Origin of the sequence: Moritella sp. 24 (genome assembly GCF_018219155.1) — a bacterium.
In the GTDB taxonomy this organism is placed as follows: domain Bacteria; phylum Pseudomonadota; class Gammaproteobacteria; order Enterobacterales; family Moritellaceae; genus Moritella.
This window is the reverse complement of the sequence record NZ_CP056123.1, coordinates 4383033-4440703: the sequence shown is the minus strand read 5'-3', so window position 1 is coordinate 4440703 and position 57671 is coordinate 4383033. Positions and strand designations below refer to the sequence as shown.

55 protein-coding genes are annotated in these 57671 nt (G+C 39.7%); 41 read left to right on the top strand and 14 right to left on the bottom strand.

Features of this window, described 5'->3' with window-relative positions:
- The first annotated feature begins 510 nt into the window (after positions 1-510).
- From HWV00_RS19830 to tldD, 29 genes are all read left to right on the top strand, one after another.
- Positions 511-1884, top strand: a complete 1374-nt coding sequence (locus HWV00_RS19830; RefSeq protein ID WP_211684021.1) for an MFS transporter — start codon at positions 511-513, stop codon at positions 1882-1884.
- 1 nt (position 1885) lies between these two features.
- Complete coding sequence (gene ssb / locus HWV00_RS19825; protein WP_211684019.1) at positions 1886-2503, top strand: single-stranded DNA-binding protein; 618 nt, start codon at positions 1886-1888, stop codon at positions 2501-2503.
- A gap of 286 nt (positions 2504-2789) precedes the next feature.
- Positions 2790-4706, top strand: a complete 1917-nt coding sequence (locus HWV00_RS19820; RefSeq protein WP_211684018.1) for an EAL domain-containing protein — start codon at positions 2790-2792, stop codon at positions 4704-4706.
- Between the two features lie 149 nt (positions 4707-4855).
- A complete protein-coding gene (locus HWV00_RS19815) occupies positions 4856-5752 on the top strand; it encodes a biogenesis protein MshI (RefSeq protein WP_211684016.1) in 897 nt (298 codons plus the stop codon).
- Entirely contained in the window at positions 5749-6348 is a 600-nt protein-coding gene (locus HWV00_RS19810) for a PilN domain-containing protein (protein WP_211684014.1), read from the top strand. Before HWV00_RS19815 ends, HWV00_RS19810 begins: the two co-directional genes overlap by 4 nt.
- Complete coding sequence (locus HWV00_RS19805) at positions 6348-7166, top strand: glucose-6-phosphate isomerase (RefSeq protein WP_255554842.1); 819 nt, start codon at positions 6348-6350, stop codon at positions 7164-7166. The genes HWV00_RS19810 and HWV00_RS19805 overlap by 1 nt, the downstream gene beginning before the upstream one ends.
- Positions 7159-7503, top strand: coding sequence for an MSHA biogenesis protein MshK (locus tag HWV00_RS19800; RefSeq protein ID WP_211684012.1), 345 nt, complete (start codon positions 7159-7161; stop codon positions 7501-7503). The genes HWV00_RS19805 and HWV00_RS19800 overlap by 8 nt, the downstream gene beginning before the upstream one ends.
- Positions 7504-7518: 15 nt before the next feature.
- A complete protein-coding gene (mshL, locus tag HWV00_RS19795) occupies positions 7519-9132 on the top strand; it encodes a pilus (MSHA type) biogenesis protein MshL (protein WP_211684010.1) in 1614 nt (537 codons plus the stop codon).
- The gene (locus tag HWV00_RS19790; protein ID WP_211684008.1) at positions 9132-10028 is read left to right on the top strand and encodes an ExeA family protein; all 897 of its coding nucleotides are present in this window, start codon (positions 9132-9134) and stop codon (positions 10026-10028) included. Before mshL ends, HWV00_RS19790 begins: the two co-directional genes overlap by 1 nt.
- Positions 10025-11227 carry a lipopolysaccharide assembly protein LapB gene (locus tag HWV00_RS19785; protein ID WP_211684007.1) on the top strand — a complete coding sequence of 401 codons (1203 nt, stop codon included), beginning with the start codon at positions 10025-10027 and terminating at the stop codon, positions 11225-11227. Before HWV00_RS19790 ends, HWV00_RS19785 begins: the two co-directional genes overlap by 4 nt.
- Positions 11227-13137 carry a GspE/PulE family protein gene (locus tag HWV00_RS19780; RefSeq protein ID WP_211684005.1) on the top strand — a complete coding sequence of 637 codons (1911 nt, stop codon included), beginning with the start codon at positions 11227-11229 and terminating at the stop codon, positions 13135-13137. Before HWV00_RS19785 ends, HWV00_RS19780 begins: the two co-directional genes overlap by 1 nt.
- 22 nt (positions 13138-13159) lie before the next feature.
- Complete coding sequence (locus HWV00_RS19775; protein ID WP_211684003.1) at positions 13160-14374, top strand: type II secretion system F family protein; 1215 nt, start codon at positions 13160-13162, stop codon at positions 14372-14374.
- Positions 14375-14624: 250 nt separating this feature from the next.
- Positions 14625-15092, top strand: coding sequence for a type II secretion system protein (locus tag HWV00_RS19770; protein ID WP_211684001.1), 468 nt, complete (start codon positions 14625-14627; stop codon positions 15090-15092).
- Between the two features lie 72 nt (positions 15093-15164).
- Positions 15165-15656, top strand: coding sequence for a type II secretion system protein (locus tag HWV00_RS21615; protein ID WP_211684000.1), 492 nt, complete (start codon positions 15165-15167; stop codon positions 15654-15656).
- A 203-nt stretch (positions 15657-15859) separates the two neighbouring features.
- Positions 15860-16345 (top strand): type II secretion system protein, encoded by a 486-nt coding sequence (locus tag HWV00_RS19760; protein WP_211683998.1) that lies wholly within the window; start codon positions 15860-15862, stop codon positions 16343-16345.
- 69 nt (positions 16346-16414) lie between these two features.
- Positions 16415-16900: a type II secretion system protein gene (locus HWV00_RS21610; protein WP_211683997.1), complete on the top strand. Its 486-nt coding sequence runs from the start codon at positions 16415-16417 to the stop codon at positions 16898-16900.
- Between the two features lie 241 nt (positions 16901-17141).
- Entirely contained in the window at positions 17142-17651 is a 510-nt protein-coding gene (locus HWV00_RS19750; protein ID WP_211683995.1) for a Tfp pilus assembly protein FimT/FimU, read from the top strand.
- Positions 17641-18240: a prepilin-type N-terminal cleavage/methylation domain-containing protein gene (locus HWV00_RS19745; protein ID WP_211683994.1), complete on the top strand. Its 600-nt coding sequence runs from the start codon at positions 17641-17643 to the stop codon at positions 18238-18240. The genes HWV00_RS19750 and HWV00_RS19745 overlap by 11 nt, the downstream gene beginning before the upstream one ends.
- The gene (locus HWV00_RS19740) at positions 18240-19097 is read left to right on the top strand and encodes a prepilin-type N-terminal cleavage/methylation domain-containing protein (protein WP_211683992.1); all 858 of its coding nucleotides are present in this window, start codon (positions 18240-18242) and stop codon (positions 19095-19097) included. Before HWV00_RS19745 ends, HWV00_RS19740 begins: the two co-directional genes overlap by 1 nt.
- A 66-nt stretch (positions 19098-19163) precedes the next feature.
- Positions 19164-19559 (top strand): pilus assembly PilX N-terminal domain-containing protein, encoded by a 396-nt coding sequence (locus HWV00_RS19735; protein ID WP_211686719.1) that lies wholly within the window; start codon positions 19164-19166, stop codon positions 19557-19559.
- Positions 19556-22894, top strand: a complete 3339-nt coding sequence (locus HWV00_RS19730) for a DUF6701 domain-containing protein (RefSeq protein ID WP_211683990.1) — start codon at positions 19556-19558, stop codon at positions 22892-22894. Before HWV00_RS19735 ends, HWV00_RS19730 begins: the two co-directional genes overlap by 4 nt.
- Positions 22895-22995: 101 nt before the next feature.
- The gene (locus HWV00_RS19725) at positions 22996-24036 is read left to right on the top strand and encodes a rod shape-determining protein (RefSeq protein ID WP_211683988.1); all 1041 of its coding nucleotides are present in this window, start codon (positions 22996-22998) and stop codon (positions 24034-24036) included.
- 60 nt (positions 24037-24096) lie between these two features.
- The gene (mreC, locus tag HWV00_RS19720) at positions 24097-24960 is read left to right on the top strand and encodes a rod shape-determining protein MreC (protein ID WP_211683986.1); all 864 of its coding nucleotides are present in this window, start codon (positions 24097-24099) and stop codon (positions 24958-24960) included.
- Positions 24957-25439 carry a rod shape-determining protein MreD gene (gene mreD / locus HWV00_RS19715; RefSeq protein WP_211683985.1) on the top strand — a complete coding sequence of 161 codons (483 nt, stop codon included), beginning with the start codon at positions 24957-24959 and terminating at the stop codon, positions 25437-25439. The genes mreC and mreD overlap by 4 nt, the downstream gene beginning before the upstream one ends.
- A 38-nt stretch (positions 25440-25477) precedes the next feature.
- The gene (locus HWV00_RS19710) at positions 25478-26086 is read left to right on the top strand and encodes a nucleoside triphosphate pyrophosphatase (RefSeq protein ID WP_211683983.1); all 609 of its coding nucleotides are present in this window, start codon (positions 25478-25480) and stop codon (positions 26084-26086) included.
- 16 nt (positions 26087-26102) lie between these two features.
- Positions 26103-27578 carry a ribonuclease G gene (gene rng / locus HWV00_RS19705; protein ID WP_211683981.1) on the top strand — a complete coding sequence of 492 codons (1476 nt, stop codon included), beginning with the start codon at positions 26103-26105 and terminating at the stop codon, positions 27576-27578.
- A 1-nt stretch (position 27579) separates the two neighbouring features.
- Entirely contained in the window at positions 27580-31488 is a 3909-nt protein-coding gene (locus HWV00_RS19700) for a YhdP family protein (protein ID WP_211683979.1), read from the top strand.
- The gene (locus HWV00_RS19695; RefSeq protein ID WP_211683976.1) at positions 31488-32357 is read left to right on the top strand and encodes a carbon-nitrogen hydrolase family protein; all 870 of its coding nucleotides are present in this window, start codon (positions 31488-31490) and stop codon (positions 32355-32357) included. The genes HWV00_RS19700 and HWV00_RS19695 overlap by 1 nt, the downstream gene beginning before the upstream one ends.
- An 8-nt stretch (positions 32358-32365) precedes the next feature.
- The gene (gene tldD / locus HWV00_RS19690) at positions 32366-33814 is read left to right on the top strand and encodes a metalloprotease TldD (protein WP_211683974.1); all 1449 of its coding nucleotides are present in this window, start codon (positions 32366-32368) and stop codon (positions 33812-33814) included.
- Between the two features lie 131 nt (positions 33815-33945).
- Here the strand turns inward: tldD and yjgA are convergent, their stop codons facing one another.
- Complete coding sequence (gene yjgA, locus HWV00_RS19685; protein ID WP_211683972.1) at positions 33946-34497, bottom strand: ribosome biogenesis factor YjgA; 552 nt, start codon at positions 34495-34497, stop codon at positions 33946-33948.
- A gap of 125 nt (positions 34498-34622) precedes the next feature.
- Between yjgA and pmbA the strand changes: the two genes are divergently transcribed.
- On the top strand, positions 34623-35963 hold the full coding sequence (pmbA, locus tag HWV00_RS19680; protein ID WP_211683970.1) for a metalloprotease PmbA: 1341 nt from the start codon (positions 34623-34625) through the stop codon (positions 35961-35963).
- A gap of 157 nt (positions 35964-36120) precedes the next feature.
- Here pmbA and mgtE read toward each other — a convergent pair whose 3' ends face one another.
- The 10 genes from mgtE to HWV00_RS19630 form a co-directional block, all read right to left on the bottom strand.
- Entirely contained in the window at positions 36121-37482 is a 1362-nt protein-coding gene (gene mgtE / locus HWV00_RS19675) for a magnesium transporter (RefSeq protein ID WP_211683968.1), read from the bottom strand.
- Between the two features lie 145 nt (positions 37483-37627).
- Positions 37628-38491: an RNase adapter RapZ gene (gene rapZ / locus HWV00_RS19670; protein ID WP_211683966.1), complete on the bottom strand. Its 864-nt coding sequence runs from the start codon at positions 38489-38491 to the stop codon at positions 37628-37630.
- Between the two features lie 203 nt (positions 38492-38694).
- Positions 38695-38982 carry a ribosome hibernation promoting factor gene (gene hpf, locus HWV00_RS19665; protein ID WP_211683965.1) on the bottom strand — a complete coding sequence of 96 codons (288 nt, stop codon included), beginning with the start codon at positions 38980-38982 and terminating at the stop codon, positions 38695-38697.
- A 31-nt stretch (positions 38983-39013) separates the two neighbouring features.
- Positions 39014-40519, bottom strand: coding sequence for an RNA polymerase factor sigma-54 (locus HWV00_RS19660; protein WP_211683963.1), 1506 nt, complete (start codon positions 40517-40519; stop codon positions 39014-39016).
- A gap of 48 nt (positions 40520-40567) precedes the next feature.
- Positions 40568-41293 carry an LPS export ABC transporter ATP-binding protein gene (gene lptB, locus HWV00_RS19655; RefSeq protein WP_019440720.1) on the bottom strand — a complete coding sequence of 242 codons (726 nt, stop codon included), beginning with the start codon at positions 41291-41293 and terminating at the stop codon, positions 40568-40570.
- Between the two features lie 15 nt (positions 41294-41308).
- A complete protein-coding gene (gene lptA, locus HWV00_RS19650; protein ID WP_255554839.1) occupies positions 41309-41770 on the bottom strand; it encodes a lipopolysaccharide transport periplasmic protein LptA in 462 nt (153 codons plus the stop codon).
- Positions 41771-41792: 22 nt separating this feature from the next.
- Positions 41793-42353 carry an LPS export ABC transporter periplasmic protein LptC gene (lptC, locus tag HWV00_RS19645; protein WP_211683960.1) on the bottom strand — a complete coding sequence of 187 codons (561 nt, stop codon included), beginning with the start codon at positions 42351-42353 and terminating at the stop codon, positions 41793-41795.
- Positions 42350-42898, bottom strand: coding sequence for a 3-deoxy-manno-octulosonate-8-phosphatase KdsC (gene kdsC / locus HWV00_RS19640; protein ID WP_211683958.1), 549 nt, complete (start codon positions 42896-42898; stop codon positions 42350-42352). The genes lptC and kdsC overlap by 4 nt, the downstream gene beginning before the upstream one ends.
- 1 nt (position 42899) lies before the next feature.
- Complete coding sequence (locus HWV00_RS19635) at positions 42900-43871, bottom strand: KpsF/GutQ family sugar-phosphate isomerase (RefSeq protein WP_211683957.1); 972 nt, start codon at positions 43869-43871, stop codon at positions 42900-42902.
- 56 nt (positions 43872-43927) lie between these two features.
- The gene (locus HWV00_RS19630; RefSeq protein WP_211683955.1) at positions 43928-44896 is read right to left on the bottom strand and encodes a calcium/sodium antiporter; all 969 of its coding nucleotides are present in this window, start codon (positions 44894-44896) and stop codon (positions 43928-43930) included.
- Between the two features lie 327 nt (positions 44897-45223).
- On the opposite strand from HWV00_RS19630, the gene HWV00_RS19625 reads away from it, so the two are divergent.
- Both HWV00_RS19625 and murA read left to right on the top strand, forming a co-directional pair.
- Positions 45224-45481, top strand: coding sequence for a BolA family protein (locus tag HWV00_RS19625; protein WP_211683953.1), 258 nt, complete (start codon positions 45224-45226; stop codon positions 45479-45481).
- Positions 45482-45492: 11 nt separating this feature from the next.
- The gene (gene murA, locus HWV00_RS19620) at positions 45493-46755 is read left to right on the top strand and encodes a UDP-N-acetylglucosamine 1-carboxyvinyltransferase (protein ID WP_211683951.1); all 1263 of its coding nucleotides are present in this window, start codon (positions 45493-45495) and stop codon (positions 46753-46755) included.
- Between the two features lie 83 nt (positions 46756-46838).
- Here the strand turns inward: murA and degS are convergent, their stop codons facing one another.
- From degS to HWV00_RS19605, 3 genes are all read right to left on the bottom strand, one after another.
- Positions 46839-47933, bottom strand: coding sequence for an outer membrane-stress sensor serine endopeptidase DegS (gene degS, locus HWV00_RS19615; RefSeq protein ID WP_211683949.1), 1095 nt, complete (start codon positions 47931-47933; stop codon positions 46839-46841).
- A 96-nt stretch (positions 47934-48029) separates the two neighbouring features.
- Positions 48030-49382 (bottom strand): Do family serine endopeptidase, encoded by a 1353-nt coding sequence (locus HWV00_RS19610; protein ID WP_211683947.1) that lies wholly within the window; start codon positions 49380-49382, stop codon positions 48030-48032.
- Between the two features lie 67 nt (positions 49383-49449).
- Complete coding sequence (locus tag HWV00_RS19605; RefSeq protein ID WP_211683945.1) at positions 49450-49821, bottom strand: YhcB family protein; 372 nt, start codon at positions 49819-49821, stop codon at positions 49450-49452.
- 188 nt (positions 49822-50009) lie between these two features.
- Between HWV00_RS19605 and zapE the strand changes: the two genes are divergently transcribed.
- The 9 genes from zapE (at position 50010) to sspB (ending at position 57605) form a co-directional block, all read left to right on the top strand.
- Complete coding sequence (gene zapE / locus HWV00_RS19600; RefSeq protein WP_211686717.1) at positions 50010-51122, top strand: cell division protein ZapE; 1113 nt, start codon at positions 50010-50012, stop codon at positions 51120-51122.
- Between the two features lie 249 nt (positions 51123-51371).
- A complete protein-coding gene (gene coaA / locus HWV00_RS19595) occupies positions 51372-52304 on the top strand; it encodes a type I pantothenate kinase (protein WP_211683944.1) in 933 nt (310 codons plus the stop codon).
- A gap of 248 nt (positions 52305-52552) precedes the next feature.
- Positions 52553-52981, top strand: coding sequence for a 50S ribosomal protein L13 (rplM, locus tag HWV00_RS19590; RefSeq protein WP_211683942.1), 429 nt, complete (start codon positions 52553-52555; stop codon positions 52979-52981).
- A gap of 18 nt (positions 52982-52999) precedes the next feature.
- On the top strand, positions 53000-53392 hold the full coding sequence (gene rpsI / locus HWV00_RS19585; protein ID WP_211683940.1) for a 30S ribosomal protein S9: 393 nt from the start codon (positions 53000-53002) through the stop codon (positions 53390-53392).
- 370 nt (positions 53393-53762) lie between these two features.
- Entirely contained in the window at positions 53763-54353 is a 591-nt protein-coding gene (petA, locus tag HWV00_RS19580) for a ubiquinol-cytochrome c reductase iron-sulfur subunit (protein WP_211683939.1), read from the top strand.
- Complete coding sequence (locus HWV00_RS19575) at positions 54353-55561, top strand: cytochrome bc complex cytochrome b subunit (protein ID WP_211683937.1); 1209 nt, start codon at positions 54353-54355, stop codon at positions 55559-55561. Before petA ends, HWV00_RS19575 begins: the two co-directional genes overlap by 1 nt.
- Positions 55561-56361, top strand: a complete 801-nt coding sequence (locus HWV00_RS19570; protein ID WP_211683935.1) for a cytochrome c1 — start codon at positions 55561-55563, stop codon at positions 56359-56361. Before HWV00_RS19575 ends, HWV00_RS19570 begins: the two co-directional genes overlap by 1 nt.
- 113 nt (positions 56362-56474) lie before the next feature.
- Positions 56475-57110 carry a stringent starvation protein SspA gene (gene sspA / locus HWV00_RS19565; RefSeq protein ID WP_006032937.1) on the top strand — a complete coding sequence of 212 codons (636 nt, stop codon included), beginning with the start codon at positions 56475-56477 and terminating at the stop codon, positions 57108-57110.
- A 3-nt stretch (positions 57111-57113) separates the two neighbouring features.
- Positions 57114-57605, top strand: a complete 492-nt coding sequence (sspB, locus tag HWV00_RS19560) for a ClpXP protease specificity-enhancing factor (protein ID WP_211683934.1) — start codon at positions 57114-57116, stop codon at positions 57603-57605.
- The last annotated feature ends 66 nt before the right edge of the window (positions 57606-57671 follow it).

Here is a 57671-nt window from a genome sequence, read left to right as displayed (position 1 = left end):
GACTAAATCCTTTAGTGTGTGTGGCGATATCCATATCTATGCTGGTTAGCATTATAAAACGGTTAAACTTAGCTAATGACTTAATTAAAGTGTTAATTGTAATACCTAAGTTCGATAGATCTTGATACTAAAGTATTAACTGATAGTCAAAGTCGCGAGCTAATCTTACTGAGAATGATACATCATTAAGTCGTTAACAAGTACTTAACATATCTAGGTGCTATAAATGAGTCAAGTTCGCATTTAGTTTTATCCCAACTCATACTTTCATTCTTTAGCTATTTTTATGGTTTAATCTTGTATTTTATTTTGTTTTCATTGTATTAACGATAAATCATGGCGTTTTATTTCAGGTTATTTTGTTAGTACGGCATTTTGCGGTTATTTTTGTTTTTTGTTAATGCTAAAGCATGGCGAGCGTTATTTTGTTTCTTTTAAATAATTTTTATTGTCAGCTGAGATGACGTGTTAATATGGCGGCGTAAATAATAAGAGGTTGATGGATTAATTATGGATAATGTAGCTTTATCTAAATTAGAGCAAAAAACAGCGATGTCGCTAGCGTTAGTATTTGGTTTAAGAATGCTTGGCCTATTTATGATCATGCCAGTTTTTGCTATTTACGGACGTGATTTAATTGGTTATTCACCGCTTTGGGTCGGTATTGTTATTGGTGCTTATGGGTTAACTCAAGCGATATTGCAAATACCAATGGGACAGTTATCCGATCGAATTGGTCGTAAACCGGTAATTATTGCAGGTTTAGGTTTGTTTTGTTTAGGCAGTATTGTTGCTGGTGTTGCAGATTCTGTTTATGGCGTTGCCGTAGGGCGTGTATTACAAGGTACCGGTGCGGTAGCCAGTGCGATCCTTGCTTTAGCGGCTGATATTACACGTGAGCAACAGCGACCAAAAGTGATGGCCGTTATTGGTATGTGTATTGGACTTTCTTTCGCATTCTCATTGGTAGCTGGACCTGTATTAGCACAATGGATTGGTCTGAAAGGGATCTTCTTTGTGACAGCTGGCTTGGCGATATTAGGCATGGCGGTTGTACATTTTATTGTGCCTAATTCGACAACTAAAGCCCCCGCTGGTGATGCGAGTACAAATAAACGTAAATTAAAAGCGATGTTGCGTGACCCGCAATTATTACGCTTGGATGTGGGTATTTTTTTACTGCACTTAACATTAACAGCTGTTTTTGTATCATTGCCATTTGAACTTGAAAATGCAGGACTGGTTGGTGAGCACCACTGGTGGATATATTTCCCCGCGTTATTGTTATCGTTTGTGTTAATGGTGCCAATGCTGATTATTGCCGCTAAAAAGAAAATGAATAAACAATTTTTCTTATTTGCGATTGTATTAATGGGTATTGCACTTTGTGTGATGGGGTTTGCAAATGGCAATTTATGGTTATTTGCACTTTCTATCGTATTGTATTTTACAGCATTTAACTTTTTAGAAGCCTCTTTACCCGCTATGATCTCTATGTCTGCACCTGCTGGTGCGAAAGGGTCTGCGATGGGCATCTATTCAACATCACAATTTGCGGGTGCATTTTGTGGTGGTATCATTGCTGGTAGTTTGTATTCTCAGTTGGGCTCGCAAGGATTATTCTTTGTTATCTCAGCGGTGATGATCGTATGGTTTGTTATTTCTTTAGGCTTAGAAAATGTAGGCCAAGTTAAAGCACATACCATATCTGTGACTATTGCAAACCAAAGAGAAGCTGAATTAATCGCCGAAAAGCTAATATCAATTTCCGGTATTAATGAAGCTGTAGTAGTATTAGAAGAGCAGGTTGCTTATTTAAAAGCGACCAAAGATTTTGAAATAGACCAGGCTTTGAACCTGGTTCGTGAACAGCACAGGAGCTAGCATGGCCAGTCGTGGCGTAAATAAAGTAATTATTCTTGGTAATTTAGGTAATGATCCTGAAATCCGCTCATTTCCAAATGGTGGCGCGGTTGCCAATCTAACAATTGCGACAAGTGAGTCATGGCGTGATAAGCAAACTGGCGAACAGCGTGAGAAAACTGAATGGCACCGTGTTGCTGTATTCGGTAAACTAGCTGAAATTGCTGGTGAATACTTACGTAAAGGTTCACAGGTATATATTGAAGGCGCATTACAAACGCGTAAATGGCAAGATCAAAATGGTCAAGACCGTTTCACCACTGAAGTTGTAGTACAAGGCTTTAACGGTGTGATGCAAATGATCGGTTCTCGTCAAGGTGGTCAACAGCAGCAAGGTGGTGGTTATAACAATAATAACCAACAACAAAACCAAAATGCAGGTTGGGGTCAACCACAACAGCCAGCAGCACCACAGCAACAACAAGGTGGTTATAACCAACAACCACAGCAACAACAGGCGCCTCAGCAACAAAGTTATGCTCCACAACAGCAAACTCCTGCTCCAGCACCTCAACAACAAGCTCCGCAACAAGGTTTCAACGAACCTTCTGCAGATTTTGATGATGATATCCCGTTCTAGATCCCCTATTTTATAGAAGTGTAAGAATAAACACTTAAAATAGAATGCATAAAGCCCCGATTTTTCGGGGCTTTTTTGTATTTACTGTGGGGTAATTATCGATAATTAATTATGCCTAACGTCCGCTTTGGTGTTTTTTATTGTGTTCATACCCCATGATATTAGTTTTTTATATGTTATTGCTAACAGAATGCAGTAGAATAATTAACTATATCGACATTATTTTGTCGTTACCATAATTTGTGTTTTCATCATGAATTTCTGATATAGGGATGTATAGGAATATATGAAATTTACCAACAAACTGATTGGTTTTATTGTGTTTTGTGTGCTGTCATCAGTTGGCGTGGTATTGCTGGGAGGCGGTGTCAGCTTACGCGGTCTTGCCATTGAAACTCAAAAGCAAAATATTTCTCGATTGATTGATGTGATGGACGAACAGCTGGCGATGGAAGACAGCGAGCCTCGCTTTGCGTTTTGGTTACCAGAGCTATTACGTGCACATTCAGTATTACAACTTACTGTCGAAAAAGACGGTATTGTCAGCTATGACTTTGATGCTCGTACGCCTGATACAGACAAAGTCACCTCTTTTTTAAAAGAATATCATTTCGATTTAAAAGCAAATAGCGACTTCAAAGCGAAAGTGATTATGCTTTCTCCTTATTATGCGATGGATTACCCGCCAGAATTATTTAGTGGTGTGAGTATTGGTTTACTCATTGCCATATTCGGATTAGTTATTGCCATTCACTTTCTTAAAAAGGGGATGTATGGCGCGGAATTACTCTCTAGTCGAAGTTATCAAATACTCAATGGTGATCATATTAAAGTTGCCGTGGGTTCTGAATTTGAATGGCCTAAAGCAACAAGTCGAGCATTTGATAAGTTAATAGCCGATCTTGAAGATACAAAACAAGAACGTAGTCGTTTTGATTCTTATATGCGTACAAATGCTTTTGTTGATCCTTCGACAGGGATTGGTAATCGAGACTTCTTTTTAAATCAATTAGAAGACATGCTTTCAGATCCTGGCGTTATTGCAGGTACTGCGATCAAAATTGAGCTCTATGAATTATCTCAACTCAATTATAACCATGGTGTCGCAAGTGTTGATGAGATGGTTAAATCGGTGAGCGAACTATTAAGTAAGTTTGTTGACCGCTTTACGGGATCTGTATTAGCTCGTTATCGTGGCGATCAGTTTGTTATTTTATTACCACGTATCACAGGGCCTGAATCTGAAATTGTGATGAAGCAATTGTACAAGTTACTTACCCGTGTGAGCTTATCAACACCTGTTGATTGTGATGAATTGTTCTATACCGGTGTTGCTATTTATAACTATGGTGAATCAGCAGAAGAGGTGTTAGAAAGTGTCGATCAAGCATTGAAGATTGCGGTATTACAGGGTTCTTCTGGCTGGTTCTTGTATGAGCAAGAAGAGCAGACACCTGTTTATGCAAAAGGCACGGTAAGGTGGCGTGGACTGTTTGATCGCACTTTTAAAAATAATGCGTTTCATTATGAAGAGCAATTAATTTTAAGCATGAAAGATAAGCAGGTACTGGGTCATGAAATATACCCAAGGCTACAAGATGAAAATAAAGAGTGGATACATGCTGGCGTGTTTCTACCGATGGCTGAAAAATGTGGTGTATTGAAGCGTATTGATCGTTTAACCGTTGAACGTGCAATTTCTAATTTAGAGAAAAACGCTCCCATTTCTTGCGGCATTAATTTAGATATCGAGAGTTATTTAGATAAGCATTTTATGCGTGAAGTATATTTAGATATTATTCGTCTGCCTGTTAAATCACGTGCGATGCTGCATTTTGAGATCCATGAATACCAAATTAATTATAATTTAGAGATGTTATTAGAGCCAGCCAAAAAACTGAAAGCCTTGGGTTGTTGCCTCGATGTAGACATGGTGGGTAAAGATGTCGTGAACTCATCGTATATTAAAAAATTAGATGTGGATGTTATCAAGATCCATCCTAGTTTAGTGCGTGATCTGCATAAGCGACAAATTAACCAGTTAGCAATTCGGAGTATTCTGGGTGGTACCGTTAACTTAGCCACTAGAGTTATTGCAGTGGGTGTTGAGTCGAAAGGAGAGTGGGACGCACTTAATAAACTGGGTGTTTATGGCGCGCAGGGATATTTTTGTAATCAACTCAGTACATTGGCTGAGTCTTAATGTTACTTTTCTGTGATGATTACGCTATTTAAAGGTGATAATATAATGCTAACCTCACACTTTGCTTACTACTTTAAGTCGATTAAAGTATGATGGTTATTGGCTTATTTTCATTCATTTATTCATTCATTTAGGTGCGACAGCTTTTTATGCGTATACCCTGGTTAAAAAATAGTAATACACAAGCAAAACTGGGTGTTTTTATTGCTAAACAGCGTGTTGATATTTGCGCCTTGTCGGCGAGCAATGATGCGATCTCAGTACTGGACTCAACTGCCTTCAATGATATTTCAGAGTTGGTTAAAACGCTGAGTGCAATGATTGTTAAGCATAAATTACAATCGTCAGCTTGCCATGTCGTATTGTCGAATCAATTGTACCAATTATTACAAATTGATAAGCCAAGTGTGCCTGATGACGAAATTGCCAGTACACTGCCTTTTATTGCCAAAGAGTTTATTAGTGAAGCAATTGATAGCGTTGTATTTGATTATTTTTCGGTACCTAATCAAAACAAAATTAACTTGGTTTACAGCTCTAAGAGCTTAGTTGAATTAATTATTACCGCGATAAAGCAGTCGAAGCTTGAACTCGTGACTATCGGTATTGAAGAGTTGGCAACTGCAAACCTTTTTAACACGAGCGCAGATACAGCTCGAAAAAGCACGCAAATGTTAATTGCCCAGCAGGATTATCAAGAAGTAAGTCTGACTATTATTTATGATAATCAGCTCTATTTTTCACGTCGTCTACGTGGTTTTTCACGATTACGTGATCTACAAGAAAGTCAGCTTGATACATCTTTGTTAGATAACTTTAGTTTAGAGATTCAGCGTTCAGCGGACTTTGTTGTTAGCCAATTAAAACTACCTGAAGTTAAAGAAATAAACTTGGCACTACCGAGTATGATTCTAGAACCGTTAATTTCACGCTTACAAATTAACTTTACGATACCTGTTACGCCATTAAAGCATGCGTACATTGGTGATAATGTTGATACTGGCTTTTTACCGGCAATTGGTGGAGCGTTGGAAAAATCGTCATGAAAAATCGCGTAAATTTATATACACAGGCATTTAGGCCCAAAAAAGAATATTTAACATTAACACAATCTGCTGTGATGATTGCTGTCACGTTAGTGTTAATGCTGATCCTTGCTTATATGGCGGAAACTGATAAAGCCTTGCTGGAAAAGCAAATTAAAATAGCAAAAAACCAATTAATTGAACAAGAAGCCGAAGTGGCTGATTTGTCGAATCAAGTCTCGCTACATATTCAGAACCCGGCATTAACGCAGCAGTTAGACTTATTACAAACACGCTTACAGTATCGTGATGAATTACTTGTTCAGTTATCAGATTTAGCATTAGTGCAATCAAGTGGTTTTGCTATTTTAATGTCGGACTTGGCTTCGCAACGTGATAGAGATATTCGCTTAAATCAAATTCGTTTATCGGGTGACAAAATGACACTAACAGGGATCGCGAGAACACATGAAGCTATTCCACGTTGGATCCGTAAATTCTCTCAGGGTAAATCATTACAGGGGCGAGAGTTTAATTTATTAAATATTAATCGGAACAGCGATGATGTGATTGCGTTTACGTTAACGAATCAGGTCGTCGCTGAGGTAACTGAATAATGCAACAACATTGGCAGACAATGAAAGCTAAGTTCAGCTTATTATCAATGCGTGAACGTTCATTATTGGTTGGCTCGCTGTTTATTGCGATTGTTTATCTTATCTATAGTTTATGGCTGGAACCTATTTATATACAGAATCAAAAATCAACGTCGAAGTTGTCATCATTAACACAGCAGCAGCGACAATATGAATTTGATAAAGCTGAACTACTGCAAGCGCTTGCTAGTGATCCGAATAAAGTCGTTAAGTTACGAATCGCACGAACAGAAGCTGAACTCAACAAAGCAAATGGTAAATTAACCGATTTAACTGCGGATTTAATTAATTCAAATCAAATGGCATTAGTACTGGGCGATGTATTAAGCCGTGCTAAACGTGTGAAATTGATCGCGATTGAATCATTACCTGTGACAACGATTACTGGTAATAACAGTGCAAGCGATGAGGTCGAGAATAAGGTCGAAAGTACGGTTGAGAATAAACCTAAATTTGCGAGTGCGAATGGCCAAGATCTTAATGCGAATAATATTATTAAGAGTGATGAAATATCAAAAAATATAGATGCTGCGCTTGCTAAACCTGAAGCTGCCGTCACGGTGACATCGGATTCTGAAGTATTGCTTTATCGTCACGGTTTACGTATTACGATGACAGGATCATTTTTTAATATTCAAGCTTATTTAAATACGATTGAGCAATTACCAAAAAAATTCTATTGGGACGTTTTTGACTATCAAATGCAAGATTACCCAACTGCACAAGTGGTGATGGAAATTTATACCTTGAGTATTAATAAGGAATTTATTCGTGGTTAAATTATTACTACCAATGCTGTTATTGATACTTACGAATGTTACTTACGCTGGACAAGGTGTGATTAATGGTAATGTTCTTGATGATCCAACTGGCCCTTGGGGAGCTGTGGAACCTGTTATTCGAGCTCAAGCGAAGGCAAAAGTGAGAGTACCAAGTTTACAGGCGATCTTTGTCCGAAATAATACACATATTGCGATTATGAATGATAAAGAAGTACAAGCGGGAAGTTGGGTTTCAGGTTTTCAGGTGCGCCGTATTACCGACGATTTTGTCTATTTCGTACGTAAAAATAAAGAATTTAGATTGTCATTATTTGGCAGTAAAATTAAACATTAAGGCTCAAAATTAATTATGAACAAGTTGTATCTTGCTATTATTGCTGGTGTATTTTTAACGGGTTGTGAAACAACGCGTAGTTCACTCGAGCCTGTTGTTATTAAAGAATCAATTCAATCTGAGCTTGATCGTGCTGACAGTGCTGCGCAGGAATGGACAGTGCCTGATGACGTCAATGCCGAGTTATTACCAGGGTTGGAAGGCGGTGATCATCTTAACCGTCCTGTGATTGAACCTCGTATGGATATTGCCGCTAAATCAGTTTCAGCGAGACAGTTTTTTGGTTCGCTTTTAAAGGGAACTAAGTACAACCTGACTGTCAGCCCTGATGTGTCTGGACGTGTTACTGTTGTATTAAATGATGTCACGATCGAAGAGACGATGGATGAAGTCGCCGATATGTATGGCTATGATATTCAGCGTCAAGGTAATACGTACCGTGTAAATGGTGCTGGTATTCGTACCGAGATTATTCCAATGAACTATTTGTTGATGAAACGTAGTGGTTCATCAAACAGTTCGATTAGTTCTGGTTATCTAACAGATAGTAACTCATCTGACAGCAGCAGTTCTTCGGATGATAGTTCTTCTGATGATGACAACTCATCGTCATCATCATCGAGCAGTGTTGGTACTGAGATCTCAACAAAAACAGAAACAGATTACTGGACTGAATTAGAAAATACCTTGTTGGCTTTAACTGCGAATAAGCGTAATACGCAAGTTATTATTAGTCCTCAAGCAGGCCTAGTAACAGTGCACGGTTATCCAAAAGATATTCGTAAGATCAAAGACTTTTTAGCAAAATCTGAAGCTCAATTACAACGCCAAGTATTACTTGAAGTTAAGATAATGGAAGTCACATTAAATGATGGTTATGAGCAAGGTATTGATTGGAATGTAAATAATGGCGATGTAGCGACTAAATCATCGTTTAAATTTGATGTTACAGATATCACGGATATTGCTTCTGGCGGAGGTGTATTGACCTTAGCGGGTAATGATTTTAGTGCCGCAATCAATTTGTTAAAAACGCAAGGGGATGTAAACGTATTATCAAGTCCTCGTGTAACAGCGTTAAATAATCAAAAAGCAGTGATAAAAGTAGGCCGAGATGAGTATTTTGTTACTGGCTATTCAACAACGACATCAACAGAAACAAAGCAAGTTGAGCAAGATATTGAGATAACACCCTTTTTCTCAGGCATTGCATTGGATGTGACACCACAAATTGATAGCGAAGGCGGGGTGTTATTACATGTTCATCCTTCTATTATTGATGTAACGGATTCAAGTAAAACCGTAGCAGGTACTGAGCTACCATTAGCAAAAAGCGATGTGCGTGAAACAGATACAGTTGTAAAAGCCAAAAGCGGTGAAATTATCGTGATTGGTGGCTTGATGAAGACTGCAAATAAAGATCTCGTATCAAAAGTGCCTTTCTTAGGAGATATTCCTTGGTTAGGTGAGTTCTTTACAAACCGCTCGCAATCAGCGCAGAAAACAGAACTCATTATCTTAATCAAACCAGTGGTTGTTGATCAAAATACGTGGCGCTTAGAGTTGGAACGCTCTGCGGAATTACTTGAACAATGGTATCCAACAAAACAAAAAAATGAGAAAGGCTAATGTATAAGTCTCATTTTGGCTTGACTGAGGTACCGTTTGGTCTGACTCCAAATACGCAGTTTTATCATCCGTTAGTACCGCATTTTGAGGCACTACAAGTGCTGACAACTGCGCTTGCTAGTGGTGAAGGATTCATTAAGGTAACGGGTGAAGTTGGCACAGGTAAAACACTTATCTGTCGCAAGTTATTGAATGAGTTGGGTGATAACTATGTGATTGCATATTTGCCTAATCCTTATTTAACACCGAGTGAAATGCGTGCGGCAATTGCTAGCGAACTTGGTATAGATGCAAGTTTAGATCAACACCAATTAACTGAAGCGCTTAACCATCAACTAATCGCGCTATCGGCCCAAGAAAAACAAGTGGTGCTATTGATTGATGAAGCGCAAATGCTACCGCATGAAACCTTAGAAGCTTTGCGTCTAATCAGTAACTTAGAAACTGAAAGTAAGAAATTAATGCAAGTGGTGCTATTCGGTCAGCCTGAATTAGATGTGCGCTTAAAACAAGATAACTTACGTCAATTACGTCAACGTATCACTTTTTCATACCAACTTCGTCCATTATTGGTTAATGAAACGGCAAGTTATGTTGAGCATCGCCTTGCTGTATCAGGTTATCGTGGTGCACCTTTATTTGAACCTCGCGCATTGCGTGTATTACATCAAGCAAGTGGTGGTATACCGCGTTTAATCAATATATTGGCCCATAAATGCTTGATGCTAAGTTATGGATTAAACAATCGAAATATCACCACTAAATTGGTTAAACTCGCCATTAAAGATACTGATAGTGCGATTCAACCGCGTAATTTGCGTTTGCCTATCTTGGTGAGTGTGCTGGTGCTTGAAATGATATTAGTGATTTGGTGGTTTGGGGAGTCAATGCTGTGAGTGTTATTAATCAAATGTTACAAGGCCTAGATAAAGGCGCTCAGCAGCAACAGGTACAATCGAAACAAGGTGCTGTCGTCGTTGCAACACCGCGTAATAATACAGCCATGATATGTTTAGTCATTGCAATTGTCGTCGTTGGTTTACTTGGCGCTTATCTGTTTGTACAAAAGCAAACTGCTGCACAGACGCAAGCGGCTTTACAGAAAAAAACGGTAGCAGAAAAACAAACGGTATTAGCGGAACCAATGATTAATACTGCCGCGCTACCTGTTGTTACTGATAATACGAATAAAGTAGATGACGTCAGTATAACAAACGATTTAATAGATAAACCGGTGTTAGTGGCGTCTGCTGAAAAGCAATCTACACACGTAGCTGCTGCTGTGGCTACCCCTGCTATTAAGCCTGTTGCGAAAGTTGAACCCGCTAGAGTGGTGACAGCTCAGGTTGTTGAGAGCAAGCCTGTACTCGCGGCACCAGTTACGCGAGTGAATAACACGGTTGTGCCAGACCCTATCGAGTCAAAGCCTCAAGTTATCGAACCTACGCGCTCGATGGATACAACGAATGTGCTCACAGCCGAAGAAAATACAGTGTCAATTAAAGCGGTGACGCGTACGCCTGTCGAGCAAGCTAAATTATATGCAAAACAAGCGGAATCAGCATTACTCGCTGGTGATAAAGAACGTGCAAAAAAACTGTTCCATAAAGTACTTAAATTAGATCGAAAGCATAATCTCTCACGTGAAAAACTGGCAGCATTATTATATGGTGAGCAAAGAACCCAATCTGCGGTTAACGTATTACAAGAGGGCTTAAGTCTCTCGCCAAGTTATTCAAATTTCCGTTTGATGCTTGCCCGTATTTATCTGCAAAAGAAAAATAAACCGCAAGCTTATTATTATTTAAAGCCGCATCAGCCTGAGATTGAAGATAATCTTGATTATTACGCTATCCTAGCTGGACTTGCACAGAATCTGAATGATTTAGATACGGCACTGATTACTTATAAAAAACTGACGGAGTATGAACCTAATCGCGCTAAATGGTGGTTAGGACTGGGCATTACCGCAGATAAAGCGAAGCAAGTAAAACTGGCATTGTCGGCTTACCATACTGCTCAAGAAATGGGGCAGTTGTCTGCGTCTTCACGTAATTATATTAATACACGTATTGCTCAGTTGGAGAAACAGTAATGGCACAGTTGAAATTAAAACAACGATTGGGTGATTTGCTTGTTGGTGAAGATATTATCACCGACGCTCAGCTTGGTTTAGCCCTTAAAGAACAACGTAGCAGTGGGCGAAAGCTAGGTTCAACACTGATCCACCTTGGGTTTATTACCGAAGAGCAATTGCTTAACTTTTTATCTCGTCAGCTAAATATTCCATTTTTAGATATTTCAGCATTAAATATTGCACAGAAAACAGTCCTTAAATTACCGGAAGTGCATGCACGACGTCACCGCGCTTTAGTGGTTAAATCCGAAGATAATAATTTAACCGTGGCATTAAGTGATCCTGCAGATTTAAATGCGGTTGAAGCGATATCAAATTTATTGTCGCTGTATCATTTAGACTTTGCAATCGTACGAGAAAGCCAATTATTACCCGCTTACGACCGCTTGTATCGTCGTACCAAAGATATTGAAACATTTGCTGGTCAGCTTGAACATGAGCATAAACCAACGCAAGAATTTGATATTTTCCGTGATGTTGATGATGCATCGAATGAAGCTACGGTTGTTAAGTTCCTTAATTCCGTATTTGAAGATGCGGTACAAGTTGGCGCATCTGATATTCATATCGAGCCAGATGAAAAAGCACTGCGTATTCGTTTACGTGTGGATGGTATTTTACAGGAAAACATCCTGAATGAAGTCGCGATCGTACCCGCGCTGGTATTACGTCTAAAGCTAATGGCTGGTTTAGATATTTCAGAAAAACGTTTACCGCAAGATGGTCGTTTTAACTTAAGTGTACGAAATCAATCTATTGATGTGCGTATGTCAACGATGCCAGTGCAGTATGGTGAATCTGTTGTTATGCGTTTACTGAATCAGGATGCCGGTATTTTCCAGTTAGAAAGTACAGGGATGCCCTCCGATTTAATTAAACGTTTACGTGGGCTGATTCGTCGACCTCACGGTATGGTGCTGGTGACAGGGCCAACCGGTAGTGGTAAAACAACCACATTATATGCTGCATTAAGTGAGCTAAATGAACCGGGTAAAAAAATCATCACCGTTGAAGATCCGGTGGAATACCGTTTACCACGAATAAGCCAAGTTCAAGTTAACCCGAAAATCGGCTTAGACTTTGCCCATATTTTACGTACTTGTTTACGTCAAGATCCTGATATTTTATTAGTGGGTGAAATGCGTGATAAAGAAACGGCAGAGATTGGTTTACGTGGCGCATTAACGGGTCATATGGTGTTATCGACACTGCATACGAATGATGCGATCACATGTGCATTACGTTTAATGGATATGGGCGCACCTGGTTACTTAATTGGTGCTGCATTGCGTGCCGTTGTTGCTCAGCGTTTAGTGCGTAAGCTATGTAATCAATGTAAAAGTACACACGAACTGGTTCGCAGTGAGCAGTATTGCGTCGAGCGAATTGCAAAAGAACCACTTGGCACAGCTAGCTTTCATCGTAGTGTTGGCTGCCAAAGTTGTAACTATACCGGCTACCGTGGTCGTATTGGTGTATTCGAATTATTAGAACTTAACGATGCGATGTGTGATGCGTTACGACGTGAAGCGCCTGATGAGTTTGCTGTTGAAGCACGTAAAACAAAATATTATCGCCCATTAGTATTATCGGCATTGGACTTTGCTAAGCAAGGTTTAACCTCTATTGAAGAGGTATTTAAACTGGCCGATGAACTCACGCTTGATGAGCAGAATATGGATAACCCAGAAACAAAAGTGGAATACAATTCAGAAGATATGATCGAGACTGAAGTATTACCTTCGGATACCATAGGTGCAAATATCGCATCGGGCATTCGAGAGCTCGATCAAGTTGATAGCGGTGATATTAAAAAGATTTTACGTTTAGCTGAAGTGGTTAGAGCGCTGGATAAAAGCGGTTTATAAATGGAATTATTAGGGTTAGAAAATGCCAAGTTTTACGTATAAAGGCCGTGATATCCAAGGTAATGCTGTTTCTGGACAACAAGAGGCGCAAAACCAAGATGTACTTGTCGAATCATTAATGCGTAAAGGGATCACCCCTACGTCGATTAGTGAGTCTAAAGGCAATCGTGATATTGATTTTAGCCAACTGTTTACGCGTAAAGTCCCGCTTGCAGAGTTAGTTATCTTTGCGCGTCAAATGTATTCGTTAACACGTGCTGGTATTCCAATGATTCGCGCGATTAAAGGTTTATCAGAATCGAGTTCTCACGTTAAATTGAAAAATGTGCTCAATGATGTGGTTAGCCGATTAAATAATGGTACGACCTTGTCTGCAGCGATGAACGCACATCCGGAAATGTTTGCGTCTATTTTTGTGTCCATTGTGCGTGTCGGTGAAAATACCGGTCGTTTAGATGAATCATTTTTACAAATCTCAAATTACCTTGAATTAGAAATGGATACAAGACGCCGTATTAGTAGTGCGATTCGTTATCCTATTTTTGTATTAATCTCTATTTCAGCTGCGCTAGTGATCTTAAATATTTTTGTGATACCGACATTCGCAAATATGTTTAATAAGTTTGGTGTAGAACTGCCTTGGGCGACACGAGCATTATTAGCTTCATCAGCTTTCTTTGTTAACTATTGGCATTTGATCATCGTTGGCGTGATAGTCAGTATTTTTGGTTTTAAATATTACATTAAAACAGATAAAGGGAAGTTGAAGTGGGGACTATTTTATATCCGAATCCCCATTGTCGGCCCTGTTATTGAAAAAACCTTACTATCGCGTTTTGCACGTAGCTTCTCGCTGATGCTAAAAGGCGGTGTCCCGCTGAATAACTGTTTATCGTTAGTGGCATCGACGGTTGATAATGCGTGGATGGAAGTACGAATACTTGCGATGCGCTCGGGTATTGAAGAAGGTAAGAGTCTCACTATCACAGCCAGTGAAAGCGGTATGTTTACACCACTTATTTTACAGATGATCTCTGTGGGTGATGAAACGGGTCAAGTGGATGATTTGTTATTAGAAGCGGCACAGTTCTATGAACGTGAAGTTGATTATGAACTGCAATCGCTAACGGCTAAGATTGAACCTATATTAATCGGCATCGTTGCTGTGATGGTACTAATTCTAGCACTCGGTATCTTTGTACCGATGTGGGATATGATGGGTGTTGTTCAAGGGTAGTTCTTGATACCTATTTAGTTATATTTTCGCTGTGTTGTTTTTATGGTTTTTTTACTTATATTAAATACTATTATGCTTAGTAGATATATTGTGATTTAGCCACATTAATAAAAAAAAACTAGTGAAAATATTATTTTTTTGGCATAGTATCGAAAAAGATACAGGTACGTACATTAATGTAAATTATGTGGATGTCTTTATCTTTGTATGTCTATGTAATTTATAAACAAAGTGATTTGGAGTTTTAAAAATGAAAAAACAAAATGGTTTTACACTAATCGAATTAGTGATCGTAATTATTGTACTTGGTATCTTAGCTGCGACAGCTGTGCCTAAGTTCATCAATCTACAAGATGATGCTAAAGAATCTGCTCTTAAAGGTGCTGAAGCTGCAATTCATAGTGCTGCTAATATTTCTTATTCTAAATCAGCGATTGATGGTATTGAAAAAACTAGCGGTCCTGCTGAACCAGCTAAAGGTACAGTTGCTACAAAAGCTGGTTACCCTACGGCTGAAGGTATTATTGCTGCGGTTGAGTTAAGTGGCTTTACTGCTTCTTCAGCAGGTACAACTGCAACATTTACTTTAGATAATGCTGGTTCAAATACTAATGACTTTTGTCAATTGACATATATAGAAGCGACTGGTGCTGGTAATGACTATCAGTTGTTCTATGGCGATTCTAGTTCGAGTGCTGCAGCTCCTACTTGTGGCTAATTCCTAGTTGATCTTAAAAGGGCTTATTTCGATAAGCCCTTTTTTATATTTAATAAATAGCAGGATTGAATAATGAAAAAACAAAATGGTTTTACACTCATTGAATTAGTGATCGTAATTATCGTACTTGGTATCCTAGCTGCGACAGCTGTGCCTAAGTTCATTAATCTACAAGATGATGCAAAAATTTCTGCAATGAATGGTGTTGAAGCTGCTGTACATAGCGCTGCTAACATTGTTTACTCTAAGTCTGCAATTGATGGTAGTGAAAAAGTTGACGAGACATCTGTAATCAAAAAACCTGTAGTTGACGATATTAAAATTACTTATGGTTTTCCTACTGCTGCTGTAGGCGGTATTGATAAAGCTGTTGAACTTTCTGGTTTTGTCGCTAAATTTGTAGATGCAACTCCTTCTATCGGCTCAAATATCTCATTTGTATCAGCAACTGAATATGCTGATGAAGATCTTTGTCTACTTTATACAGAAGCAACGGCTTCGAATACATATAAGCTAGAAAAAGGTAAAGTTAAGACTAATGCTTGTGTTGTTCAAGCTTGGTAATGATGAGCGTTTAATATATTCGTTGTATAAAAAAGCTTGCCTCGGTAAGCTTTTTTTATATGTAAAGTGGTGTTCCTCCATCAGTTATGTGAGACTTATAACTTCAAAGTTATTATTTATCATTGGTTTAAGCTGCTTTATGAGTTGACGCTTAAACCATATGAAAGTCTTATTTTTAATATGGAAATATAAAGGATTACTATATGAAAAAACAAAATGGTTTTACACTGATCGAATTAGTGATCGTAATTATTGTTTTAGGTATCTTAGCCGCAACAGCGGTGCCTAAATTTATTAACTTACAAGATGATGCAAAAGAGTCTGCAATAGCTGGTCTTGATGCTGCCGTACAAAGTGCATCTGCTATTGTTTATAGTAAAGCTACAATTGATGGTGTTGAAGCTAATGATCTTGATACTATTGTAGAAGGTATTGATACCGTTTATGGTTATCCAACAGCAACAACAACTGGTATTGTTGAGGCTCTTGAACTATCAGGATTTACTACTAGCGCAGTAGTCTCTCCAGTTCAACGCACTCGAGGTACTACTGGTGGTACTATTGTTATCGTATCAAGCTCAGATGATGCAGTAGGTGACGCTTGCTTACTCTATACTGAAGCTGTTATAACAACGCCACCAACGAGTGAACTTGGTGTTATTAGCGGTACTGCATGTAAGATTAAATAATCTTATTTACTTCTAAAAGGCTTATTTCGGTAAGCCTTTTTATATAATACAATAAATACTGGTGCGTTAATGAAAAAAAATAATGGTTTTACCCTGATTGAATTAGTCATCGTTATTATTGTATTGGGTATTCTTGCTGCGACAGCAGTGCCTAAATTTATTAATCTACAAGATGACGCGAAAGAGTCTGCGTTGAAAGGACTTTCTGGTGCGTTGAATAGTGCTGCGAATATTGTTTATGCAAAATCGGCAATTGACGGTAATGAAAAATTAGAAGATCAAGTTGTGAGTAAACTTACCTCTGGTCGAATTGAAACTAATTTTGGTTATCCTAAAGCAAGCGATGCAGGTATCCGTAAAGCCGTTGAAGTAAGTGGTTTCTCTAATTCAACATTTACTCATCAATCTCTGACTGCAAAGGCAGTTGTGTTTTACCTCACAGATGGCGAGGAGACTGGTGCTTGTACGTTAGTTTATCAAGAAGCGACTTCGAGTGCTGGCTATCAAATGTGGTTTGGTACAGATACAAAATTAACAAGTCCTGATTGTAGCTAATTATCAGTTGCTTACTCATTAAATAAAAAGGCTTACTTCGGTAGGTCTTTTTATTGTTTTCGATATCTATTTATAAACTCTTAGTGCTTATCCCCCCAAGTTTATTTTATGTGTACTTTACCTCGATTAATGTACTGATATTAATGCAAGTGTATTAATTTTATAATATTATCAAACTCAGTATGGGAAGGGATCTAATACCTAGCATCCACTATCATGAATCTTACTCGGTGCTAAGCAGATGTATAAAAAGTTGGGTTTTACCCTCATTGAATTAGTCGTTATTATTTTGCTAACAGGTATCTTAGCTGCGACAGCGATCCCTAAATTTATAGGTCAGGATGGTTTTGAAACAGAAACGTATCGTGATCAACTCCTGCAATTAACTAAAACGGTACAGCAGCAAGCCATGAGCTGTGGCGAAGCTTGTCGTAGCACTCGTGTTGATAATCCTTATGCTTGTAATCGCGTTGTTATTACTCCTAGTCGTTTTGGGATCCCAACCAATTGCGGTTCAACCTTACCTAATACATTTGCAGCCCCACACTTAGGAATGAGTATTACTGAGGCCGCAACTACTAGCGTTAATTTTTCTATTTCTAACACAATAGGCACAACCGTCATTGAGTTTAACTCCTTTGGGGTTGAGAGTGGCTGTGACGTAAATAATCTAGGTTGTACTATTTATATTAAAGGCAGTGACACGCTCCAACTCAATATCGAAGCACAAGGTTTCATCCATGAAAACTAATTCAACGCCAAGCGACTCTAAAACACGAAACCAGCGTGGTTTTACCTTGATTGAGATTGTTGTTGGTATTGTTGTTCTTGCTGTCGCTCTGACGATCGTTAGTGGTGTTTTTTTACCGCAAGCGAGTAAAACGACCACACAAATGTACCAAATAAAAGCGACAGCATTAGGTAAGCGAATTATGGACCAAGTGCTAATCCGTTATTACGATGACGCGAGTACAAGTTCTGGTGGCTTTATTCGTTGTGGTGAAACGGTGTTAACGTCGGTGCCATTTCCTTGTAGTTCAGACTTAGGTATAGAAAAAGAGAGAGGGGAAGTGAGCTCTGCCCCCGACAGCTTTAATGATGTTGATGATTATAATGTCTATTGCCATGATCAAACGGGTTATGATCCGAGTGCAGCACTAGGTTATTTCACTGATAAATACCCAGGTTATGGTCTGCAAATTTGCGTATCATTTGCGGCGGATAAATTTGATCCAACTCTTGGTACCGGAGATATCGATATTGCAAAAAGAATCCAAGTTACCGTATTTATGCCCGATGATGATTCAATTCAGTTAACGGCATTTAAAGGAAACTACTGATGATTGACTTTAAATACAACGAACTCAAATACCACGAACTTAAATACGAAGAGTCTAAGCAGACCGGTTTTACACTTATCGAGCTAACAATCGTGATCCTTTTACTCGGTATTGTTGGCATGTTCAGTAGTCGTTTCATTAGCAGTAATGTCGTGCTTTATCAGACTTCTGTTAATCAGAATGAGCGTCTAAATGATGCAAGATTTGCTTTTAACCGCATGGATAAAGAACTTGATTCAGCAGTTGCCTTTAGTTTAAGAGTTAATAGCGATAATACCTGCATTGATTTTGTTCCTTTTACCGCTGCTGGGCAATATCTGGGTAATGTTGTTGGGCAGGCTACAATGTCACTGATCATGGACCAGAAAACGCGGTTGAATGCGGGAACCAATACATTTAAAGATCAATATGTCAGTGTATTAACCACAGATTCTGATGACTTTTATTCATTACCAACGGCATCATCTCCGAGTACCGTCGCCCAAATTGCGAGTTATGTAGCAAGTTCGGGCGCAAACCCAACTCAAGCAGAGGTGACCTTCGCGAGTGGCGACCGATTAATTAGAGATTCATTAGTGTCTCGGTATTTTATTGCCGAGAATAAAGTGCAGTATTGCTTAGTTGAAATTGGTAATTCAATGCGTTTATTTCGAAACGAAGGCGCATTATCAGTACCGGGTTACTCCCTAGATAAGCGTGCCTTAATGGCTGATAACTTGAGTACCGATAGCACGATGATATTGTCACCAGCGAGTCGATTCCGTAACGCAATTTTAGACCTTAATTTTGGTTTTAAACTACGTGACGATAGCGTTATTTATTTTGATCATCAATTGGTCATGAGTAATGTTCCATAACCATAGAGCAATCAAACAGTGAAGTTGAAAACTATGCCGACAAGTATTAAACAGCAACAAGGTAGTATGCTCGTTATCGCCTTATTTATTATTGTTGTTATTTCTTTATTAGCAGCCACGTTGAGCCGTATTTTAAGCTCTACAGCGGACAGTGTTGCAAATGAAGTATATAGCGCCAAGGCTTATTATGCGGCAGAAAGCGGTATGGAATATGGTATTTATCAAGTGATTAGAAATAACCTAACATGCGTTAACTTTCCAAGTATTACCACGATTTCCGATGCCAGTGATGTAAAGTTTAATGTGAGTGATGAAGTCGGCTTAGAAAATTGCAGTGTCGCCGTGACTTGCCAAAATATTCCGGTTAATAATACTAGCCAGTTTTACCTCATTTCTACGGGTACCTGTGACGGTGGAAAAATAGTAGCGCAGCATCAAATTGAAGCGGAAGTTAAATTATGATTTTGAATTATTTTTTGCAGATTAATAAATTACCAAGCAAATATTTGACGTCGTTATTATGCGTATGTTTATTGCTTATCAGTACTTCCTTTGCGGTTGAAGCTAAAATTGTACTTAAGGGTGAAATCGCCATGGGCGATAATAACTTTGATCGTATTATTCCAACCTATATGTTGAGAGCTGACGGTAATGATTATTACAATGATGCATTGTTCAATCCAACGCCTGTTAATCCTATTCATTTTAATTTAACTGAAGATATCCTTTTAAAGAAAATTAAACTTGAGGATATTGATAATACCTCTGGCCGATTATATTTTGTAATTTGGGACAGCCGTGGGAATGTTGTTGTTAATGCCCGTTCGCACTTAGATAAAAACGGTAAGGAGCATGCTGATAATGGCCATGCTCATTTTGATAATGACCCATTGGCGCCAGTGTCTTTAGCTAAAGGTGATTATAGAATTGCCATTGTAGGTCAGTGCTTTAGTGGACAAACCCCTACTGGTTGGAGTAATAATTGTAGAAGCTACGGTAATAATTATGATGATTTTGAATTTGAAGACATTAAATTAGAAACTGTTTCAAAAGACAGTAAAACAGAAAGCTTTATGTTTATCGAACGTCGTCATATTGGTGATAGCAATGAATCACCTAGTGATGGTTATGCGGGACGTTGGTACCCAGATCGATATGAAGATGATGATGTTAAATATGAATTTAAACCGCTTAGTGATGGACCTATAGATTCCATTACTATTTATAATTATCGCGATTTATTACGTTACGAAAATAATGTGAAGTTAACTCTAAAAAATAAAAAAACGGGCGTTGTTATTTCTCAGCGTTATTTACGTAGTGGAACGACAACCGGTGACTATATTTGGAGTATCAAACGAAAACTTAAAAGTAAAAATACTTATGAACTTAGAATTGATGCTAGTCGATACGGTGATGATGATGATATATCTTGGGACGATATTGTTATTAAGTTTGAGGATGATACCCCGCCACCTGCCATTATTGATCACTATCGATTAACCTATAGTGATCGCGCGTTAACCTGCGAACCTGCAATTGTCACCGTACAAGCATGTACTAATGCTTTCCAAGCCGGTTCTGCTTGTGTTGAATCTAGTGATTCGACAAGTGTAACCTTGGTCGCTAATGCGCAAAATAGTAATGATTCTATCTCGAAGCCAAGTGGTACTTTTACTCGTTCAACCGATATTAATTTAGGTTATTTAAAAGAAGATGATTTAAGCCTGTCATTAACAAGCACGAGTAAGCCTTATAAGTGTAATGGCACGAATAATTGCGATATTAATTTCGCGGATACGGGCTTTTTCTTTAGTTACGATAATGCCGATGGCAGTGAAAATATTGCCAATCAAGTCGCGGCTGTTAACTTTTCTAAGCCGATTAAACTCGAGGCTTTTTATAATAAGAATGGCCAGTGCAAAAATATTTTTAAACATAATGAAGAGATTAAAGTTGAGTTAGGGGTGCAGTGCCAAGAACCAGATACCTGTGCTCCAGCAGCCTTAAACTTAAATTTTGTCGCAGATACTATCAACTTAGGTAAAAATAGCAGTACTCAAGAGCAGAGATATAGCCCTGTTGATTTAAAATTTAATAACAATATTACTCAAATTAATTCAGCACAGTATCAAGACGCAGGTAAGATTAATTTAATTGCTCGTTATACCATTAACGATAACAGAAATGATCTGGATGGATTAACAATCAAAGGGCAAAGTAATCAATTTGCTGTGAGTCCAGCTCGGTTCAAAATCAAAGCCACTCGTCACGAAGGTCAGAACGGTGAGATATGGACGGATTTAACTGCACAAGATAATAATGCATTAAAGTACACCCATAAAGCCGGTGATATTTTCACGTTTAAGATTCAAGCGCTGAATGCTAATCAGTCCGAGGATACTATTACAGCTAATTATATCCCCAATTCTAATGATAATTTAAGCATCAAGCTAACGCGGTCTATGCCAACGAACGAGCAGTATGATGGGGAGTTTACTTACGCAACGAATAAGACGCTAACAACGTCAACATCAGCAGATTGGATTGAAATACCAGACTTACCAGCCTTTGAAAATGGGGTCTATCGATTTGTTGATTCCACTTATAGTGAAGTAGGTGCGATTCAGATAAACGTAAAAGACAAAAATTACTATGGCATGAAATTTTCTGTTGATGCTACCTTTTCGGATAACTCTAAAGGTAAAGAGATAGGCAGATTTATCCCTGCAAAATTTGAGTTAGTATCTTCGACGATAGATAATTATATTAATTCTAGTAGTCATAATCCAAATACCTATGATCATATGTTTCCTGATCAAGTCGCCACTTATGTATCAGGAACGATTGTATTACAGCCGAAAGATAACAACCTTTATCAGTGTAGAGCAGGGCAAGAAGGCGGGTATTGTTACCAATGGACACCGGGCAATAAGCAATTTGAACCTGGCATTGGCCCTAATTGGGAGGACGCATGGGTTCTGTTAAAACTTGGTTCTTCAGGCATCACTTACATGGATCAACCAGAACTTGAATTTGATTATCAATTGGAAGCTCAGAACCGTTCAGGATCAGTGACTCGAAATTATGATGGTGATGAGAAAGCGATCGTTAATTTTGTTGCGAACGCAGATGGTTTAGATTTGTCTCATCGTTTGCAAGGATATGGTGGTGAATGGTGTGATGGTGTGTACCAGCCTGGTGCATGTAATCTTGATATCCTTGATAACGGCTACTTTTCTCGGAAGTTAACAGGTCCGGATGGTCCGATAATGAATACCCTTTTTGGTATTGGCATTACGGATAAGGACGGGGTCAAATTCAGTGATTTAGGCCTTCCTATTGAAGGGTATATTACTGCGCGTCAATTATCAGAAAAAACGAGCGAACTACGTTATGGTCGTTGGTCTATTGCCGATGGCTATGGCCCAATGTCGAACGATTTTGCAGTGACTATGCAACTCGAGTATTTTAATGGGACAAATTTTATTACGCATAGTGATGATGACAAAACAGGCTTTGATTCCATTAATGCTAAGTTAGTTGATGTTTCTTTAGGTGGGACGTTACCGAACCTTTCTGGAGATGGGACCTTTAATAGTGGTGTAACTCAAGCTCTTATCATTGCAGCTCCGAACCGAAATGGTGAGGTTCAACTTGATTATACTGTTGATGACTGGTTCAAATATAAGTGGGAAGAGGGTCATACTCAGTTTGATCAATCGCCTTCAGCAAACATCGTGTTTGGCTTTTTCTATGGTAATGACAGAGTTATTTACCGAAGACGGTTAAATTAATGGTTTGTCGGTCATAAAGTCTGATAAACTTGCCTCATTCATTGCGCATTGGTAAAGTTAACCGATCCTGCAACATTTTACTTTTAGGAATGCCCATAACCATGTTTAAGAAGTTAAGAGGCGTATTCTCTAGCGATTTATCAATCGACTTGGGAACAGCAAACACTCTAATTTACGTTAAAGGTCAAGGTATTGTTCTTGACGAGCCTTCAGTTGTTGCGATCCGCCAAGAGCGCGGTGCTAACAAGAGTGTTGCAGCAGTAGGAACAGCCGCAAAGCAAATGCTAGGTCGTACTCCTGGTAATATTGCCGCTATTCGTCCAATGAAAGATGGCGTAATTGCAGACTTTTTTGTGACAGAAAAAATGCTACAACACTTTATTAAACAAGTGCATGACAATAATTTCTTCCGTCCAAGCCCACGCGTTTTAGTGTGTGTTCCATGTGGTTCAACACAAGTAGAACGTCGTGCGATTCGTGAATCAGCACAAGGTGCAGGCGCACGCGATGTATTTTTAATTGATGAGCCAATGGCTGCTGCAATTGGTGCTGGTATGCCAGTATCTGAAGCAACAGGTTCAATGGTTGTTGATATAGGTGGCGGTACGACTGAAGTTGCGATCATTTCATTAAACGGTGTGGTTTATTCTTCATCTGTTCGTATTGGCGGTGATAAACTTGATGAAGCAATCATCAGCTATGTACGTCGTAACTACGGCAGCTTAATTGGTGAAGCAACTGCTGAACGTATTAAGAAAGAAATTGGCTCTGCATATCCGCTAGACGAAGTTGTTGAAATTGAAGTACGCGGCCGCAACCTTGCAGAAGGTGTTCCACGTAGCTTTATCTTAAACAGCACAGAAATTTTAGAAGCATTACAAGAACCGTTATCGGGTGTTGTAAGTGCGGTAATGACGGCGCTAGAGCAGTCGCCACCAGAGCTTGCATCAGATATTGCTGAGCGTGGCATGGTATTAACCGGTGGTGGCGCGTTAATCCGTGGTCTTGATCGTTTATTACTTGAAGAAACAGGTATCCCTGTTGTTATTGCTGAAGATCCACTAACGTGTGTGGCTCGTGGCGGCGGTACAGCATTAGAAATGATTGATATGCACGGTGGTGATCTGTTCCATTACGATTAAGCGCCTGATTAAATAATCCTATAGGATGGCGGACGCGCCATCCTTTGAGAACACCATCTAATGAAACCTATTTTTGCTACCTCTACATCTTTACAGCTGCGCTTATTCTTTGCGGTTATCGCTTCTTTCTCATTAATTATCTTTGATTCTAAATTTGATTCATTTTCAAATGTTCGACTGTATCTAAATACGGCTGTATCACCTTTAATTTATGCTGCCGATATTCCGAGTGAGATGCTTAAAGGTGTATCGAATACTGTTGTTACACGCCGAGACTTAAAAAAACAAGTTAAAGAACAAAAAGATAAGTTATTTGTTCAACAGGTTCAGCTACTTGAATTTAAGCACCTGAAAGAAGAAAATAATCGATTAAGGGCTTTACTCAACTCGCCAGTTCATTCCGATCAACGTAAGTTAGTGGCTGAAATAATTACCGTTAATTCTGATCCTTTCTCATTACAAGTGGTCATTAATAAAGGTTCTCTCGATGGTATTTATATTGGCCAACCGGTATTAAACGAACAGGGTGTTGTTGGTCAAATTGTGGATGTTTCTACAACTTACAGCCGCATATTACTGATTTCTGATATTACTCACGGTATTCCAGTACGAGTACAGCGTAATGATATTCGCGCTATTGCTAATGGTAGTGGTGAATTAAACAGTCTTAACTTACCTTATATGCCGCACAGTACTGATATTCAAGTGGGGGATGTTTTAGTGACATCCGGCCTTGGTGGGGTATTTCCTGAAGGCTATCCTGTTGCAACGATTACCGAGTTCACTTACCAGATCGGTCAGCCTTATGCGCAAGTGGAAGCCAAGCCAGTTGTTGCGTTAGAGCGGATCCGTTATGTGTTATTAGTTTGGGACGATGAAGAGAGTAAGTCGACGACAGATACGAATAAGGAGGCGGTATTATGACACCTGCTAACGGCCGTTTTAAATTAATTTTAACCTTAATTCTCGCGTTATTACTGACAGTACTGCCTGTTCCTGAGCCGCTTGATAGTTTTCGTCCTGACTGGGTGTTATTGGTATTGGGCTATTGGTGTATGGCACTGCCTTATCGCGTCAGTATTGGTTATGCTTGGATGACAGGGCTTACGCTTGATTTATTGCTGGGTGCGCCATTAGGGATCCACTCTCTCGCGTTGTCTATTGTTATTTATATTATTGTAATGAATCACCGCTTGATTCGTAATATATCGTTATGGCAGCAAGCATTAATTGTTGGCTTCTTGGCGATGCTAAATAAGCTCATTATATTTTGGGCCGAAAAATTACTTTTCGATATATCAATAACACCGATGTACTTATGGTCAATCCTATCCACAATGTTAATATGGCCATGGATATTCTTGATTTTACGTAAAATTCGTCGTCAGTTTGCGATTAGATAGTCGGCATAAGATAGCTTAATAGTGTAGAAGATAATAAGATGAAACAGATGAATATATATTTAGCGTCACAATCACCACGACGTCGTGAATTACTGACACAAATAGGTGTCGAATTTTCGGTATTAAACGTCGACGTAGAAGAGCAGCAACAATCAGATGAACTTGCTGCTGATTATGTATCTCGATTAGCTCGCGATAAAGCACAAGCAGGTATTGTTGCGCTAAAAAATGCGAAGACGGCACATGCAACAAGTGTAAATAATCTTGTATTGGGTTCTGATACGATAGTGGTTTACGGCGGACAAGTATTAGAGAAACCGGTTGATGAAGCTGATTCGATTCGTATGTTAAGTTTATTATCAGGCCAAGAGCATGAAGTGATGACCGCCGTTGCAATCGCAAATGAGCACCACTGCATGGTTGAGTTGGTAACGACTAAAGTACAGTTTAGAGCTATATCAGTGACTGAAATACAAGATTACTGGCGTACGGGAGAACCAACCGATAAGGCTGGTAGTTATGCGATTCAAGGTATTGCAGGCAAATTTGTAAGTCATATCAGTGGTAGCTATAGCGCTGTTGTAGGCCTACCATTGATGCAAACTGAGCAATTAATTCAAGCCTTTAAGGCAAAGCAGAATAAGTAATGAAGGGCTAGATGATATGGGTCTTACGACAGAGTTATTAGTAAATGTTACCCCGAGCGAAACTCGGGTTGCCTTGATTGAAAATGGCATATTACAAGAAATACATGTAGAACGAGAAGCGAAGCGTGGCATCGTGGGTAATATCTATAAAGGTAAAGTCAGTCGGGTATTACCAGGCATGCAAGCTGCATTTATTGATATTGGTCTTGATAAAGCCGCATTCTTACATGCATCTGATATTGTACCGCATACCGAGTGTGTGTCGCCGGGCGAGAAAAAGCATTTTAAAGTGGCTGATATCTCTCAGCTAGTTCGCCAAGGTCAAGACATTACCGTACAGGTAGTGAAAGATCCGATGGGTACTAAAGGTGCACGCTTAACAACGGATATTACCTTACCGTCACGTTATTTAGTGTTTATGCCAGGAAGTTCGCATGTTGGTGTATCACAACGTATTGATTGTGAAGAAGAGCGTACCCGTTTAAAACGTGTGACTGAAGCGCAGATGGATGAACTGGGTGGCTATATTATCCGTACAGCCGCTGATGGTGTTGGTGATAAAGAGCTTGAGCAAGATATTGCTTACTTAAAACGTCTATGGACGAAAGTCTTACAACGTAAAGCGACTAATCCAAGCGCGAGTATGTTATATCAAGATCCGTCATTAGCATTCCGTATTATTCGTGACTTTGCAGGTGCACCATTAGACAAGATCAGAGTTGATTCTCGTCTGGCTTATTCTGAATTATGTGAGTTTACTGAATCTTATGTACCTGAGCTGGTTAGCGCGTTAGAACCGTATACCGGCGAACGTCCTATCTTTGAAATGTATGATGTTGAAAATGAAGCGCAACGTGCATTAGAACGAAAAGTGAGTTTGAAGTCGGGTGGTTATTTAATTATTGATCAAACCGAAGCAATGACGACGATTGATATTAATACCGGTGCTTTTGTTGGACACCGTAACCTTGAAGATACAATTTTCAATACTAATGTTGAATCAACACAAGCTATTGCGCGTCAATTAAGATTACGTAATCTCGGTGGTATTATCATCATCGACTTTATTGATATGCAAAGTTCAGAACACCGCCGTCGTGTGATGGAATGTTTAGAAGCCGCGTTAAGTCCTGATCGTGCTAAAACAAATACTCATGACTTCTCTGCGTTAGGCTTAGTTGAAATGACCCGTAAACGTACCCGTGAATCATTAGAGCATGTGTTATGTTCTGACTGCCCTACATGTGATGGTCGTGGTTCCGTGAAGACGGTTGAAACGGTATGCTATGAAATTTTCCGTGAAGTAACGCGTGTGAATCGTGCTTATGACGCTGATCAGTTTAACGTTTATGCATCCGTTGCTGTTGCTGAGTATATTGAGAAAGAAGAGTCACACAGTATTGCTGAATTGGAATTATTTATGGGCAAGCAGGTGAAAATCAAAGCTGAACCTCAATACTTGCAAGAGCAATTTGATGTGGTAATGATGTAGCGTGACGGTAAAACGAAATTGGCTAAGAAGGTGTGGTAAAGCATGCCTTTATACTTTTGCCTGCTTAGCTGTTTTTTCTGCGGTTTCGATTAGCTTACTACGGGCGAGTTTACCTTACCTGAATCAATATCATGACCGAGTGATTGATTGGCTCGTTGCTGATCAGTCAGTGAATATTAAAGTACAAAGTATTGATGCGGGTTGGTATAAATATGGCCCCGTATTAATTGTTAATACCTTAGACGTCAAATTTGATGAGTCCTTACCGTATAATTTTGACGTTGAACGTATCAAGATCAGTATTGATTTCTGGAACAGCTTACTAGAGAGAAAATTATTACTCGATAATTTGATCTTAGATGGTGTCCAGATAAAACTTCCTATTTCTCCTTTTGAACAGTCTGTTGAACAAGAGCGTAAACTTGCGACGCCTGAGCTAACCCGCTTACTTGATGTGTTTTTCCGTCAACTCAAAAATTTTGAATTAACGAATAGTAACTTACGCGTATTAACGCCCTCTGGAGAAGAGAAAGTTATTCATATCCGTGAATTTGCTTGGCTAAACCAAGGTCGTCGTCACCGCGGTGAAGGTTGGGCATATATTAATGATGATGTTTCTGACAACAACCTACGTATTATGGTTGATGTGACCAGCGCTAAAAACGACTTAACTGATGTGAGTGGTCAAGTTTATCTTCAAGCTGAGAATATGAGCTTATCCAATTGGTTTGAAAAGGTGTTGTTTAAGCGAGAAGGGCTGAAGAAAGGTGTATTAAGTTTTGAAGGTTGGATTGATATTGTTAATAACAAACCGACATCCGCATTAGTACAATTAGAACCATCAGAATTTACTTGGAAAAATGAAACTCGTCAGCAAAACCTTAATATCTGGGGTGGTTACCTACAGTGGCAATTAACGGATGCAGGTTGGCAATTTGATAGTCGTGACCTAGCGTTAGTGACGAATGGGATTATTTGGCCCCAGTTAGATATACAAGTACGACAACAGCAAGATGATATATTTGCTGCTATTAATCAGGTTGAGTTATCTAAACTCGCCCCGATAGTGGCTTTGTCTCGTCATGTCGATGAAGCCTTGTTTAAAGATCTAAAAGCCTTATACCCACATGGTTTAGTTCGTGATATTAAAGTTCAGATACCGACGCAAGATTGGACTCAACTTCGTTATCAGTTGCAAGTCGATGGCTTACAATTGCAAAGTTGGCAAGGTTTTCCGGGTGTTGAAAATGTTGATATCGCTGTCACTGGCGGTTTAGATGCGGGTAGTGTCAATATTGATATGCGTGATGCAGTACTCGATCTTAAGCAATATTTAGAACATGATATTCGAGTTAATCAATTTTCGACAGGTTTCACATGGCGTCGCTATGGTAATACAACACTCGCAGCGAACGAGGAACCGAGTGGTGTTGAAATTGTTGCTGATACGCTATTCGTCGATACTCCTGAACTGGTTATTGATAGCCAGTTATTATTAGATATTCCCACTAATGCTAATCCATTTCTTAGCCTTGCAGGTGATCTAACACTACGTGATGCCAGCAAAGCATTCTATTACTACCCTACAGATTATATGGGTGAAGCATTAATCGATTACCTCAGAGATGCATTAAAGCAGGGGTATTCAGATAGTGGCCAGCTATTATGGTTTGGTGAATTTGCTCATTATCCTTACCGTCAGGGCGATGGTATTTTTCAAACAAAACTGAATGTGGTTGATGCGGAATTTGCATTTGACCCTCAGTGGCCAAGTGTGACTGATTTACAGTTGGAATTATTATTTCAGAATGATGATTTATTTATGTCATCTCGAAAAGGTAATTTAGGCGAGGTTGCATTGTCTCGAGTCGATTTACAGCTACCAACCTTAGGCGATGTTAAGGCCCTTGGGATACAGGCTACGTTTGAAACTACGGGAAAAAAAGCAAAGTCTCTTATTGATATAAGCCCATTACCTGAAGTATCAGATGCATTAAATAGTCTGCAAGTGGCCGGTGATATTACTGGTGAGCTCGATCTTGTTATTCCATTTACTGCGGATGATCTCGTTACCGTTAAGGGTGAAATAGGCTTAGTTGATGACAGTATTTACTTACCAAACTTAGATTTAACGTTAACCGATGTGAATGGGCGCTTTAAGTTTGATGATAGTGGCTTGTTATCAACCTCGCTAACGGCTAAATTGCTTGATGAACCACTTGATCTTAGTTTTAGTACTGCACAGAAAAACAATAATTATCAAGTGAATGTCGAACTGGCAGGTTTATGGTCAAGTAATAATGTCGTGACTCAACTATTGCCTCAATATCAGCAATATACCGCGGGTAATATTGACTGGCAAGGCACGTTAAACATGGTTTTTTCTGAACAAGGATTTAACTATGAATTTGATGTGCAGAGTGATTTAGAAAGCTTTACGCTCGATTTACCAGTGCCGCTAGCAAAATCCGCCATTCAAGATTGGCCAACCGATATCTCTGTGGTCGGTAATGATAAACAAGCCCATATTCAATTAAATACCAGTGATGTACTGTATTTCTCTGGGCAGGTTAATTATGCCAATGATGGACTCTCATTGATTCAGTCGTTAGTGCAAATTGGTAATGCTGATAAGTTACTGATCAGTGATGCTGCGAATGCAATTGTGGTGAATGTTGATGAGATTGATCTTGTTGATTGGCAGTCATGGTATCTCGGCCTGCCTGAGAGTGAATTTGATCTTAATAGTGCCGTTGAACCGTTATCTTCAATTAAGATTGCTGTCGCGAATACACGTTATCATCAACAACCATTAACGGACTTAGTAATAACGGCAACGAAAGGTTACCGTAATTGGGGCGTTGAACTTAAAGCTGATGAGTTTAATGGCTCGGTCGTGATCCCAGATGTGGGAAGCGTCAATATCGATTTGGATTACCTTTATTTTCCTGATCTGGTTTTTGCATCCGATCCTGAGCAGGAAAATATCAAGCAAGCCGCGGCCAGTAAGCAATCTAGTGCTGTTGTTTGGGAAGACCTGCCAGCTTTTAATTTCAATTGTGGTGCCTGTATTCTGGGGCAGATTAATTTAGGTCAGACATCGGCAGAAGTAACGAAAAGTGCGACGGGGCTGACGATTAAAGCGCTTGATGTTGATATGGAACACTCAACAGTAGCCTTGACTGGCCGCTGGTTTAATGACAAGAATGGTCAACAAGTCACGCAAGTCCAAGGTGAATTAAAAACGAAAAGTGTTGAAGAGTTTATGACGGGACTAGGGTTAATTAGCCCGTTAGCTAAAACACCTGCTAATGTTAATTTCCGTCTTGCTTGGCAAGATAATCCTTTTCGTATTGATGGCCAGTCGCTCAGTGGTAATGCAACGATAAAAACAAAAGCAGGGCGTATTTCCAATGTCAGTGATAAAGGAACACGGTTCTTAAGTGTGCTGAGTTTACAGTCATTGGTGAAGCGTCTAAGCCTCGATTTTAGTGATGTATTTAACGATGGTCTACCGTATTCATCAATGCAAGCATCATTACAAATTTCTGATGGTGCGATTAATAACAAAGACTTTTTACTGAACTCAAGTAGCGGTAAAATTACCGGTAATGGTTATATCGATTTAGTGACGGATACGATCAATTATAATTTAAGCTTCTTTCCTGATGTGACATCGAGTTTACCTGTATTAACTGCATTTGCTGTAACACCAACAACGGCATTAGCGGTTTTCGCTTTATCTAAGCTTTTAGAGCCTGTTGTTGAAGTTATCACTGAACTGAAATTTAATGTTAGTGGTGATTTTGATGACCCAGTATTTACCGAAGTAAAACGTAATCAAAAAGCGATCACAGTGCCGGATAAGCTAATGAATGCAGCTGAGTCGAAACGTTCAGGAAATAAGTAATGCAATTAGTCGCGATACAGATGACCTCAGGTGCTGATATGACCGCCAACTTAGCTTATGTGGCGGCACAATTAGTACAGGTTGATACGAGTGTTGAACCCACGTTAATATTATTACCGGAGAATTTTGCTTTATTCTCTCATAGTGATGATTATTTAGCTCACGCTGAAGTGTTAGGCAAAGGCTTAGTCCAGCAACAACTGGCAGCTTGGGCTAAGCAATATCAATGCTGGCTGGTTGCGGGTTCTTTTCCTATTCTTAGTCATATTGAAGACCGTATTTACACCACGAGTTTAGTATTTGACCCCAATGGGGAATTGGTGCAACATTACAACAAGATCCATTTGTTTGATGCTCATGTACCGACAGTGCTAACGTCACCAGACAATCAAGAACAAGCCTTATTAAACGTACAAACGTACAGAGAATCTGATAGTTTTATTCCCGGTGACAGTATCGCAACATTTGATGTTGGTGATATTAAATTCGGCATGGCGATCTGTTATGACTTACGTTTCCCTGAGTTATTTAGGGCACTTAGTATGGTGAAGGTGGATGTTTTATTATTACCCGCTGCATTTACTTATGCGACAGGCAAAGCGCACTGGCTGCCTTTACTGCAAGCGAGGGCGATAGAAAACCAATGCTATGTACTGGCGGCGAATCAAGTGGGTGACCATGGTAAAGATCGACATACTTGGGGGCACTCAATGGTGCTAGACCCTTGGGGATCAATATTGGCACAACAAACATCAGGGTCCGGTATCTGTTGCGCCCAATTAGACAAACAAAAGTTAGTACAAATACGTACTGACATGCCTATTTTACAACATGCGCGCTTTACTGCGAGCTTGAAAAATAAAGAGTAACAACTCAGATGAGATTTGAACAAGTCGAAAATTCAATTTTACTGCCAGCGGATCTAAACCTAGATAAGTTGCAGAATACATTATCATTATTGATGGGTAATCAGCTTGACTATGGTGATCTTTATTTCCAAGCTTGTAAACATGAATCTTGGGGACTAGAAGACGGTATCGTTAAAGAAGGTTCGTTTAACATCGAGAAAGGTGTTGGTGTACGTGCAGTATCGGGTGAAAAAACGGGCTTTGCTTATTCTGATGAGATCAGTTTAAACGCATTAACTCAATCTGCTAAAGCTGCGCGTGGTATTGCTGCAAGTGGTGGTGAAGGTAAAGTTAAAGCCTGGAGTAAACCACAAGGTAGTGAAATCTATCAGCCGTTAGATCCATTAGCAAGCATGGAGAGACAGCGTAAAATTGACCTGTTACACGAAATTGATGTGTATGCACGTTCATTGGATTCGAATGTCACGCAAGTAAGTGTGAGCTTATCTGCGGTATACGAAGAGATACTGGTTGCTGCAACGGACGGTACTCTGGCGACAGATGTGCGTCCATTAGTACGCATGAACTGTTCAGTGTTAATTGAGAAAAATGGTAAACGTGAACGTGGCGGCGCTGGTGGCGGTGGTCGTTATGGTTTTGATTATTTCTTAGAAGATGTAGACGGAACACAGCGTGCATTTAGTTATGCTAAAGATGCGGTACGTCAGGCATTAGTAAATATCGATGCAATCGAAGCACCTGCTGGCGCAATGCCTGTGGTACTTGGTGCTGGTTGGCCGGGTGTATTATTGCATGAAGCGGTTGGTCATGGTCTTGAAGGTGACTTTAACCGTAAAGGCACGTCTGCTTACGCGGGTAAAATCGGTGAGCAAGTTGCGTCTTCATTATGCACGATTGTTGATAATGGCACGTTAGAAAATCGTCGCGGTTCATTGAATATCGATGATGAAGGTACGGTAACACAAAACACCATGCTGATTGAAAATGGTATTTTGAAAGGTTACATGCAAGATAAGCTTAACGCCCGCTTAATGGGTGTGGAATCGACAGGTAATGGTCGTCGCGAATCATTTGCTCATTTGCCGATGCCGCGTATGACAAATACATATATGTTACCAGGTGAACATACACCAGAAGAGATCATTAGCACGGTTGAGAAGGGCATTTATGCGCCTAACTTTGGTGGTGGTCAAGTTGATATTACATCGGGTAAATTTGTATTCTCAGCGTCTGAAGCATACTTAATTGAGAATGGTAAAATTACCACGCCAATTAAAGGTGCTACCTTGATTGGTAATGGTCATGAAGCAATGCAACATATCTCGATGGTAGGTAATGACCTAGCGCTAGATAAAGGTGTCGGTATTTGTGGTAAAGAAGGCCAAAGTGTTCCCGTTGGCGTTGGTCAACCGACATTGAAACTAGACAGTATGACGGTGGGTGGTACAGGTAGTTAATCTGCTCTCCATTTTCATGAGATAAAAATAAAGCCCTAGCAAGTATACGAATGACTTGTTAGGGCTTTATTGTTTGTGCCGTGTAGCGTTCGGTTTTCGACCGTTAGCTATTATTGCAACGCTGTAATATTTTACAGACCAGCGATGTCACGTAGGTGTTTAAAGATCTCTTTGCTTGGTTTTGCAGCTTTAAGCGGCTTTTCAGCTTTAATTTCTTTATTCACTTGGCGAATTAGTTGGCGAAGTTTTTGGCGGTCAGCATTTGGATATGTTTCCATTAATACTGTGATCGCAGCGTCACCACCGGCAATCAGTTCATCACGTACTATTTCTAGTTTCGCTAATTCAACCGTTGCTTGGTTATATTTATTGGTGATCTTGTCGTATGCCGCTTGAATTGGCTCAAGACCGTCGCTACGCATGATTTTGCACATATACGATAGATGTCTGCTGTAAGCATCAGTACGTACAACAATTTTTCTTGCTGTGACGATTGCTGCAAGCATCTCTTCTGAAAAACCCATCTTGGCAATTTCAGCTTTACTGAGTAAAGCGATAGCGCCAGCGAGTTTAAGCGTCTTGGCAATTTCAATTTTGTTTTCTGCACGACTTTGATATAGATCGTCGTCTTCAGCGCGTCGGTACGACTTTTCGCTGGTAATATTTCGTTCTCTTACGCTCATAATTTTCTTTTTCAAAACGATTGATATGTTAATTGTATCAGTTTATTGCTAATTGCGCAGTTGCAGCAGGAATTTTTATCGCAACATGGTATGCTTAATCTAGTATAACTTATTGAAACGAGCCCATGAACTTAAAACAGCAAATTACTTTAGAACAAAATAAATTGGAATTAGCCGTTACTCAAGCACTCGAGATCGCCAAAAAAGCGGGCGCGAGTGCTGCTGAAGTAGCTATTTCACGACAAACTGGCTTGTCTGTGAGTACACGCATGGGCGAAGTTGAAAATGTTGAATTTAATCACGATGGCGCGTTAGGTATCTGCGTATACCGCGGTCAACGTAAAGGTAATGCATCAACATCCGATTTAAGTGAAGCGGCAATTCAAAGTACCGTTGCAGCAGCGTTAGATATTGCATTGCATACAGCGGAAGATGAGTTTGCTGGTCTTGCTGATCGTGAACTGATGGCGTTTGAACCTGAAGATTTAGATTTATGCCACCCGGTTGAAATTGAACCTGAATATGCGATTGAACAAGCGTGTCTGACTGAGCGTTTAGCATTGGCTCAAGACCCACGTATTGTGAACAGTGAAGGTGCGTTTACCAGCCATAGTAGCATTAAAGTTTATGGTAATAGTCATGGCTTAGTGAATGGTTACGCAAGTACACGTCATAGCATGAGCTCTGTATTGATTGCAGAACAAGATGGTGCAATGGAGCGTGACTACGGTTACTCAATGGCTCGTGACGCAAGTAAATTGTGGACACCTGAACAGATTGCAACTGAAGCCGTTAATCGTACTGTAGACCGTTTGGGTGCGCGTAAGATTGATACATGTAATGTGCCTGTGATTTTCCATCATGATGTTGCAAGTAGCTTGATGGGTCAACTTGTTATGGGCATCAGTGGTGGTAGCTTATACCGTAAATCATCATTTTTGCTCGATAAGTTGGGTGAGCAGATTTTCCCTGAGTGGTTAAACATTCAAGAACGTCCGCATATCATGGGTGGTTTAGCATCATCTATGTATGACGCTGAAGGTGTGCGTACTAAAGATCTGAATGTGGTTGAACAAGGTATCTTGAACAGCTACTTATTAACCAGTTACAGCGGCCGTAAATTGGGCATGCAAACGACAGGTCATGCTGGTGGTATCCACAACTGGAATGTAACAGGCAAAGGCGAAACATTAGGTCAGCTTTGTCGTCAGATGGGCACTGGCTTGTTAGTGACTGAGTTGATGGGACAGGGCGTTAATATTGTGACGGGCGATTACAGCCGTGGCGCGTCAGGTTTCTGGGTTGAAAACGGTGAGTTACAATATCCTGTACACGAGATCACGATCGCGGGTAACTTAACAGATATGTTTAAAAATATTGTTGCTGTCGGTAAGGATGTGGATGTTCGCAGCAGTATCTTAATGGGTTCTACATTATTAGAATCTATGCAGATTGCGGGTAACTAATATTACCGATAGGTGAAGTTTAAGTGGTTCAATGTACTTAGCATTGAATTTACTAGCAACTGAACGAAAAAAGCCTGTGTTATCAAACACAGGCTTTTTTATATCGATAAGGTTACAACGGTGCAACTGCGATTGTAGCGTCGCTATTTAAACGCGGCTACGATCCGTAAACCAGAGTGGCCATACCTAAGAAAGCAAAGAGGCCAACTACATCTGTTACTGTTGTCAGTGCCATACCACCTGCTAAGGCGGGGTCGATATTGTATTTCTTCATGACCAGAGGAATGACAACCCCTGCAAGTCCACCCATTGCCATATTGATAAACATGGCGCCACCAATGATCAAACCAAGTGACGGGTCACCTTTCCATAACGATACGATGATAGCGATAGATATTGCCCAGATAGCGCCGTTTAGTGCACCTACCATGGCTTCTTTACCAATTAACCAACGGCTATTTTCGTCACTAATATGACCAACCGCCATACCACGAATAACGAGTGCGAGGGTTTGATTACCGGCAATACCACCCATGCTTGGTACAATCGTCATTAAAATAGCGAGGGTCGCTAATTGTTCTAATGTTGCTTCAAACATATTAGATACAGAAGCTGCTGTGAGGGCTGCAATTAAATTAACTCCAAGCCATAGCGTTCGACGTTTGGTACTTTGTATCACGGGAGCGAAGGTATCTTCGTCGTCATCCATACCCGCCATACCCATCATGTCATGCTCGGCATTTTCACGGATAATATCAACCACGTCATCAATCGTAATACGACCGAGTAATTTACCCGAATCATCTAGAACAGGTGCTGAGATCCAATCATGACGTTCAAACAGTTTAGCTACTTCCGAGGTATCAAGCGTGGCAGGTAAGGTCTCTGCTTCGCGATCCATTATGGTACTAATAACACTGTTCGGGTCTGTTGTTAACAACATAGCTAAAGGAACATCACCAATTAAGCGGTCATCTTTATCAACCACATATAAGGTATCTGTCGCTTCAGGTAGTTCTCCGCGTAAGCGAATGTAGCGTAAGATAACATCAACAGTTACATCTGGTCTTAAGGTAATAGTATCAGTATCCATGATACTGCCAGCAGTGTCTTCTGGATACGCCATCGCGGTTTCTAAGCGGTGACGATCTTGGGTATCCATTTGGGTGATAACTTCTTGGTAGATGCTGTCTGGTAGGCTACGTAATACATTGGCTAAATCATCGGTGTCTAAGCCTTCTGTCGCAGCCACTAAAGACTCAGTATCCATTAGTTTTAGAATACTGGTTTTTGCATCTTCATTGAGTTCGTCGAGGATTTCACCCTGTAATTCAGGGTCTGTTAATCGCCACAGCACTTTACGTCCCGCTGGTGGCGATGATTCCAATAATAGGGCAATATCACAAGGGGGCGTTTGGTAGAGCATCCGCTTTACGTGAACAAACATACCACTATCAAGTGCTTCGTTCACTTCGCTTAAGCGTAGGTGTGTGCTTTCATGCTCCATCTTTTCTGGCATATGTCGTCCCCATTCTTAAATACTAGAACTGCGAGCTTTCACTCGCGCTGTGCGATTCTAGCTTAATCTTCATTTATAATCAGTATTAACAATAAATTATAATCATTATCTATTTTTATTGCCTGTTGAGTAACTAAGCGAATACTTAGTTGTTCTTATGTTTATTCTTTTCTAATGTTTGGTGGCGTGTTTGTACCACTCGATCTTGCAATTTAAAGCTTTTTGCTAGCTGCTCGGCAATAAATACAGAGCGATGCTGACCACCAGTGCAACCAATGGCAACAGTTACATAGCTACGATTGTTCTTTTCAAGTAGCGGTAACCAAGTCGTTAATAAGTTTTCAATTTGTAGTGTAAAACTCATGACTTCAGATTGCTGACTGAGGTATTTGATTACTGGTTCATCAAGCCCTGTATAAGGTTTTAGCTCTGGGATCCAATGCGGGTTTGGTAAAAATCGTACGTCGAATACATAATCTGCATCCATTGGTAAACCGTGTTTAAAACCAAAAGATTGAAATACTAAGACAAGCTGATTATTTTTCTTACCTAAAATACGCTCTTTTATTTGTTCACTTAACTCATGAATATTGAGTTCAGTCGTATCGATTTTTAAATCTGCGTGTAAGGCGATTGGACGTAAGCGTTTTTCTTCTATTTCAATCGCTTGAGATAATGAAAATTCACCTTTGGTTAATGGGTGAAGTCGTCTTGTTTCACTGTAGCGTTTGATTAGAACTGATTTATTAGTATCAAGGAATAAGCTTGTTAGCTCGGTGCTCGCTTTTAGCTCCTCAATAATGTCATTTAACTCTTTCTTATCAGTCGGTAGATTACGCACATCAATACTCACCGCGACTTTTTCTGTTTTGGCGTTTAAGGTTTGTAATAGTTGTGGTAATAATTTAACAGGCAGGTTATCTACGCAGTAGTAGCCTAGATCTTCAAGTACCCGTAATGCGATTGATTTACCGGAACCTGATTGGCCACTGACTATTATTAATTTCATCTTTTATCCTCACATCTGCGTAGCTAATATATCCTAGTGTTAGTCAAAATTAGGTAGCTAATTTAAAACTGATAGCGATATAAAATAATGGGCTCATTATCCCGCAATTGATTTGGATATGATATGTTTTAATTATGTCAGAAGCATTAATACCTAAAGGAAATGTTTATTTCCTTTAGGTTATTTATTAGTGGGACTAAAAATTAATGACGGATTAATTTTTCTTTGTGCTTAATCACTTGGCGATCAAGCTTATCCATTAAGCCATCAATTGCGGCATACATGTCATTATGCTCATGTACGGCAAAGATTTCACCCCCATTTAGATGTATTTTGGCTTCTGCAATTTGGAGTAGTTTTTCGACATTTAAAATCACATGGATATTGTTAATGTGATCGAAATGTCGTTCTAATTTGGAAAACTTGCTATCAACGTAATCTTTCAGTGAATCTGTAATGTCTACATGTCTACCTGTTAAATTAATTTGCATATATGTCTCCCATATGAAGGTTAGATGAGCCTTATAGCAGGCTCTTACGCTGATTAGATGGCGGTATGCTGAGCGCTTCTCGATACTTCGCAATAGTGCGTCGAGCCACTTTGATACCTTGATCAGCAAGTAAATCAGCAATCTTGCTGTCACTTAATGGTTTTATGGCATTTTCTGCCGCAACCAATTTCTTAATTAATGCGCGGATAGCGGTAGATGAGCACTCACCACCGTTATCTGTACTTACATGGCTTGAAAAGAAAAACTTCAATTCAAAAATACCACGTGGTGTATGCATAAACTTCTGCGTTGTGACACGAGAAATTGTTGATTCGTGCATTTCCACTTCTTCTGCAATATCATTCAACACCATAGGTTTCATGGCTTCATCACCATATTCAAAGAAATCCATTTGGCGTTGAACAATGCATTTTGTTACTTTTAGTAACGTTTCATTACGACTTTCTAAACTTTTAATAAACCATTTTGCTTCTTGAACATGCGTACGAATAAATTGTCCATCGCTACTATTACGGTTACCCGTCGATAGGCTTGAATATTCATTGTTCACTTTTAATCTTGGCACAATGTCAGGATTTAACTCGACTATCCACTGATTATTTTTTTTCTTTACCAGAACATCAGGGATAACATAGAGTCCTTCACTTTGATCTATGGCATTTCCAGGCCTTGGTTCTAGGCTCTGGATTAATTGCATGATCTCTTTGAGTTGAGGCTCTTTTAATTTTGTTTTACGGCTTAATTGACGATAGTCTCGATTACCTAATAAATCCATATGAGATTGGATTACTTGCTGACATTCGGTTAACCAAGGCGTGTTTTTGGGTAAGTGTTGAAGTTGGATTAATAAACATTCTTGTAATGAACGTGCAGCAACACCGATGGGATCAAAATGTTGGATACGTTTTAATACCGCTTCAACTTCATCTAATTCGATCTGCTCTTCGTCACTGTCATTGGTTTCTTGATGACCTATATTGACACTCGTTAGAATATCGTCACAAGTTTGGCTAAGGTAGCCATAATTATCGATGCCATCAATAATCGCGACTGCAATTGCACGGTCAGTATCGGAGAAGGGGGTTAATTCCATTTGCCACATGAGATGTTCGTATAAGCCTTCGCTGGTTTCACCTTGGTAAACTTGGTCTAAACCATCAATACCTGCGCTACCACCGCTGTGAGTTTGCGTTTGTGGGGTATAAACATCATCCCAGTTGCTGTCGTTAGGTAGCTCATCGGGCATTGAGTCGCTATTAAGCGCATCGCTCACTTCTATTTGGCTGGTATCAGTAATTGAGTCAGTACTATCAGCGTTAAGTGAATCATCGTTATCACTCTCATTTGACGGAGATGTGTTGGGATCTTCTTGTTCTAGCAGCGGGTTGCTGTCTAACGCTTCTTGAATCTCTTGCTGTAACTCCAAGGTCGATAATTGTAATAATCGAATCGCTTGTTGTAGCTGTGGCGTCATTGCCAGAGATTGACTCATACGAAGTTGTAATGATGGCTTCATCTAACGACTACTCTCTCTTCCTTAATGCGGCTATATATCAATATCAAACTATAGTCGGAATTGATCTCCAAGGTACACTTCTTTTACTTTTTCGTTGGACAGAATTTCTTCAGAAGTACCAGATGCGATTAAATGTCCGTGGCTTACAATGTAAGAGTGCTCACATACATCAAGCGTTTCACGTACGTTATGGTCGGTAATTAACACCCCTAAACCACGATCACGTAGATGCTGAATAATCTTCTTAATATCGCCGACAGAGATAGGATCTACACCTGCAAAAGGTTCATCTAATAAAATGAACTTGGGATCAGCGGCAAGTGCTCTTGCGATCTCAACACGGCGGCGTTCACCACCGGATAAGCTCATGCCTAAACTATCGCGAATATGGGTGATATGAAATTCTTCTAACAATTCTTCTAGTTTTTCTTCACGTTCAAAACGGCTTAATTCTGTGCGAAGTTCTAAGATCGCCATAATATTTTTCGTTACTGATAAACGGCGAAAAATAGACGCTTCTTGTGGTAAATAACCGATGCCTTGTTGCGCTCGAATATGCATAGGTTCATGCGTTAATTCTTGGTCATCAATGAAGATTTGTCCATGATCTCGCTTAACCAAGCCTACAACCATGTAAAAGGTCGTTGTTTTACCCGCGCCATTAGGCCCAAGTAAACCAACAATTTGTCCTGATTCGACTTCGAGACTCACATCTGAAACAACTTTACGTTTGTTGTAGCTTTTTGCTAAGTGTGATGCTTTTAAACGCGCCATATGAATGTATTTACTCTAATTAGTTTTGTTGTTTTCAGGAGTGAAAATTGTGATCACTCGATCTGATTCATGATTTCCGCTTTCGGCTATCATTTCTTGTTTGTCGATTTGATAGATGATCTTATCACCTTTCACTTCGCTGTCGGCTTGGCGTAAACGTGCATTTGTTGATAACGTTAAACGTTTTTTACCGAGTTCATAACGGATCTCATTCGATTCAGCATTGATTTTTTTGCTGCCATCAAGCTCCTGATAAAATGTGGCAGGTTTACCTGTAGCAATCATCACTTCTGTGCCTTTTCCACCTGAACTTAATACCGTTAGCTTATCCGCTTTTATTAGTATAGTTCCTTGAGTAACAACAACATTATCATAAAATATAACGCGATTGTCTTTAATGAACACTTCTTGGCGTTTTGCATTTACGACAACATTTTCTTTAAAATCAGACTCGAGTGCGAGTGCTGAATTACTCATGAATAATGTTAATAGTAAAATTTTATATTTTTTCATCATTAGTATAAATCGCTTCAACTTGCTTAAGGATTGTCATGTATTCTTGCTTTAAATCACCTTCAAGTCCGACACCTGTTTGGTTGAATAAGGTCCCTGAAATAGTGATTAATTGATCGCTGCGTACCAAATTTTTGGCAAGTTCTAATTGTAAATAACTCGTTGTGATGACATCAATATAATCATTTTTAGCCATGTTTTTGATGACAACATTATTGCGTAGTGTTGCTATATCGTCACTGCTGAAGTTACCTTCAGTGGCTTGAATTTTCCATGTTGCTTGGGCGTTGTCATCGTAAAGAATAATAACGGGGTTGGTGAACATTGTCATGCCTAACTCACCATAATGCTCCATACTATCTGCAAAAATGCGACGTATAATTTTTCCTTCTTCACTGAATTCGACACTACGTAGGACTTGTGCGGTGAAATCAGGTTGATATTCGGTCGATGTAGCCGTTGTTGACTGTTCATCTGGCGAGAAAAATCGCCAAACACCAAGCGCGCACAGGAACAGGATAACAATGCCTACATTTTGGCGATTCATACAGACGTGCCTTGTGCTTGATCTAATATGCCTTTAGCCAATAGGATTAAGTCTGCTAATTCTCTTACTGCACCGAAACCACCGCGGATTGAGGTGCTAAAATCAGCGCCTTTTTTAACGAGAGGATGCGCATCAGCAACAGCAACACTAAGTCCGCAAAGATTCATTACCGGTAAATCAATCACATCATCGCCAATATAGCCGACATGTTCTGGAGATATGTTGAGTTCTTCAAGTAACATATTAAAGGCGATAACTTTGTTGTCTTGGCCTTGGTAGATATGTTTAACACCTAACGCTTGCATACGGTTTGCAACAATCGTGGATTGGCGACCGGTGATCACCGCAACTTCGATATCGGCATTAAGTAATGATTTTACGCCGAAACCATCGCGAGTATGAAAGGCTTTTAGTTCTTCCCCATCGTTACCCATATAAACGCGACCGTCAGAAAAGACGCCATCTATATCGCAAATGAGTAATTTTAATGTTTTTGCTTTGGTTAAGATGTCTTGTGGAATAGGACCGTATAATGTGTTGATCATTTTATAGTACACCTGCGCGTAGTAAGTCATGCATGTTGAAGGCGCCGACGGGCTCTTGTCGTTCGTTGACTACAATTAAGCCGTTAACTTTTTTATTTTCCATGACGGCAAGGGCTTCTGCAGCTAAGATATGTTCATTAATAGTAACACATCTTTTTGTCATTACTTCACTGATTGGCGTCTGGTGAATATCTATACGTGCATCTAAGATACGGCGTAAATCACCATCCGTAAAAATACCAACGAGCTTCGTTTCGTCATTCACAGCGGTCATGCCAAGCCCTTTTCGAGAGACTTCTAACAAGGCGTTAGAGATAGTTTCGCCTTGTTGTACACTCGGTACGTCATCACCTTTGTGCATAATGTCTGAAATACGTAATAATAGTTTTCTACCTAAGCTACCGCCAGGGTGAGAAAGTGCAAAGTCATTGGCGGTAAACCCTTTTGCTTCGAGTAAAGCAACCGCAATGGCATCACCCATCACCAAGCTTGCTGTTGTACTCGATGTTGGTGCTAATCCAAGTGGGCAAGCTTCTTTATCAACTTTAATACATAAATTAATTTTTGCTTCGCGTGCCATGGTTGAATTGGTGTTACCCGTCATTGAGATCACTGGTATGCTTAAGCGTTTTAATACTGGATACAACGCCAATATTTCATCAGACTCACCAGAGTTTGATAAGGCAATGACGACATCTTCACGTTCAATCATTCCGAGATCACCATGGCTTGCTTCACCGGGATGAACAAAGAAAGCTGGCGTGCCCGTACTTGCTAATGTAGCCGCAATTTTGTTGGCAATATGCCCCGATTTACCCATGCCAGTCACAATAACTTTACCTTTACAGGCGATCAGTAATTCACAAGCTGCAGTAAAGGTTACATCAATATATTGACTTAATTGCGTGATTGCAGCTGCTTCTGTTTGAATGACGTTAAGCGCGCTTTGACAATAGTTAAACTGACTCGACATGGTTATTCCCTAATAAAAATACGGTTTAATACTTAGATTAAAAAAATTAAGTATGACTAGATACTGCTAAATATAATGAATTGATACGCAACAAAACCTGCTAGCAATATGCCACCTTCAATACGGTTGATGCGACCAGGACGCCCTCTAAAACTCATTGCCATTAATAGCATCACTATGGTTGCACCTAGCATGTAGTAGAAGTCACGGCTGATAATCGCAGGGTCAATCATACCCGGTGCTAAAATACCAGGCAGCGACAATACAGCTAAGATATTGAATATATTAGAACCAATGATGTTACCAATAGCAAGATCATCTTCACCTTTTAGTACACCAGTGATTGATGCCGCAAGTTCTGGCAAGCTAGTACCAATTGCGATAATCGTAAGACCAATCACTAAATCGCTCATGCCAAAATGCTGTGCAATGACGACTGCAGAGTCAACAAGGTAACTTGAGCTTACTGGCAATGCGATCATGCCGAAAATTAGCCAAGCAACGGCTTTCCATGTCGGCACACCTTCAGGTACTTCATCGTTATGTTCTTCTGCAAGTGGATCGTTACTTGGACGTTTCAGTGCCAGAATAGTTAAGGTTAAAATGGTAATAAAGAAGAGTAATAATAAAATCACACCTTCATACATTTCTAGTTTTAAATCCCAAAGAACAACACCAGCAAGTAGCGTAGTAATTAATACCATCGGGATCTCACGACGAATCGTTGCAGAACCGACAAGTAATGGCTTTAATAGCGCCGTTAAACCTAATACCAAGGTTATGTTGGTAATATTTGAACCAATAGCGTTACCGATTGCCGTATTGGGTGAGCCATTGAGCGATGCGGATACTGCCACCATCATTTCGGGGGCTGATGAACCCATCGCGACAATTGTAAGACCAATTATCAGCGGTGAAATGCCTAGGTTTCGTGCTAATCCCGCAGCACCATAGACGAATTTGTCGGCACTAATGACAAGTCCAATCAATCCCAGAATTAATATAATAATATTTGTAGTTAGCATCGGCTCAATTAAAAAGTTGATAAAAAAGAACACTATTTTCTGTCTTTTTTCGCAGAAAGAAAAGGTAATTTGTGAAATCTTCTTGAGTATTAATAGTTGAGGGGGAAAAATCCGTACATAGTTATGCTTTTGTGATTGTGTATTATACCGATTACTTTTAGAATACTGGGCTATTTTAATACTTTAGTTTTAAGCGCGATTCTCTCAGTCAGTTCGTCATTCACTTAAAACTAAACACGTAGTAGTAATACTCTTTATAAAGGTAACGGCTAGACGTGTAAGGTTTTAACTCGGCTTAGAATGGCGGCACAAAAGGATCTTAGTATTATGGATATTCAAGAATTAAAAACATTGCTGGAAAATGAGTATACGTTCCAGGAATTACACGTGAAAGGTGAAGGCAGCCATTATGACGTTATTGCTGTCGCCGAGATGTTTGTCGGTATGAGCCGTGTAAAAAAACAACAAACTATTTATGCGCCATTAAAAGAGCAAATTGCATCAAATAGTATTCATGCGTTAACCATCAAGGCATACACACCTGAAGAATGGGTTCGCGAACGTAAATTCATATTACCTTCTTAGGCTGGATTATAATGGATAAGTTTTTAATTAAAGGTCCTTGTCAGTTAAATGGCGATGTGACTATCTCGGGTGCAAAAAATGCTGCACTACCGATTTTATTTGCCACATTGCTGAGTGATGAAACGATCACTCTTAAGAATGTTCCTGAATTAAGAGACATTAAAACCACGTTACAATTATTACGTGAACTTGGCGCTGAAGCAGAACGTAACGAAGACGGTGAAGTTGTTATTACTGCTGGTTCTGTAAATTGTCAAAAAGCACCTTATGAACTTGTTAAAACGATGCGTGCATCTATTTTAGCATTAGGTCCTTTGACTGCTAAGTTTTCGACTGCGGATGTTTCTTTACCGGGTGGTTGCGCTATTGGTGCTCGCCCTGTGAACTTACACATTCACGGCTTAGAAATGATGCAAGCTGATATTCGTGTTGAAGAAGGTTATATTAAAGCACGTGTTGATGGTCGTTTAAAAGGCGCACGTATCCTAATGGATATGGTGAGTGTAACGGGCACTGAAAATTTATTAATGGCAGCAGTACTTGCTGACGGTATCACAACAATTGAGAATGCAGCAAGAGAACCAGAAGTGGTTGACTTGGCTAATTTCTTAAATGCACTTGGTGCGAAAATTAGTGGTATTGGTTCTGACGTACTAACGATTGAAGGCGTTGAAGCGCTTCATGGTGGTACGTATGCAGTACAACCTGATCGTATTGAAACAGGTACTTTCCTTGTTGCTGCTGCAGTAACAGGCGGCAAAATTACGTGTCATAAAACAGACCCATCGTTACTTGATGCAGTATTGCTGAAGCTTGAAGAAGCGGGTGCAAAAGTTGAAACAGGTGATGATTGGATTTCACTTGATATGGAAGGCCGTGAGTTAAAAGCAGTTAATATCAAAACGGTACCGTATCCTGGCTTCCCAACGGATATGCAAGCGCAGTTCACAGTATTAAATACAGTGGCAAAGGGCACATCGACGATCATTGAAACGATTTTCGAAAATCGCTTTATGCATGTACCTGAATTAGCGCGTATGGGCGCAGACATTGAACTTGAAGGTAATACGGCTATTTGTCGTGATACAGAAAGTTTAACTGGCGCACAAGTGATGGCAACTGACTTACGCGCATCTGCAAGTCTTGTTATTGCTGGTTTCCTTGCAACAGGTGATACAACGGTTGAACGTATCTATCATATCGACCGTGGTTATGAATTTATTGAAGATAAATTGCAAGGCTTAGGTGGTAACATTACCCGAATTAAAGGGTAGGTTCTACTAACGTTATTGTAGTTTGTTATTAAAAAGGGCGCATTGATATGCGCCCTTTTTGTATCTAGTACTGCAGTACTGATTTACTTAGCTTGTGGTTGCAAGGCTTGTAATTCACCCAGAGTCACTTCTATCTCTAGCTGCTTACCTTCCCTGATAACGCTTAAATTAACTTTTGAACCTGGGCGTTGCTCGGCGACAACATCCATTAACCAGATGACATTATCAATCTCAGTACCGTTAAATTTAACGACGACATCACCTGCTATCAATCCCGCTTTTTCTGCTGGAGAGTTTGGTGCTGTATTTTGTATGACAATACCTTGATTGGCTTTCAGGCCAAGTAGTTTTGCCATAACAGTATTAATTGATGTTCCTTCAATACCAAGATAACCACGGATCACACGTCCATTAGCAATTAGTGCATTCATGATTTTAACTGCTAGCGGGTAGGGAATAGCAAAGCTGATCCCCATTGTTTCTACATTCTCAGCAAGTTGGAAAGAGGCTGTGTTAATGCCAACTAGCTCTCCGAGACTATTGACCAGCGCACCACCAGAGTTACCTTCATTAATCGCAGCGTCGGTTTGTAAAAAGTTTTGATGTCCAGTGGTACTCATACCAATACGACCACGGGCACTGATAATCCCCTGAGTGATGGTTTGGCCTAAATTGTATGGGTTACCAATGGCAAGAACGACGTCGCCTATATTGGTTTGTTCGTGTTTACTCTGAGGAATGCTAGGTAAATTTTTGGCATCAATGTGTAATACGGCTAGATCGGTATAGCGGTCAAAACCAATTAATTCAGCAGTGAAAAAGCGGCTATCCTGAAGTGCGACGATAATTTGGTCTGCATTGGCTATCACATGATAGTTTGTCAGTAGATAACCTTTCTTGTTCATAATAACGCCTGAGCCAAGACTTTGTGGGCGCAATATTGGTTTACTGTTTATCGTAGATTTCTGATAGGTACGGGTGTAAATATTGACGACAGAAGGCGCTGCGCGCTTTACTGCATCAGAAAAACTGATTTGTTCGTTAAGTCCAAGAGAAAAAGGTTGGTTTAGACCTAAACTTTGTTTGTTTTGTAATTGAGGCAGCGCGACAAGTAATATCGCAGCTACAGCGATACCGAGTAAGATACTTTTTGAAATATATGACCACAAACCCTGCACTGAAATATCCCTACGTTACTCATAAAAATAGCAACGTAGAGAATAGCACCTCTTTCTAGGATAATGTAGAAAATAACTTGTAAAGTGATGTAAGTGCTAACGTAATACCAAGAATAAAGATTGCTCACCGCGCTTGATATTCAGTGCGAGTGTTGCTTTTTCTTCAGTGAGTAGTTCACGTAAGCCAGCTAAATTCTTAACTTTAGTCTTATTCACACCAATAATGATATCGCCTTTTTTTAATCCCGATGCTGCAGCAATTGAACGAGGTTGCACATTAGCAATCATGACGCCTTGGTTATTTTCTGCGGATACTAATGCCGCGCCTTCGAGACCTTGGTGTAGGTTGCTGGCATTCGCAAGTCTGTTTTCTGCCGGTTTTAGTTTTGCAGTCACGATGCGCTCTTTACCGTCACGAACAACACCTAATGTGATTTCTTTATCTGCCCCTAAGGTACCAATTCTTGCTCTTAGTTCACTGAAGCTACGGATCTTATTGTTATTCACACTGACAATAATGTCGCCAGCCATCAGACCGGCTTCTTCTGCTGCAGAGTTTGGCGTCACTTGATTAATGAATGCACCATACTGAATATCGATATCAAATGCTTTTGCTAGGTCGGCAGTGAGCTCTTGGCCTGCAACCCCTAATACGCCACGCCGTACTTCACCGTGTTCGATGATTTGTTGTACGAGGTTATTCGCCATGTTTGCAGGGATAGCAAAGCCGATACCGACGTTACCGCCATTTGGTCCTAATATCGCGGTATTAATACCGATTAGCTCACCACGTAAGTTAACCAGTGCACCACCAGAATTCCCACTGTTAATGGCTGCATCGGTTTGAATGAAGTTTTCTAGGTTTTCTAATTGTAGTCCGGTTCGCCCTAATGCACTGACAATACCTGATGTGACGGTCTGGCCTAAGCCAAAGGGATTACCTATCGCAATGGTGAAATCACCGACACGTAATTTATCTGAGTCTGCGAATTTAATTTCGGTTAAGTTTTTAGCTTTAATTTGTAATAGGGCTATATCACTGCTTTTATCTGAACCCACGAGTGTTGCATCGTATTCATGCCCATCTTTTAGCATCACTTGGATCTCATCTGCATCTGCAATCACGTGGTTATTAGTGAGAATATAACCTTGTTTTGCATCGATGATGACTCCAGAGCCAAGACCTTGAAAAGGTTGCTTCGACCCCGAACTGTCAGGACCAAAAAAAGGACGAAATGCTTCAGGTATACGTTGTTGAGATACTTTTGTACCTGACACCGATATATTGACAACAGCAGGAGTAACTTGCTCTAAGATTGGCGCAAGGCTAGGGAGTGGTTCTCCTGCAACAGCGAGTGGGAGTGCTGCTGTTGCAGGTAAACTTGCGAATCCCATTGCAGTGCTTAATGCTAAAGCAGTGAGAGTTCTGACATGTAATTTAGATTTCATAACTGTTTAAGCCTTTACAAATTATAAGCGTAAACAGTTAGATATGGGAGAAATCTAAAAGTTCAAGTTATTTGTTCAATAAGCCTGAACTTGTACTTGAGTAATCTTTTGGTTGCCCTTCAATTGGTTCTGCAGGATCAATGATTTCTTTTGTTTGAAAAGGAATATCTTTGACGGCAACATTATCTAATAGCTGTTTAGCGTTACTTGCTAAATGCTGTTGCATTTCTACATAAGTATCAGACAATTTCATTAATAATGCTTCAGTACTGGTAAAGTGTTCGTTTACATCATGTTTGTACTGTTCAATTTCAGCTTCTTTGGCTAATAACTTACCCTTAAACTTACCTGTTTGGTCTTTTGTATTTGTTGCTCTTGCAATAGCAAAACCGAGAACAAGACCGACAATTAAACTAATTAGTATTTCAAGATAGGGCATATAGACCTCGTTAAATGATAATTTCACTCACTAAAATAGCGTGTTTCTTTTGATACTCTAATATAAGCACCTTTGTTTTAAAATAGTGTATTTCAAAAGAATACAACATGGTAGCATTGATTATGATTAATGCGTGTCTGAAAATGGCAATGAAAGGCGTTAGAAACAGTAAAGGATTAGCAATTATAATGACCCCGATAGAAAAATATAAGCTTGATTTGAAGCGCCCTGACTTTATGTTCGATGCGGCACAAGAGAATGCTGTAATGGCATTACAACGGCTATTTGATGAACTGTTAGCGGTGCCAGAAAAACCAGTTAAACAAGGTTTATTTGCGAAACTGAAAGCGTTGACGACAAAGCCTGAAGTGATGCAAGCTAATCCTGTTAAGGGGATTTATTTTTGGGGCGGCGTAGGAAGAGGTAAGACCTATTTAGTTGATACTTTCTACGATTGCTTACCGTTTGAGAATAAAACGCGAATTCACTTTCACCGTTTCATGCATCGCATTCATCAAGAGTTGAAAGGCCTTTCGCAACAAAAAGATCCACTGAAAGTGATTGCTAAAAACTTAGCAAATGAAACGCAGGTGATTTGTTTTGATGAATTTTTTGTTTCAGACATTACTGATGCAATGATTTTAGGCACGTTGTTTGAAGAGTTATTTGCGCATCAAGTTATTTTGGTGGCTACATCAAATATTATTCCTGATGATCTGTACCGCAATGGTTTACAGCGTGCACGTTTCTTACCTGCTATTCATTTGATTAATCAAAATTGCGATATTATTAATGTTGATAGCGGTGTTGATTACCGTTTACGTACATTAGAGCAAGCTGAGATTTATCATTTTCCATTGGATGCTGCTGCTCAACAGAATTTAAATCAATATTTTGAACAACTATCTTGTGAACCTAGAACGTATGGGCAACCGATAGAAATTGAAAATCGTCAAATTCCCACACTAGCGGAAGCTGACAGTGTACTCATGATTGATTTTGATGATTTATGTGGAGGACCACGTAGCCAAGTCGACTATATGGAAATTTCACGTATATATCACACCGTACTATTAGCGAATGTGAAACAAATGGGGCGTTTAACGGATGATATTTCGCGTCGTTTTATTGCTATGGTTGATGAGTTTTATGAGCGTAATGTGACGTTGATTATTTCTGCTGAATTTGAAATGTCAGCGCTCTATAGTACAGGCTTATTAGACTTTGAATTTCGCCGTTGTTTATCGCGACTACAAGAAATGCAATCTCATGAATATTTGGGCCGAGAGCATCTACCTTAAACAAAGATCACGTAAATACGCATATTTTTAGCACCAAATAGGTAGTTTTTGTGCGCATAATTTAAATAAAAACATAAAAAAACGTATTTTTTGATTGAGTTGCTGTAAGTATATAGGCTATTGTTTCGGCGGGAATGGACTTGTACTGTGAAGTATATAGCGTTATTACTTTACTCAGTTCACCACAAAGACTTATTTTTAAATACAAAAATAAGGGATTGTTAGGGCATAAAGTAGGCTTTTAGTGTAATGAATTACTCACCATATCAAGTGTTTGACAGGGAATATTGGGCGGAACTGCGTGAATCGGTACCCTTAACCTTATCTGCACTTGAATTAAAACAGTTACAAGGTATTAATGAACGCGTTTCAATTGAAGAAGTGTGTGATATTTATTTACCCTTGTCACGTTTACTCAATTTGTATGTAACTAATCGTATTCAACGTCGTGTTGTCAGAGACCAGTTTTTAGGACGTAAAGTAGGTAAAGTACCTTATATTATCAGCTTAGCGGGTAGCGTTGCTGTCGGTAAAAGTACCACAGCAAGGATTTTGCAAGCGTTACTACAATGCTGGGGCGAGCACCCAAAGGTTGCCTTAATTACAACGGATGGTTTTCTTTATCCGAATGCGTATTTAAAAGAACATGACTTAATGAAACGCAAAGGTTTCCCTGAAAGTTATGATATTAACGCTTTAGTTAAGTTTGTTGCAGATATCAAGTCTGGTCATGATCGTGTCACTGCACCTGTTTATTCTCATTTTTCTTATGATATCGAACCGGATAAAGAAGTGGTTGTTGAACTACCTGACATTGTTATTCTTGAAGGATTAAATGTACTACAGTCTGGTCTAGAGTACCCTGATGACCCACATCGTGTATTTGTGTCTGATTTTGTCGATTTTTCTATCTATGTAGATGCCGAAACTGAACATTTAGAAAACTGGTATGTACAACGTTTCTTACAATTAAGAGAAAGTGCATTTACAGACTCTAGTTCTTACTTTCATCACTATGCTCAATTGGGTGAGGATGAAGCAAAAGATGTCGCATTGAACATCTGGCGAACAATAAATGGTAAAAATTTAGTAGAAAACATCTTACCGACGCGTGAACGTGCTAACCTTGTCCTCACTAAAGACCTAAATCATCAAGTTCATCAAGTAAAATTACGAAAATAATATAAATTTAAGTGATTTTTTTGATACTATTCAGATGTTTTTCGATATTAATCCTATTTTTTTAAAAATATAGGTGAAATTTCGCTCATTTCTCTTTATAATACGCGCTGCCCACGAACAAGGTGCTGTGGTGGTTCCTTGTCCTAATGACGCCATGTATTTATTCGAAGGGATAAGTAAGGTATATAGTTCATATATAGATAACTATATGTGATAGTTTAAACAAATTTTATTGGGTTCAATATAAAATGAAAACTTTTGTTGCTACACCAAGCACGATCAAACGTGAATGGTTCGTTGTTGACGCTGAAGGTAAAACTTTAGGCCGTCTTGCGACTGAAATCGCTACTCGCTTACGCGGAAAGCATAAGCCTGAGTACACTCCTCACGCTGACACTGGTGATTACATCATCGTTGTAAACTGTGAAAAAATTACTGTAACAGGTAACAAAGCGGCAGGTAAAATCTACCACTCGCACACAGGTTACATTGGTGGCTTAAAATCAATTAGCTTCGAAAAGCTTATTGAAAAAGCTCCAGAGCGTGTTATCCAGTCTGCGGTTAAAGGTATGTTGCCAAAAGGTCCTCTAGGCCGTGCAATGTTCCGTAAGATGAAAGTATACGCAGGTCCAGAGCACAATCATGCTGCTCAACAACCACAAGTTCTAGACATCTAATTTACGGAATTTAAGCAAATGGCAGAAAATCAATACTACGGCACTGGTCGTCGTAAAAGTTCAACAGCTCGTGTATTCATGAAAGCTGGTAATGGTCAACTAACGATCAATAAACGTTCTTTAGACGTTTATTTTGGTCGTGAAACGGCTCGTATGGTTGTTCGTCAAGCATTAGAGTTAGTTGAATTACAAGACAAATTCGACCTAAACATCACTGTTTCTGGTGGTGGTACTACTGGTCAAGCTGGCGCAATCCGTCACGGTATCACTCGCGCACTTATGGAATATGACGAAACTTTACGTCCTACTCTACGTGCAGCTGGTTTTGTTACTCGTGATGCTCGTCAAGTTGAACGTAAGAAAGTTGGTCTTAGAAAAGCACGTAAACGTCCACAATTCTCAAAACGTTAATTCGTTTTTTGGTGGTTCGCTTTATTGCGACAAAAGCCTGGCATATGCCAGGCTTTTTTTTGTCTTTTTTTTATTCAATTAGGTTGCATTTCTGTTAATTGTAATGAGCATCTCTGTTGTAATGACTAGCGTTGAGATAGAAATAGAGCGACTTTCTCTATTTACTCGATGTGAGTTAGCAGATATTAACTTAATCACTGAAAATCCATGATTAATGTCTCATTGTCCTTGTAAAAATGTAGCCAATTAATTAAAATTCAACGGCATTTATGTAACTTTTTAATAGTTAAAAAGTTATCTTTTTTGAAATGGTATTCACTGCAAGATAATAAAAATAAATTGCGCTGAGTCCGAATGGGAGAATAATTGGATGAGCAATGCGCCTGTTGATTCTGGTCGTCGTCGCTTTTTAACTGCTGCTACATGTGTAGTGGGTGGTGTTGGAGCTGTCGGCGCAGCCGTACCTTTTATCAAATCTTGGAACCCGAGTGCTAAAGCTAAAGCAGCTGGCGCTCCTGTTGAAGTAGATATAAGTAAAATTGAACCTGGTCAGTTAATTCGTGTTGAATGGCGAGGTAAACCTGTATGGGTAGTGTCTCGTACAGAAAGCGTATTAAACGAACTTGAACAGCATGATGGTTCGTTACGCGATCCGGCATCAGAACAAGAACAACAACCAAGTTACGCACAAAACAAATACCGCTCGATTAAATCAGAGTTATTTGTGGCAGTTGGCATTTGTACTCACTTAGGGTGCTCTCCAACATATCTGCCGGACAGCTTTGGCGAACAAGTCGAAGGTGTTTCTTCAGGTTTCTTCTGCCCATGTCATGGTTCTAAATTTGATATGGCTGGTCGTGTATTCCAAAGTGTACCTGCACCGTTAAACTTAGTTGTACCTCCGCATTATTATATTGATGCGACTACTATTCTAATTGGTGTAGATAAGGGAGCTGCCTAATGTCATTAGTCAAGTGGATTGATGAACGTATCCCAATGACGGATACGTGGAATAAACACGCTGGCCAATATCCAGCACCGAAGAACTTTAACTTCTGGTACTATTTTGGCATTTTAGCAACAATCATTTTTGTTAACCAAATCCTAACGGGTATCTGGTTAACAATGAACTACAACCCATCGGGTGAAGGTGCATTTGCATCAATCGAATACATCATGCGTGATGTTGAATTTGGTTGGTTGCTACGTTATATGCACTCTACAGGTGCGTCAGCATTCTTTGTAGTTGTCTATTTGCACATGTTCCGTGGCCTGATGTATGGTTCATACCAGAAACCACGTGAATTATTGTGGATCTTTGGTTGCTTAATCTTCTTAGCGCTAATGGCTGAAGCTTTCATGGGTTACTTACTACCATGGGGTCAAATGTCATTCTGGGGTGCACAGGTTATTATCTCTTTATTTGGTGCGATTCCAGTAATTGGTGATGATTTAACACTTTGGATCCGTGGTGATTATGTAATCTCGGGTGCAACATTAAACCGTTTCTTTGCACTACACGTTATTGCTGTGCCATTAGTACTTGTTGTTCTTGTGTTCTTACACATTGTTGCACTGCATCATGTTGGTTCGAATAACCCAGACGGCATTGAAATTAAAGAAAACAAAGATGAAAATGGTTGGCCAAAAGATGGTATTCCATTCCACCCTTACTACACAGTACACGATACTGTAGCGGTAGTGGTGATGCTTATCTTATGTAGTATTGTGATCTTCTTCATGCCTGAAGGTGGTGGTTACTTCTTGGAAGCGCCAAACTTTGAAGCGGCAAATCCACTGAAAACACCTGAGCACATTGCACCGGTATGGTATTTCACACCATTCTACGCAATTTTACGTGCGGTACCTGATAAGCTTGGTGGTGTGATCATGATGGGTCTTGCTATTGTAATGCTATTCTTAGTGCCTTGGTTAGATCGTGGTAAAGTGAAATCAATTCGTTACCGTAGTGTTTGGCATAAACTTAACCTAGCGCAATTTGTTATTTGCTTCATTATTCTTGGTGTTCTAGGTGCATTAGCGCCAACGCCTGGTCGTACTCTGTTGTCACAAATTACGACACTAGGTTACTTTGGCTACTTTGGTCTGCTGTGGTTATACAGTAAGAATGAAACAACTAAACCATTACCAAAAAGGGTGACAATGTAATGAAAAAATTATTTATCGCGTTACTTACCCTATTGCCAATGGCTGCATTTGCAGCTGGTAATGGCGCTCATTTAGATGAAGCTAACTATGATTTAAGAGACAAAGCATCACTGCAAAACGGTGCTAAAATCTTTATGAATTATTGTTCTACATGTCACTCAACACAATATCAACGCTATTCACGTGTTGCTGATGATCTGGGTATTGATCGTGAAGCAATGTCTGAAAACTTGGTATTTACGGGTGTTAAAGTTGGTTCATTAATGCTTACGGCGATGCCAGCTGAAAGTGGTGCAAAATGGTTTGGTGCTACGCCTCCAGATCTAACACTTGAAGCGCGTTTACGTGGTGCAGATTGGGTTTATACTTACCTGCGCTCTTTCTATATTGACGAAACTCGCCCATTTGGCGTAAATAATGTGGTATTCCCAAGTGTGGGTATGCCGCATGTACTTGAAGAATTGCAAGGTACAGCACGTCTTTTAGAAATAAAACATAATGAAGAAGAGCTAGATTTACCGGAAGGTGCTAGAATTGTTAAAGAAACCGCAGTTGTTGACGCAAATGGCGTTGCAACAGGTGAAATTCTGACTAGCTACCTAAGCCCCGATGGAAACGGTGAGTTATCAGCCGAAGAGTTTGATGAAGCAATGCTAGATTTAGTGAACTTCTTAGTTTACTCAGCTGAGCCAAATCAAATCGAACGTCAAGAAATGGGCTTCTGGGTGATTGGATTCTTGCTTATCTTACTTGTATTTTGTTGGTTCTTGAACCGTGAATACTGGCGTGATATCCACTAATCATTGAGATGTTGCCGCATTACTTGTAAAAGTTGCTGGTAAAAGAATTACGTACCGCCAATGCTAGTTTAGGCTATCATTGGCGTTTGTGTTTACAATTTATTGGAGGTGGCATGGCATTAGCTGCTAATAAACGTTCAGTTATGGTGTTGTATTCGGAACCGACTGATCTATATAGTCATCAAGTCCGAATCGTTTTAGCTGAAAAAGGCGTAAGTGTTGATATTCATCAGGTTGATCGTAATAACCTACCTGAAGATTTAATTGATTTAAATCCATATCAAACAGTACCGACATTAATCGACCGTGAGTTAACACTATATAACTCGCGTATTATCATGGAATATTTGGATGAGCGTTTCCCGCATCCACCATTGATGCCGGTTTACCCTGTTTCACGTGGTAGTAGCCGCTTAATGATGCACCGTATCGAGAACGATTGGTATTCATTAGTGACTAAGATCATGAAAGGCTCTGTTGAAGAAGCGGCTGTAGCGCGTAAGCAACTACAAGAAGCACTAATGAGTATCAGCCCAATTTTTGCTGAATACCCATACTTCATGAGTGAAGAATTCAGCTTAGTTGATTGCTATATGGCTCCGTTATTATGGCGTCTGCCAGAGCTAGGTATTGATCTTCCTGGTCAAGCTGCAAGTGAGTTAAAGAACTATATGCTACGTGTATTCGATCGTGAATCATTCCAAGCATCTTTAACTGAACAAGAACGTGAAATGAGAATGTTAATGTAAGTTATGGATAAAATGACCCCAATTCGTCCCTATTTATTACGTAGTCACTATGAGTGGTTACTTGATAATGACTTAACACCACATATTGTTGTTGATGCACATATTGCTGGTGTTTATGTACCGCAGCAGTTTGTTCAAGATGGTCAAATCGTATTGAACATTGCACCAACCGCTGTGGTTGCTTTTGAATTAAATAACACTGCATTGAGTTTTAACGCTCGATTCGGTGGTGTGCCATTTGATGTATATGTGCCTATTGCGGCTATTACTGCTATTTACGCACGTGAGAACGGTGCTGGTAGTATGTTTGAGCCAGAGCAGGCATATATTGATCAAGCTGAGCAAGATAATGCAGAGGCGGCTGTTGAGCCAATTGAAGAGAAGAGCGCACCCGCTTTAGTTAGTGCGCCAGCGCTAAGCTCTGATGATAAGAGCGATACTACTGAGCGTCCAAAACCTGCGAAAGGTAAACCCTCTTTGCGGGTCATTAAGTAACATAACACTTAATTAGCGTATATTTGCAGTACTGAATTTACCTATCGGTTTGATTCAGTACTGCAT

Bases quoted from the DNA above. Each gene is read 5' to 3' on its own strand.
- HWV00_RS19830 (WP_211684021.1), top strand. From the start codon at position 511: ATGGATAATGTAGCTTTATCTAAATTAGAGCAAAAAACAGCGATGTCG.
- ssb (WP_211684019.1), top strand. From the start codon at position 1,886: ATGGCCAGTCGTGGCGTAAATAAAGTAATTATTCTTGGTAATTTAGGT.
- HWV00_RS19820 (WP_211684018.1), top strand. From the start codon at position 2,790: ATGAAATTTACCAACAAACTGATTGGTTTTATTGTGTTTTGTGTGCTG.
- HWV00_RS19815 (WP_211684016.1), top strand. From the start codon at position 4,856: ATGCGTATACCCTGGTTAAAAAATAGTAATACACAAGCAAAACTGGGT.
- HWV00_RS19810 (WP_211684014.1), top strand. From the start codon at position 5,749: ATGAAAAATCGCGTAAATTTATATACACAGGCATTTAGGCCCAAAAAA.
- HWV00_RS19805 (WP_255554842.1), top strand. From the start codon at position 6,348: ATGCAACAACATTGGCAGACAATGAAAGCTAAGTTCAGCTTATTATCA.
- mshL (WP_211684010.1), top strand. From the start codon at position 7,519: ATGAACAAGTTGTATCTTGCTATTATTGCTGGTGTATTTTTAACGGGT.
- HWV00_RS19790 (WP_211684008.1), top strand. From the start codon at position 9,132: ATGTATAAGTCTCATTTTGGCTTGACTGAGGTACCGTTTGGTCTGACT.
- HWV00_RS19780 (WP_211684005.1), top strand. From the start codon at position 11,227: ATGGCACAGTTGAAATTAAAACAACGATTGGGTGATTTGCTTGTTGGT.
- HWV00_RS19775 (WP_211684003.1), top strand. From the start codon at position 13,160: ATGCCAAGTTTTACGTATAAAGGCCGTGATATCCAAGGTAATGCTGTT.
- HWV00_RS19770 (WP_211684001.1), top strand. From the start codon at position 14,625: ATGAAAAAACAAAATGGTTTTACACTAATCGAATTAGTGATCGTAATT.
- HWV00_RS21615 (WP_211684000.1), top strand. From the start codon at position 15,165: ATGAAAAAACAAAATGGTTTTACACTCATTGAATTAGTGATCGTAATT.
- HWV00_RS19760 (WP_211683998.1), top strand. From the start codon at position 15,860: ATGAAAAAACAAAATGGTTTTACACTGATCGAATTAGTGATCGTAATT.
- HWV00_RS21610 (WP_211683997.1), top strand. From the start codon at position 16,415: ATGAAAAAAAATAATGGTTTTACCCTGATTGAATTAGTCATCGTTATT.
- HWV00_RS19750 (WP_211683995.1), top strand. From the start codon at position 17,142: ATGTATAAAAAGTTGGGTTTTACCCTCATTGAATTAGTCGTTATTATT.
- HWV00_RS19745 (WP_211683994.1), top strand. From the start codon at position 17,641: ATGAAAACTAATTCAACGCCAAGCGACTCTAAAACACGAAACCAGCGT.
- HWV00_RS19740 (WP_211683992.1), top strand. From the start codon at position 18,240: ATGATTGACTTTAAATACAACGAACTCAAATACCACGAACTTAAATAC.
- HWV00_RS19735 (WP_211686719.1), top strand. From the start codon at position 19,164: ATGCTCGTTATCGCCTTATTTATTATTGTTGTTATTTCTTTATTAGCA.
- HWV00_RS19730 (WP_211683990.1), top strand. From the start codon at position 19,556: ATGATTTTGAATTATTTTTTGCAGATTAATAAATTACCAAGCAAATAT.
- HWV00_RS19725 (WP_211683988.1), top strand. From the start codon at position 22,996: ATGTTTAAGAAGTTAAGAGGCGTATTCTCTAGCGATTTATCAATCGAC.
- mreC (WP_211683986.1), top strand. From the start codon at position 24,097: ATGAAACCTATTTTTGCTACCTCTACATCTTTACAGCTGCGCTTATTC.
- mreD (WP_211683985.1), top strand. From the start codon at position 24,957: ATGACACCTGCTAACGGCCGTTTTAAATTAATTTTAACCTTAATTCTC.
- HWV00_RS19710 (WP_211683983.1), top strand. From the start codon at position 25,478: ATGAAACAGATGAATATATATTTAGCGTCACAATCACCACGACGTCGT.
- rng (WP_211683981.1), top strand. From the start codon at position 26,103: ATGGGTCTTACGACAGAGTTATTAGTAAATGTTACCCCGAGCGAAACT.
- HWV00_RS19695 (WP_211683976.1), top strand. From the start codon at position 31,488: ATGCAATTAGTCGCGATACAGATGACCTCAGGTGCTGATATGACCGCC.
- tldD (WP_211683974.1), top strand. From the start codon at position 32,366: ATGAGATTTGAACAAGTCGAAAATTCAATTTTACTGCCAGCGGATCTA.
- yjgA (WP_211683972.1), bottom strand. From the start codon at position 34,497: ATGAGCGTAAGAGAACGAAATATTACCAGCGAAAAGTCGTACCGACGC.
- pmbA (WP_211683970.1), top strand. From the start codon at position 34,623: ATGAACTTAAAACAGCAAATTACTTTAGAACAAAATAAATTGGAATTA.
- mgtE (WP_211683968.1), bottom strand. From the start codon at position 37,482: ATGCCAGAAAAGATGGAGCATGAAAGCACACACCTACGCTTAAGCGAA.
- rapZ (WP_211683966.1), bottom strand. From the start codon at position 38,491: ATGAAATTAATAATAGTCAGTGGCCAATCAGGTTCCGGTAAATCAATC.
- hpf (WP_211683965.1), bottom strand. From the start codon at position 38,982: ATGCAAATTAATTTAACAGGTAGACATGTAGACATTACAGATTCACTG.
- HWV00_RS19660 (WP_211683963.1), bottom strand. From the start codon at position 40,519: ATGAAGCCATCATTACAACTTCGTATGAGTCAATCTCTGGCAATGACG.
- lptB (WP_019440720.1), bottom strand. From the start codon at position 41,293: ATGGCGCGTTTAAAAGCATCACACTTAGCAAAAAGCTACAACAAACGT.
- lptA (WP_255554839.1), bottom strand. From the start codon at position 41,770: ATGAGTAATTCAGCACTCGCACTCGAGTCTGATTTTAAAGAAAATGTT.
- lptC (WP_211683960.1), bottom strand. From the start codon at position 42,353: ATGAATCGCCAAAATGTAGGCATTGTTATCCTGTTCCTGTGCGCGCTT.
- kdsC (WP_211683958.1), bottom strand. From the start codon at position 42,898: ATGATCAACACATTATACGGTCCTATTCCACAAGACATCTTAACCAAA.
- HWV00_RS19635 (WP_211683957.1), bottom strand. From the start codon at position 43,871: ATGTCGAGTCAGTTTAACTATTGTCAAAGCGCGCTTAACGTCATTCAA.
- HWV00_RS19630 (WP_211683955.1), bottom strand. From the start codon at position 44,896: ATGCTAACTACAAATATTATTATATTAATTCTGGGATTGATTGGACTT.
- HWV00_RS19625 (WP_211683953.1), top strand. From the start codon at position 45,224: ATGGATATTCAAGAATTAAAAACATTGCTGGAAAATGAGTATACGTTC.
- murA (WP_211683951.1), top strand. From the start codon at position 45,493: ATGGATAAGTTTTTAATTAAAGGTCCTTGTCAGTTAAATGGCGATGTG.
- HWV00_RS19610 (WP_211683947.1), bottom strand. From the start codon at position 49,382: ATGAAATCTAAATTACATGTCAGAACTCTCACTGCTTTAGCATTAAGC.
- HWV00_RS19605 (WP_211683945.1), bottom strand. From the start codon at position 49,821: ATGCCCTATCTTGAAATACTAATTAGTTTAATTGTCGGTCTTGTTCTC.
- zapE (WP_211686717.1), top strand. From the start codon at position 50,010: ATGACCCCGATAGAAAAATATAAGCTTGATTTGAAGCGCCCTGACTTT.
- coaA (WP_211683944.1), top strand. From the start codon at position 51,372: ATGAATTACTCACCATATCAAGTGTTTGACAGGGAATATTGGGCGGAA.
- rplM (WP_211683942.1), top strand. From the start codon at position 52,553: ATGAAAACTTTTGTTGCTACACCAAGCACGATCAAACGTGAATGGTTC.
- rpsI (WP_211683940.1), top strand. From the start codon at position 53,000: ATGGCAGAAAATCAATACTACGGCACTGGTCGTCGTAAAAGTTCAACA.
- petA (WP_211683939.1), top strand. From the start codon at position 53,763: ATGAGCAATGCGCCTGTTGATTCTGGTCGTCGTCGCTTTTTAACTGCT.
- HWV00_RS19575 (WP_211683937.1), top strand. From the start codon at position 54,353: ATGTCATTAGTCAAGTGGATTGATGAACGTATCCCAATGACGGATACG.
- HWV00_RS19570 (WP_211683935.1), top strand. From the start codon at position 55,561: ATGAAAAAATTATTTATCGCGTTACTTACCCTATTGCCAATGGCTGCA.
- sspA (WP_006032937.1), top strand. From the start codon at position 56,475: ATGGCATTAGCTGCTAATAAACGTTCAGTTATGGTGTTGTATTCGGAA.
- sspB (WP_211683934.1), top strand. From the start codon at position 57,114: ATGGATAAAATGACCCCAATTCGTCCCTATTTATTACGTAGTCACTAT.